Below are 55,577 nucleotides of genomic sequence, written 5' to 3'. Positions count from 1 at the left end.
GCGCCGCACCAGTAATGGCCGCCACCTTCCTTCCAGCCGTACAGGATCGGTTCATATTGGCGCTGATAATCCGAGCGCCCCAGGGTGAAGGTGTTCTTGGCCCAGATGATGAACGTCGACCAGTGTCCGCCAGCCTCCAGGAAGGCGCTTTGTAAGGTGTGCAACTCCGACGACGACATGCACATGTAGACCGCACCCTTGGTCACGGCCAGGATGTTAACGCAGACGTCGTACAGGAACTGCTTGAACCCGCCGCCCAGGGCATCGTTGAGGATGCGACGGCCTTTGCCTCCCTTGCCCGGTGCGCCGTAATCAACGTTGTACGGGCTGTCGGTGAAACACATGTTAGCGGGGGCGCCACCCAGCACCTTCTCCACATCGGCCAGGATGGTGCTGTCGCCGCAAAGCAGGCGATGTTGGCCCAAGATCCACAGATCACCCGGCCGCGTCACCGGATCGGCGGGCGGTTCCGGCACCTCGTCCTCGCCGGTTTCATCACCCTGGCCGTCGCCCTCGTCATCAAGGGGAGCCATCAGGGCGTCCAACTCCTCGTCGGAGAAGCCGATGACGCCGAGATCGTAGCCATCGCCGTTCAGCGCGTGCAGCTCCGCCGCCAGGGTTTCTTCATCCCATCCCGCATTGAGAGCAAGCTTGTTGTCAGCCAAAATATAGGCGCGGCGCTGGGCCTCGGTCAGATGGTCGAGGATCACCACCGGCACCGTATCCAGGCCGAGGGATTTGGCGGCGGCCAGTCGGCCATGCCCGGCGATGACATTGCCCTGGCTGTCGGCCAACACCGGGTTGGTCCAGCCGAACTCCACCATGCTGGCAGCGATCTGGGCGACCTGGCCGTCCGAATGGGTCCGCGCATTGCGGCCATAGGGGATCAGCCGGTCGATGCTCCAATGCTCGACGGTATCGGGAAACGGATGGGCCATTGTCATTTTCCTGCGGCCTGGATGCGGCTGCCGATCCAGGACATCACCGGAACAGCCATGGAATTCCCCAGCCCGCGATACCTCGGGCCGTCTGGGCAATCCTCCGGGGCCTTCCGCCGCCAGGGGATGCGGGTGTAATCGTCGGGAAAGCCTTGAAGCCGCTCGCATTCGCGGGGTGTCAATCGGCGCACCGCCATGCCGTGCTGGACCGCCAACTGGCCACCGGCATTGTCGCGGCCCAAGGCCGACATCGCCCGCAAGGTCGGGGTGACGCCACCCGCCACGCGACTGTGCGCGTGGGTCCAAACACAACACCAGCGTCCGTCCATTTGCCCCCTGGTGGGAGCAGCGGACCATCTTCGCCGGCCAATCCGCCCAGAAGGCATCCGAAGGCGTTATCGCGGGTGGACAAGGCACCCGGCACGTTTTCCCAAATGGTGTAGGCTGGGTCGATGGCATTGGCGAGGTCCACGAATTTGAGGGCAAGGTTGCCGCGCGCGTCGTCCAGAGACTTGCGCAGGCCCGCCACCGAGAAGGCCTGGCAGGGTGTTCCGCCCACCAGCACGTCGATCTTGCCCCGCCACGCCCAACCATCGATGGCGGTCATGTCGCCCAGGTTGGGAACATAGGGGTAATGGTGGGCCAGCACGGCGGACGGAAAGGGCTCGATCTCGGCGAAGAAAGCGGGCCGCCAGCCCAGCGGCTCCCACGCCACCGTCGCCGCCTCGATCCCACTGCACACGCTGCCATAGACCAGCCCTTCGGCGGCCAAGGCGCGCGATATCACGCCGATGGCCGGCGGGACCGGCTCGGGGAGAGCAAGCTGCATGGGGGTGGAAACCTGGGCTGGTGGAAACTGGAAACCGGCAGGTGGAAACCCGGTCAGGTTTCCAGGGGTGGTTTCCACCCTGGTTTCCAGGCCCCCGGATATGCGAAAGGCGCGCTGTCCTTGGACAATCGCGCCTTTGGGCTGGAAACTGGAAACCTAAGTGGAAACCCAGATTTTCGGGCTGTCGCTAGCGATATTCGGCGCTGATGCCCCCCGCATAGCGGAAGGTGCCGGGGAGGAACCAATTCTCCACGGTACGGTGTTCTATTCTTTCGCCCGCTTCGGGCGGCGGATCATTTAGTGATCGTTGCCGCCGCCCGTTCCGCGAGCCTGGAATTACATCTACCCCAAACTGGCCATCACTGTCGCGCCCTGCGATGTATCGATACACTTTTCGCTTTCCTCCGCCGCCTTGGTGCGGGCGATCAGATCTACCTTGGAGATGTGCCTGGGGATGCGCTTGCCGTTCAGCTTCCAGGCAATGACGCACAGCGCGAACAGCCAGTGCCGGTGAGCGGTCGCCCGCGTCATGCCGACCTGCCAGCAGATCACCTTCCATGGGGCGTTGGTGGCCCGCAGCCAGATGATCTTGGCGTCGGTGGGATCGAGATGGCGCAGCCAAGGCAAGGCTTCGTCCATGCGGGTGATGGCGGCGGCGGAGGGCGGCGGACGGCGTAGCTTCACCTCGGTGGGTTCCAAACATTCCTGCACATAGGGTGGCCAAATGCTGGCATGACCCTGACCTCTGGTTTCAGGTAGGCGGCGCAGGGTGTCAGCTGCCTCGGCGAGGCGATCCTCAATCAGGGAAGGCGTCCAATGGTTTTCAGTCATGGGACACCTCCGGGCGCGGACCATACAGCTTGGCGCCCAACTGGCGGATCAGTTCACGCTCGGGCCAAGTGAGGCGCTGATCGTCCTCGGCAATGACCAGGACGCCACGCTCTTGCCAGCCGTCCCGCTTGACCTGCTCAGGATCGCGGCGGGTGCCACCGTAACCGGGAGGGTGCCAGTTCATCGCACACCTCCTTCGGTGTCGATGGCCCAGGACAGGATGGCCAGGGCGTCGGCCTCGTTGTCGTCCTCGGGATTGAAGCCGCGCGCCTGCATGGCGGAGATCACCATGTCCTTGCTGGCATTGCCCTTGCCGGTGGCGTGGCGCTTGATGGTGCCGACCGGAACGCCCTGATAGGGGATGTGCTTGAGTTCACACCAAGCCGTCAGGTGGGCGAGAAAGCCGCCATAGATGTGGGCCGCGTCGGTGCCAATATGACGACGGCATTCTTCGAAATAGACCGTGCCGATGCCCTTGGCACCGGCTTCGAGGTGGTCCAGCCAGGATCGGAAGCGCAGGAAGCGTATTCCACCCCCCTCGAATCGGCCGGGGCGGAACTCCATGGTGCCGGAGACAATGACACCGTCGGCAAGGCGCATAGCCCAGCCGGCGGTCGTGCCCAGATCAAGGGCGAGGATGGTGGTCATGGTGAAGGCTCACAAGGTCAGTGGGCCTTCGGCTTCGGTCGAGGGAGAGTCTACGGGTCGCGGTGTCTCGGGGCAAACCGAATTACGGAGCGGCATGGGATGGCCGTGTGTTCCCATGTTCCCAACCAGAATCGGATTTCTAAAACATTTCCCTGCCAGAAAAATTTACGCAATGTAGCGTGTTACACCATCTTTATAGGACAACCATAAGCATTCTTTTTTCTCTGCCTCCAATAACTTTCAAAAAGGTTGGGAACAATGGAAAGGTTGGGAACAACAAGGATTTCCGGGGCCTCCAGCGTTCCCAACCCCTGCCTGTGGTTGGGAACGGTTGGGAACAAATCGGGCAAGACGACGCGCTCTCCAACGAGTGGGCGATCCGGATTTTGGGAGGAGGTTGGGAACAGAAAGGAGAGGTTGGGAACAGGCCGGGCATGAAAATGGCCGCGACGACCGATGTCATCGCGGCCCAAGACAGGACAGGTAAGAACCGGTCAGCCTTCCGATCGATACCGCCAATCCAGTGAGGCACCACTGCGGCTGCGGTACCGCTCCCACCCCCGAGCCTTCAAGTAGGCACTGATGCGCATTTGATCGCCACGCGTCCACCGACCCGGTTCGATGCCGATGGCGTTCTGGAGGATCTCCGCCACCGACACGTCGGTCAGAAGAGCAGCCCGCTCCACCTCTTCCTCCCGCCAGTCGTCGTAGGCAGCGTAGCCGCGATTGACGCGCTGCTTGTCGTAGACAAGCCAGCGGTCGATCAGGCCGTCCCAGGCGTCGGATTGGTAACGCTCCTCTTGCTCTGCGCGGGCCTGGGCAATCAAGTCGGGATCGTCCAGCCACCAGATGGCACCTTGGCTGTACATGGCCATGGCCTCGGCCCAGAGCTGGTCGCGGGCACGGCGGATAGCCTCGAGATCGATCTTACCGCAACGGATTGGCCAGAAGCGTCGGTTTCCGGTCTCATCGCGCAGGTAGGTGTCGGGATTGACGGTGCCAGCGAACACGCACTGGCGTGGCACGTCGGTGACGTAGCGTTCATAGGGCGGGCGGTAGCGGTCGACGGAGCGCGACAAGAAGGACTTGATGCGGGATACCTCGGCGCGGCCGATGGCGTCCAGTTCGGCGATCTCGATGATCCAGACGCCGCGCGTCTGCTGGGCGGCGTCCTTGCTGCCGATCTCAGCCAGTTCGTCGGTGAACCACTCTGCTCCGGCCAGGGTCTTGAGTGCCGTAGATTTCTTGGCGCCCTGTGGGCCTTCCAGTATCAGCATGTGATCGACCTTGGTGCCGGGGTCCATGATCCGGGCGACGGCGGAGATCATCCACAACGAACCGAAGGCGCGGTTAAGCCGGGTGTCGGCGGCGCCCAGATAGGTGATGGCCCAGGTCTCCATGCGGTGGATACCATCCCATGTCAGATTGCTCAGGTACTCGCGTACTGGATGAATGCGGACACCGTGGGCCACCGCACCGATGCTACGGGCCACCACCTTGGGGGAAACATTGATGTCGCGGCGCTGGAGCCATTCGGCGCAGCGGACGTCGTCGGCTTCCCCCCACGGGCGGGATGCCGATATCCGATCATCCCATGGCAGCGAGCGATTGACGACGATCTCCTGGCGGAACTCGTCGAAGATCAGCGCCCCGGCGAAGGCCTCGTCGTGGGACAGGGCGGTGATGACGTTGGCTTCGTTGCGCTCAGGGTTGCCGTCGGCGCCAGTGCGGATCTGAGCGAACCAGGCTGGGCGGACGGACGGCATGCCGTTGCCGTTTCGCAACTCACGGTGAAGCCGCGTGAGATGCTTCTCCATGGTCGCGACCGGAATGCGGGCCGCCGCCTTGATGGCGACCAGCACCTCGCGCTCATGGGCCGGTTCGAGCCGGGCGCGGGCGAGATCCCCCAACAACCGGCTGAACTCGTCCATGTCGGGCGGATAGGTCAGCTTGAGTGCGGCGGAGCGCAGATCGTCGAAGTTGGAGAGGGACGGCGGGTCCTCGGCGGATGGCAGGCTGTTATAATGTGCGGCGACCGCGCCTTTGCGCAGATCGTCGTTGAAGTCATCGCCGTGCAGGGGCACGACGATGGAGGACGGGATGCCCGCCGTATTTAGCCTGTCGGCCAAGGTGGCGGCCGCCTGCATGCCGACGTCACCAGCATCGGCGAAGATGGATACGCGGCGAGTGCCCTCGGGCCATTGCCACTGACGCATGCCGCCAGCCGACAGCGCCGCCCAGGTGGGGATGCCGAAGATGGCCCAGGCCGACAGGGCGGTCTCGATGCCCTCGGCGATGCCGAGATCGCCGTCGGCGGGCACGGGGGCGAGGCGCACGCTGCCGCTGTCGATTGCCCCCAGCATCTTCTTTCCGGGCGGTGCCTTGTCCGAGCCATCGTCGAGCAGGAAGGTGCGGTGGATGCCGCCGACCGGATTGCCGGCACCGTCACGGACAATGCCGACCAGCCCCGGCCAGCCGCGCCGTCCCTCGAAGTCGGGAAGGTCGTCGTGGTACAGTAGGTCGGGCGAGCGGGGATTGCCGATGCCACGCCCCTTCAGATAGGTCTCGCCGATGGTGCCGGCCAACGAAATGCTGCCATCGATAATGCGCTTGATCTCCAGATCATGGCTCGGCTTCGCCGCCACGGGGCGGGCCACTGCCGGCAGATCCAGCCGCGCCAGCCGGGCGGCTTCCTCGAACAGATCGCGGTCGGCGAGACCGGTCGCGTGGTGGATCAGATCGATCGGGCCGGCGCTCTCTCCGGTGGCATGGTCGAAGCCCCAACCGGCGTGGTGGCCAGCAAGGTGGATGATGCACGAGCCCTCCTTACGCGGCGACCGCCCCGCCAGATCGGCACAGCGCAGCGTCCGGCGATCCGGGGAGAGGAGACCGTGCGGAAACAGGCCGGGCAGCCAGTCCAGTGCCGTGGCGGCGAGGCGACCACGGATTTCGGGCAGGTCAAAACGGGCAGGCGGTTGCCAGACATCGTTGAGGTCGATCATGCGAGTATCACCAGCCCCCTTTCGGCACGAGTAATGGCGGTGTACAGCCAACGGCGGCGATCCTGCTCGCTTCGCCCCAGACCGTCGTCCCAGACAACGACGTTCTCCCATTGCGACCCTTGCGCCTTATGGCAGGTGATGGCCCAGCCGAAGGTGGCCTCGGTCAGCTTCTTCTTGTCGCGCCAGTCGCGGTCGTGGCGGTGCGGGTCGAGAGCGACATGGTCCTCGAAATGGCCCTTGTAGAGCAGCAACCGCCCCGGCTTGCCGCCCTTGGCCGGTGGGCCGACCGGGTTGCCGTCCTCGTCGGTGATGACCGCCGAGAAGTACAGGCTGCCTTCGTCGACGATGTCGGCCAGCGACAGGAACATGCCGTTGATCAGGCCGAGGTCGGACTGATTCTTGAGGCAGATGATCTTTTCGCTCGGGCCGGTGGGCAGGAACATTCCCCCGAACCCGGCGGCACGGCGAAGGGCATTGTTGAGCTGGAACCGGGTGGCGTTCTTGCCGCAGATGACCTGACCGCCGCGCAAGGCCTGATCGGGGGTGACGTCGGCCATGCGCATCTTCCAGGCATGATCGTCGTATTGGCCGAAGCCGATGGGCTGGCCTTCGCGGGCCATCGTTGCCAGCCGGATGATGGCGCTTTCGGCGGCCTGGCGGTGGATCTCGGTCAGTATGACGTCGGGGGCGTCCTTGGTGAAGGCGCCCTCGCCCTTGATCGGCGGCAACTGGCCGGGATCGCCCAGCACCAGAATGGGGCGGCCGAAGCTCATCAGGTCGCGCGCCATCTCCTCGCCGACCATGGACACCTCGTCCAGCACGATCAGCTTGGCCGATGCCGCCGGGCTGTCGGGATTGAGGGCGAAGCGCGGCTTCTTCATCTCCCGCATGGACTGGCGCATGGCCTCAATGGCGGCCTCGGCGGCGGTGCGGTCGAAGCCGGTGAGATGGCGGGCGTCGATTTCCGCCTGGGCGATGCGCTTGCCCGCTTCCTCGATCTCCTCGTCGGTGGCCTCGATGACGCTATAGATCAGGCTATGGATGGTCCTGGCCGGGGTACCCTTGCGCCGCAGCACCAGGGCGGCCTTGCCAGTGAAGGTGGCGGTGACCACGCCGGGCACGTCCTCGGTGTGGGGCGCTAGGCCCATATCCTCCAGGGCAAATTTCAGCACGGTTGATTTTCCCGTTCCGGCAAAGCCAAACAGTCGGAACACCTGCTGCTCGTCCGTGCGACTATGGAACCAGTCACGGATGGCGGCGATGGCCTGGGCCTGAATGTCGGAGGGGGTGATGTCGGTCATTGAGCAGGCCCCCTTGAAAGCTTGCGCACCCGTATCCACTTGGATACAGTTGAGTCATGAACACGCTGCTGCGCACCGCCAGCTTTGATGCATGGCTTTCGGCCTTGGCCGACATCAAGGGAAAGGCCCGCATCCTGGCCCGGCTGACCGCCGCGGAGTCCGGTAATTTCGGTGACTGTGATTCTGTTGGGGATGGCATCAGCGAGATGCGGGTCCATTTCGGGCCGGGATACCGGGTGTACTTCACCCGGCGGGGCAAGGTGATCTATCTGCTGCTGCTGGGCGGCGACAAATCGACCCAGACGCGAGACATCAAGCGGGCCAAGGAATTGGCCAAAATGATCGAGGAGGCTTAAGCCATGACGGAACAGGTCGGTGCTTTCGACATCGCCACCTATCTCGATAATGGCGAGGTGGTGGCCGAATATCTGACGGCGGCGCTGGAAGACTCCGATCCGGCGGTCTTTCTGGCCGCGCTCGGCCATGTCGCCAAGGCCCGCGGCATGAGTCAGGTGGCCGGGAAAGCCGGGCTGGGGCGCGAAAGCCTGTACAAGGCCGTCGCCCCTGGCGCCCATCCGCGTTACGAGACGGTTCGCTCGCTGATCGACGCGCTGGGGCTGAAGCTGACCATTTCCGCTTGAGGTGATATGGGTCATCGCGGGCAGGCTCCCGGTTATCTGGGCTGGAAACGCTTCTCGACCTCGGCCAACCGATTGGTCAGGGTGGAGGCCATGGCGACCAGATCGGCGATGTCAGTGCGCAACTGCTCGATCTCGGGATCGGTACGGATGGGACCGTAGGCGGCTTCGCGGATCTGCTCGATCATTTTGCGCGGCAGCTTCAGTTCCTCGGCCACGCGCTGGTCGCTGAAGCTATCCAGATACATGCCCTTGGCATCGTCAAACACCCCGTCCAGCTTGTGGCGAATGCGCATGCGCTCGTCGGGGGTGGCGGGACGGACGGCAGGGGTGATGGCGGTCATCGGGGGCTCCATATTGGCGGTTGAGATGGCGTGAGTGGAGGGTTTCGCAGCGGTGGCGGACCGGCAGGCTTTCGGTACGACGGGCATGGCCGGTTTGATTTTCGCGGGAGGAGCCGCCTTGCAGTCGGGGCAGATGGTGCGGCTGGCGCGGTTCTTGTCGCAGTCCCACCCCTTGGCCTTGGCCCGCCGCTCGACGTTGTCGGCGTGACGATTCGCAGTGAGGGTGAGATCGAGGGTGCCGCCGCATGCGGCGCACCAGATCCGGGCGATGGTGCGGGGGCCACCGGTTTCGCGAATTTGGAGGATCTCGTAGCTCAAAGGGCGATGTTTCGTCGTCATCGTGCATCTCCCCAGCAGCGATCCTGCCACGAGCAGGATGCATGCCAGCCGCCGCTGGTCTTGCCGCCGCGGCAGACCACCGAGCTGCGTTCGGCGGCGGCGCGGGGCAGCAACTCCTGGCCAGCGCTGGCCTGGACCACCTGGACGGCGCGGTCGCTCATGGACTGGGCCAATGCCGCATCGAACGGCACCAGCTCGCAGTGGATTCGCGACAAATTCGCCGCGTCGCGCCGCAAGGGCATGTGGATGGGCGGGGTGCCGCCGCTCGGCTACGACGTGGTCGCCCGCAAGCTGGTGGTCAACCAGCCCGAGGCCGATCTGGTCCGCCACATCTTCGACCGCTTCCTCAAGGTCGGCTCCGCCACCCTGCTGGTGAAGGAACTCAACGCCACCGGTCACCATACCAAGTCCTGGACCACCCAAGACGGCAAGCACCGCGACGGCGCGCCCATCACCAAGAACTTCCTCTACAAGCTGCTCGACAACCGGGTCTATCTCGGCGAGGCCGTCCACAAAGGCGAGGCCCATGCCGGTGAGCATCCCGCCATCATTGACCGCGCCACCTGGGACAAGGTGATGGCGGTAAAGACCGACAATGCGCCCAGGAAGCGGGCCAACGCTGTGCGGTCCTCGACCCCGGCGCCGTTGAAGGGGCTGATCCACTGTGCCCATTGTGGCCGGGCCATGACGCCGAGCCATACCCGCAAGAAGGGGCGGCTGTACCGGTACTATACCTGCATGAAGGCGATCCATTCCGGCCACGAGTCCTGCCCGGTGCGCAGCATCGCCGCCGGTGAGATCGAAGCGGCAGTTATCGGGCAGGTCCGGGCATTGCTGCGCGCCCCTGAGATCCGGGCGCGGGCCGAACGGATGGCCCCGTCCATGGCGCCCGCCGATCTGCGCGCTGCCCTGGATCGCTTCGAGGCACTCTGGGACGAGCTGTTCCCGGCCGAGCAGGCCCGTATCCTCCAGCTTCTGGTCGAGAGAGTGGCCATCGCCCCAGACGGCGCCGAGGTCCGGTTGCGCGCCGAGGGACTGGCCAGCGTCATCGCCGACATCACCGCCCAGACCGGCGACAGGAGCGCGGCATGACCGCCGACATCCGGATCGATACCCTGACCATCCGCGTGCCGCTGACTCTGCGGCGATATGGCGGCCGCAAGCTGGTGATCGTGCCCGAGGGTGGGGGCGTTCCGGTGCGCGCCAAACCAACCCCCGACGACACCCTGCTGAAGGCGCTGGCCCGCGCCCATCGCTGGAAGCGCATGCTGGAATCCGGGCAGGTGGCATCCCTGAACGAGTTGTCTGAAGCCGAGAAGATCAGCCCATCCTACATGACCCGAATCTACCGCCTGACCTTGCTGGCCCCCGACATCGTCGAAACCATCCTCGACGGCCGCCAGCCGCGCACGTTGCAGCTTGCTGACCTGATGGACGACATGCCGGTGGAATGGGACCGGCAGCGGGAAAGGTACGGGATCACGGCGCGGTGACCGGGGGCGCGAATCCCCGATGCGACCATGAATATTGACAAAAGAACAAAAAGAAAACACTCTGTGGCAATCGCCCTTGCCGCAGGAATACCGCCATGGCCCTGGAAACCTTGTTCATCTGCCAGCCATACATCCTCGGCAAAAGAGGCGGGCTGAAGCCTCAGCCGCCCATTTCCTACAAGACCGAGCAACAGGCCCTGCAACGTGCCAGCCGCATGATGGAGGGCGGCAGCGTAGCCGGCGTGGACGTTGTCCGTCAGACCGCCGACCCTGAAATGGGCGATTACGACGAGCCTGAATTTCTGCAGCGTCTGGGGTCCGTGCCGAAGGCCGAAAACTGAATTGTGATTGACCATTCTGCCTTCGGCGGCTGGGTAGTAATTGTGTGCAAATGTTCACGGACGAGCGGGCGGATGCGGTGTAGACATCAGCCGTCGTCGAGAATAGCAGACCTTGGGAGGGGCAAATGCGGGCGCAAGACTTCGGGCTTGATCGGTGGATATGGGAGCCGTCGCTGGACGATCTCCTCGACGATCCAACCATGCATACCTTTCTGCTGCGGGATCGCCTTTCCGTCGATCATGTGCGGACCCTCGTCAGGGAAGTCAGGCAGCGTCTCGCCCGCGCGGCGTGAAGGCGGCCGGGGTGTAAGCCATGCCTGGCGACCGGCGGATGCGGGCCGTGCAGCTGGCCGACCTGATGGACGACATGCCGGTGGAATGGAACCAGCAGCGGGAGATGTTCGGGGTGGCACGTTGAGCTTCTTCCTGGCGTCGGTCTCGAAGTGCCGGACATGATCCACAGTCGGCATGGCAGACGTTGCCGATGACTGGCGGCTGCCGGGGGCTCAGCGGCCATCCACCGCGCCCCAATCAACCGGCCCTTCGTGACCCGTTGCTGCCTATCAAGCCTTATCCCACTGCCTTTCAGAAGTTGGCTGCCATCGCCGATAGCCGCGTCATCACTGAACTGACCGCCTCTGTCTTGATCTGTCTTTGCCGCCGCTTTCGAGCCGCTCAAGAAGCAGGCTGAGGCGGTCCAGGCGATAGTGACGAAGGCCGCCTAATCTCTGATGAGAGCAGCCGTTGCAAAGGGCCGCGCCCCGAAAGGGATGGTAGCTTAATACTTTTTCCCGTTTTACGTGCTTGCTTTCTCTCCAGTGTACACATAAGTGCCGGGCACCAGATAAGTGGTCATAAGACTGAACGGGTTAGGGCATAAAAAATAGTTGTTCCAGCAAAACTTTTGGCAGCCCCCCCAAAAGTTCATCACCCGGCGTGACTTATAATCAGGATATGAAAAATGGTTACCCACTTATCCAGCATGTCTGCGGGTGCGTAATCCTGCTGGCCCTGCTAATGGCCGCTGGCCCAGTACGTGCGCTGGAGTCGGTCACCCTGCAACTGCGCTGGAAGCACCAGTTCCAGTTTGCCGGATACTACGCGGCACTGGCCAAGGGCTTCTATCGCGAAGAGGGATTGGAGGTAGCCTTAATTGAAGGCGGCCCCGGCGCGGACCCGGTCAGCAAGGTGCTCGATGAACAGGCCGACTTCGGCATTGGTGTCTCCAGCCTGGTAATCGACTACCTCAAGGGCAAGCCGGTTCTGATGCTCGGGCCGATCTTTCAGCATTCCCCTAATGTGCTGATCGTGCACGGTCGCGACAAGCGACCGGTCGACCTCGCCGGAAGCGGCAAGATTGCCATGATGGCGGGCGACCAGGATGTCGAACTGAAAGCAATGTTCATCGATGAAGGAGTCTCCCTCGATAAACTGCACATTGTACCAGATGACGGCCATATGGATGATTTCTTCGATCGAAATGTCGAGGCCCTCAATGCCTATAGTTCGAATGAACCATTCAGCCTGATTCAACTTGGTATCCCCCACACCATCATGAAGCCGATCAGCTATGGCATGGACTTTTACGGTGATGTGCTATTCACCCGGCGGCGGCTTGCCGAACAGAAGCCGACAGTGGTGGCGGCCTTTCGTCGTGCGGCTCTGCGCGGCTGGCAGTACGCCTTGGATCACCCAGCCGAAATTATCGATCTGATTGATGCGCACTACAATAGCCAGGGAAAATCTCGCGAGCACCTAGCCTATGAAGCGCGCGAACTGCACCGCCTTATCAATCCGGAAATCATCGACATCGGCCACAACAATCCGGGACGCTGGCGGCACATTGCCAACACCTATGCCCGCTTCGGCTTGGTTCCAGCCGGGCTGCCGCTCGAAGAGTTTTTCTATCAGCCGGACCCGAAAGTAGATTTCAGTTGGCTCTACCGAGCACTGGCCGTCAGCATCGGGTTTTTGTTGGTCGTAGTGGCGATTGCCCTCTACATCCACCGCATGAATCGTCGGCTGTCCATCGCCATCGCCGACAAAACCCGCAGCGAAGAACGTCATCGCGTGATCTTCCAGACCTCACCTTCGGCTGGCATGGTCTGGTGCGACGGCTACATCGTCACAGACTGGAACAGCGAGGCCGAGGCAGTGTTCGGCTGGAAGCGCGAAGAGGTGCTGGGCAAACCTTTCACCGAATTTCTCCTGCCGACCGTTGATCAAGCGCGCCTTGAGCCGGCACTGTCACAGATGGTCCACAAGAATGTGCTGCCCCACAGTATCAACAACAACCTGACCCGCGACGGCCGCCAGATCACCTGCGAGTGGTTCAATGCCTGGCTCCCCGAACGCCCCGGAGAAAACCGCGAGGTGGTTTCTCTTGCTCGTGACATAACCGAACGGCAACGGCTCGAAGAAGAAGTCCGGCAACTGGCCTTCTACGACCCCCTGACGCATCTACCCAACCGGCGCCTGCTGCAGGATCGTCTTGGCCGGGTCTTGGCGGCCACTCAGCGTGATCGAGGCTTCTGCGCGCTGATGTTCCTCGATCTGGACAACTTCAAGCCGCTCAATGATCGCCACGGCCATGACGTCGGTGACCGATTGCTGGTCGAAGTCGCCAGGCGCCTGTCCGACTGCGTGCGCACTACCGACACCGTGGCCCGTTTCGGGGGCGATGAATTTGTTGTCCTGCTAAGCGAACTAGATGAGACGAAACAGCAGGCCAGCGAGCAGGCGGCGCAGGTGGCATACAAAATTCTAGAGTGTTTGAGCGAGCCCTATCACCTGGCAGGATCGAATGGCTCACCCATTGTGGAACATCGCTGCTCGGCTAGCATCGGTGTTGCCATTTTTGCAGGTGATGCGGATTCTGAGGACGTCATGCGCCGGGCGGATACGGCAATGTTTTGTGCCAAGGAATCAGGCCGCAACCGTGTGACGGTGGATAGCGGCGATGGCAGCGCGATGATTCAACCTCTGGCAATCGAACCCTCACACAGACGCCTAGTTCCGCATGAGGAACTGCAATGATCGTGCCCTAGGCGATATGGATCATCGATCTCAAAGCTAAGCTCTAGACACGCGATCATTAAAGTTGACAGCTACCGCATAGGCATGCCTCAAAAATGGCATTCTAGATTTTAAGTTTTATGAAGCCCGGGATATACGGACATCCATCTTGGCCGGGTGAATGCTCCGAGGCTGGATACTTTGACGCAGACAGCTTTTGGCTGATCGAGAAAACTACTTGCGGACGGGGCCATACGTTCTGGAGAGAATTTTTTTGTATGGCGGCTGCGTTTTTTTGTGAGACCGTTTACCCTGTCGTCAGTCGCTATCAAGGACGTCTGTTTTGCCATGACGCCGCCGCCGGGGCACGCCGCCGCCCCCACAATCCTGATGATCGACGATTCAATCATGGACCTGCGCGTTCTGATCGACATGTTGGCCGCGCGCAAATGGCGCACCCTGGTGAGTTTCGACGGCATGGATGGCTACCGCAAGGCGCAGATCAAGTTGCCGGACTTGATCCTGCTGGACGTGCGGATGCCAGGTCTTGACGGCTTTGCCACGCTGCGACGCCTGAAAGGCGACACCCGCACGCAGGCGATTCCGGTCATATTCCTCACCGCAGCCGAAGACAAGGCCGACCGGCTGAACGGCCTCTCGCTTGGTGCGGTGGATTACATCATCAAGCCCTTCGTGAGCGAGGAAGAAGTGCTGTCCAGGATCGGCATCCATCTGGAACTTTCCCGCCGTCTCGGCTCGGCGCCAAGCATCACAGCCAGTAGCACGCCGGGCCAGTCGGCTCTGGTTACCGCAGCCGCGACCCTGCTGCTGGAGAACTTGAGCAACCCGCCATCGATGAACACGTTGGTTCGTCATTTGGGCACTAGCGAGAAGCGCCTGTACGACGCGTTTCACGAGGCATTCCAGCTAACGGTGTTCGGCTGGCTGCGTGAACAGCGCCTGAAGCTGGCGCGCCAGTTGCTGATTCAGACCGATGCGGCCGTCGCCGATATCGCTGCCCATTGCGGCTACGGGTCGTCGGCCAATTTCGCTACCGCGTTCAAAAACCGATTCGAATGCTCGCCACGCGATTTTCGCCGACGCGCGGGCGACGAGACGGCCGGGGATAGCGAATCTTGATAGTCAGACTGCGGCACTGGCTGATGTGGTTCCTGCCCCTGCTGTTGCTGCTGGCCGTCAGCGGGCCGGCTTGGGCGGACAAGGCTCCCCAGCCCCCCGCAGCATCCATCCCCGCCGACGCTGTGCTGATCGATCTGTCCGCGCACCTGAGCCTGTTGCCTGATCCCACGCAAAGCTTCATGCTTGACGATGCGCTAGCCCGGCTGGATGAGTTCCGGCCTGCAAGCCGGCGAGATCTGATCACCACTTTTAGTGCCGGCGTGTTCTGGCTGCATGTCAGGCTGCACTACGCTGGCTCGATGCCTGCGACGCGTTGGCTGGTCGCTGGCACGGCCAAGTCCTTGCGCGTCGATTATTATGAGCGTACGGGCAACGACTGGCTTGTGCTTCACTCTGGGCGAGGTATCGCCCGCGACGAAAAGCCGATCATCGCGGTCGATCCGGTGTTTCCACTGGCTCTCATGCCCGGTGCGGAGCACGAGGTGTTACTGCGCGTAGATGCACGCGGTGCCACCAACATGGAAACGTTCCTTTGGGAGCCGACGGCCTATCGATTCGCCGACAGCATCGACCTGATGAAGCTCTCTGCGCTCTTGTCCGGCTTCGTTGTGTGCAGTCTGCTTGCGCTGCTGGCCTTCCTACGACTGCGTGAGACCCAATACCTCTGGCTCGGGCTGATGCTGTTTGGCTTGGCCGGCCTGGAGGCCAGTCGGCAGAACTTCCTCAGTACCTATCTTTGGTTCGCTGACCGGCCGCTACCGCCCTTCACCCTAGCACCGTTGGCCTTGCTGGCGTTCTTCAGCCTGTCAAAAGTGGTAAGCCATGCACTGAATCTTCCGGGCAGCATGCCACGCGCCAACCGTCTGTTGACCGTTCTGCGCTGGGCTGCCGTCATTGGCGCACTGATCGCACCATTCCAGTACGGCGAGGGCGTGCGCATCATGTCTTTGGCCGTGGTAGCGCACAACCTTGCCACCATCGCGTTTACCATCGAGTGCTGGCGGTGCGGGTATGCCAACGCCCGGATTTTCCTGCTGGCTTTCTTTCTTGCCCTGGCGACTGAAACCGCCCGCCAGATGGCAAATCTCGGCTGGCTGCCCTTCGTGGGTGCAATGGCGTTCAGCACCCACTTTTTCCTATTGGCTGCCCCATTGATACTCGTCGGCCTAGTGGAGAGAACCCGGCAACTCCGCGAGCGGTTACTGGTTGCGGAACGGGTGCAGGCCGCAAAATCGGCCTTCTTCGCGCGCGTCAGCCACGAGTTGCGCTCGCCGCTAAACACGATTCTCGGGTACAGCCGAATGCTCGGCCGCAACTCGGCAAAGCTCAGCCTAGCAGAAGGCACACGGGGCATCGAAAGCAGTACCCTGCGGCTGCTGCGGCAAATCGACGAACTGCTCGATGAGGCGCGCGCCGAGGCCGGCCAGTTGCGTATATCCCCCGGCCAGCTGGCGCTGCGACCGTGGCTGGAGGAAATCGCGCAAAGCACACGCATCGTCGTCGAAGAGCGGAACAACCACTTGAATTGCCATTTCCAAGGCGACCTTGCCATCGACATCAAAGCCGACGGTGAACGCCTTCGCCAGGTACTGGACAACCTGCTTGCCAACGCCAACCGCCATACCCACAACGGCACGCTCAGCCTCACCTGCCAGGCCCTGGCAGACGCCGACGAGGCCGTGCTGAATTTCATGGTGGAAGACGATGGCGAGGGAATTCCAGTTGAAACGCTGCAAAGCATTTTTGAGCCGTTCATCCGCGGCCAGGAAGAGGGATGCGAAAGAGGATTCGGACTCGGACTGCCCATCTGCCGGGAACTCGTTCGTCAGATGGGCGGCGAAATCAGCGCCCAGAGCACGCCCGGCCAGGGTAGCCAGTTTGTCTTTTCCCTGCGCCTTCCCGTTATCGGACCGTCTCCACCTGTCGTACCAAGTCAGCTGCACGCCGGACCGCCCCCCTCCAATTCCCCGCATATCCTGCTGGTCGACGACGATGCAGGGTATCTCGACCAACTGCGCGAAATTTGCGAGGACGCCGGATTTTCCGTCGAAACGGCATCCGGTGGAAACGCTGCGCTCACACAGCTTCGGACAGGCGAGTGGCACCTCGTGGTGACCGACCAGATGATGCCAGAGACGGATGGCTGGTCGGTATTGCGCGAGGCGCGCGCCCTGCAGCCTGGGGTGCCGGTGGTCCTTCTGTCCTCTGCCGCGCCTCGTCCGCCCGAAAATCTTCCGACAGACATGCGCTTCGACGCTACACTGCTGAAGCCGGGATCTTCGGAAGCGATACTGGAAACACTGTGGCATCTGGTCATAAAAGTCGCTACCGGCGAGACGAAATTTGATTGGGGTGAACTCGCCCGCCTTACTCGAGAGGGGGACGTAAGCGCCATGGAAGAGTGGATCGCTGCCGGACGTGCGGATTTAACAGATTGCGATAATGCCCTGATCTGGGTGGAGAGCCTGGTCAACCGCCTGGAACTGCCCTTGCTGGCGCGGGTGACTACCAAGCTGGCATGCCTGCCCCTCGCCACTGGATAAATTGACGAGCCAGGGCCGGAAGTGGCTCCCCTGTTACGAACGCATCCGGGCTAACCGGCCGCTACCTGACCTGCATGCACCGTTCATTGTCCGGAGGGCGAGCAGTCTTGCTTGTCAAAAGGTGGCATAACGCATCCTTAATAGACCTTGGATATCATATCATCGGAGGGCAACCCTTGCTGGATGGGATGTGCCTATGGAGAAACGGCTTTCCCCGGAAGAAACAGACGCCGTCTTCCAGGAAATTATACGGAAGTTGCCGTCGGTAAACTCGCCCGTAAAATTAGAAGAACTTTCGCTTCTTGCCCTTGCGATGATGCTGCGAAGAACATCGTCAAAAGATCTGCGCAACGAACTTTCCCAGAAAGTTCGTGATATAGTTGCCTCAATACCCTCCCATCACTCGCCCGAAGCCATGCGCTCCGCAGTGAGAGGTTGCGTCAAGGTTCTTCAGGTTGCCAAAGAGCGGCGGCTACCACGCGATACCCATATGGATCCAGAAAAAAGGTCCGTTAATGTCGTAGTGGATCACGGCCACCGCGCTCAACCCAGACTGGCGGGCCAGGTCACTGGCAACCCGATCATCGTGGGAGCCGGCGTCACAGCCGTTCTGTTGGTTCTGCTAGGGATATACCTTGGATGGAGCAGCCGTAAAGCCGACGGCGACTATGACCCGAATGAGACTACGAAGTTTGTAGAGCAGATCATATTGGCTGCTCAGGGAGAAGTACCTGCTACCCATATGTTTGGTGGGCCATTGGAGGTATCGACCGTGAACGGCGTGCCGGTGGTGACCGCCAGAGGTGTTCCACGCCGGATATGTGCCGCGTCGGGTATGCGGCTGGTGAAGAAGGGACTTCTGAGCATCAATGGCGAGACTCCGCCCCGAATCTCATCGGCCATCATCACCGAGCTTTGCAACAAGGACGATGGCGACCCAGCAATAATGTGGGCGGCGACGAAATAGATGCAATCCTGGGATGACGATTCTCCCCGATTTCATCTCGCGCTGCACCCCCATGCGCGTGGCTTGACACCGGGTAGTTTTCTTGAGGTAGGCGGCTCATAAAAGGCAGGAGGGGGCAGAGGCCCCTCTCCGTGAATGACGGTCAGGGGGGCAGTCAGATGCAGCGCCGGGGTCTTTTGGCTGTCGCCAGAGTAACCCAGATTCACTCATCTTCCGCGCCGACAGCCTTTCTGAATGACGAAATAAGACGCTCAATCCGAGAGGTCATTGCCGATTGCGTTCCAAGTTGCGGTCCAGCATCAACGAGTGAGCGGAATAGATCTGCGTCATCTTGTGCAAAGGCGCTGATGTCCGTCACGGCCATTCCCCAATTGGAAAAATTTCTACGCTGTATCACCCCGTCATAGAGTGCAAACGCCCCATAATGCCGCCTATCTCTTTGAATTAAGTCATAAAGAGCAAGAACATTACTCTCTGGACCTTCCAAAATTTGGAAAAATGTTCGGTCATGATACAGCAATACACCACTAATATTTTTTGACTTATTATTGGCAGATGATCGACTTGCGAGCGCGCGGATGTCCTCTGCCTGCATATCGTTCCAGGCGCTGCTGGTATAAATAAGACAATACAGATCGCTATTCATGGTTGTTGCTCAGCCCACATCTTATGCCCCGAGGCTACCTCAGCTAAACATTATATTTAAGCGGCGAGAGTTGCGCGTTATCATCGGACAAATGGGTCACTGCTGTCGGCTGCCGTACTGGAGCCAATCGGCTGTAGCTGACCCATTCCTGTCGCTAACAGCCGTCGGGTGTTAATGTTGCGTCCAGTCAGGTGGAGCCGCCGGTTCAATCTCTGGCATTTCTTCGCCGATGGACTGCCCCTGTTTCCGGCGATCGGCGAGTAGCCGTCGGTCGGGAGTTACACGCCGATTGGCAAAGGCTGTGTGGCCGCAAGCCTTGCAAATCAGCAGGAACTCGCTCTCCGCCTCATGCCGCTCAACGTCAGACCCGCAAGCTTCGCACGTTATCATTGATGGCTGACTTTCTCCCATGGCTTGCTCCAGACTCTCTTCGACCTGGGCAAGTCCGGCCTCAACAGCCTTTTCAACCTTTTCCATGGCATGGATCTCAGCCACCATGTCGCGAATATCGAGCACCACGCCATGACTCTCCTCGCGAAGAGCGGCTACCTCTTTCCGCAATGCCTGAATTTCGTCTAGAATCAGGCGCGTCTCTTCCGAAATTATCAGGTGTTTAGATGGCGTTGACATTCAGGATTGGCCTTCGTAACGTTTCCGCCTAATCAGGTCCTCAAACAGCTCTATCGGAGCCGGTTTGTGGAATAAATACCCTTGGATGTAATCGACCCCCATGGCTTTGAGCAGGTCATTTTGGGCTTGGTCTTCAACCCCCTCGGCAGTAACAACGAGCCCCAAGTGATGGGCCAAAGCCACAGTTGCCGCGACAATATCGCGGTGGCGGGGGCGTTCAACCATATCAACTATAAAACTTCGATCGATCTTAAGCTTTGAGAAGGGAAAGTCCCGAAGATAGCTGAGTGATGAATATCCGGTGCCGAAATCGTCGATTGCCAGCGGGAAGCCCATTTCATCAATGGTCTTAAGATAGGCTCCAGCGGTCTTCATATCCCCGGCAAATACCCCCTCGGTGACCTCGATTTCAATGGCCGCCAGGGGATAGAGTTCCCGAATGCCTTCAAGACGCGATAGCAGGCCCGTGCTGCGGAATTCCACGGCACTGATGTTCACTGAGATGGGCACCGGAAAGCCGAGGTGATCCGACATTGCAGACGATGCTTTCGCAGCATTTTCGACGATCCACTCGCTGATCGGGACAATGGCTCCGTTGCGCTCGGCGAGAGGGATGAATTCTCCCGGCGAGACGAGTGCGCCATCTCGCTCCCAGCGCACCAAAGCTTCCGCTCCGCGCACAATCCCATCGGCCGGAGTGACATACGCCTGAGCGAACAGGCGCAGTTCATCACGTGCCACCGCTTGGCGCAGGTCGTTATCAAGTTCGAATTGGCGTTTGACCTGTTCGTCGAGAGTCCGATTAAACAGGCGATAGGTGCCGCCGCCGGTTTCACGCGCCCTAATTGCAGCAGAATAGGCGTCATCGATAAGACTTGCCGCATCGCTGCCATCGCGTGGGAACACCGCCACACCAGCCCGAAGGGTCAACGTAATCATTGACCCTGCCACGGAGTATAGTGCACTGCATTCGCGCAAAGCTCGGGCCGCTTGAATTTCTGCCTCACTAGCGATACCCAGGCCAGGAAGGACGAGGAGGAACTCGTCTCCAGCCTGGCGACAGACCATGGCGGGCGGAGGAAACAGTTCCTGAAGACGCTGTGCAACGGCTTTAATTACTTCGTTGCCACACTCGTAGCCAAATGTCTCGTTGACTCGTGTCAGCCCGTCGATGTCGAGATAGATAACTGCCGTCATGGTGCCGCCACCAAGGACCTGACGAAGTCGCTCGCGCCCGAAGTCACGGTTCGGGAGCCCCGTCAAATCGTCCACGGTCTCCTTTCGGAAGAGTGCTGCTTCATACCCTTTCTGGTCGGTAATGTCCTCGGTGATGATTAGGTTGTGAGTGATTTGCCCTGCGTCGTCCTCGATAGGGGAGACCACCGCTCTCAACCATCGACTCGCCTTCTCGTCAAAAAACTCCCCCGACCATGCCTCGGATCGGAGCCTTCCGTCTTGAAGCAATGCGGTTATGGCTGACTCATCCGGTCCGTGGATGCGCTGATGGGCCCTATTCCGAAACTGAACAATACCTTCAGCGTCAATGAGGACAATTGCCGCCGGACTTTGGCTAACGGCGGTTTCAAGAAGCTGGAGGTCCTGCTGTTGATCTGTAATGGTCTCAAAGGCCTTATCAATTGCCAACGAAATTCCTGCTAACTCATCAGAACCGGCTAAGGTGCAGCGTGCCGTCCGATCACCGCCACGGAAGCGTAAAATCGATTTAATAATCCTCTGGCTGGGCTTTGCCACGGCCTCATTGATGATCCACCAGCAGAGGAGAGAAAAGAGAACATTTATTCCGAGCACTGCCGCACTGCGTTTAAGTTCGGCAAACGTAGCGGCGGATAAGCGCCACGCAGTTCCATGTTCAACTAGCAGATACACACATTTACGCTCCGAGATGGTGCCCGGTACGACTTTACAAATTGGCGCCACGCCATAAACGTGATCATCTGTCCACGATTTAACCGTAACAGAATTAACTTCTGACAGGGTAAGGCGGCGGAACCAAGGCGTGTCGAGCAAATGTCGGGAAAGCTCAGCGTCAGAATTTTCCACTACGTGGCCTTCATCGTTTACCAGCAGCGCAACATCGTCATGGGCCAATATGGCCAGAGATTTGAGCAAGACAGCGAGCTCATCCCGGTGATTTTCATCCACGAGGTGGCCCGCCAGCCCTTGAGCAAGATGAAGTTGTCCTCGAAGATCGATAATTGCTTCGTGCTGTGCGCGTCGGAGAGCATCCCACACCGACATTCCAAACACCGCGGCGTGGCTGCCCAGCCCCAGTATGAACAGCGCAACAATTACCTGAGCGGCTACGGGGAGACGGGACAGAACCGCACGAACGTTCATCGGCGCACCTCCCCTGAAATCTTTGGGGTGGGCGCTCCAGAGGGGGCAATCCCATAGCTTTGCATGATTTGCCAGAGCTTTAGTGAAGTCTCGGCCAGCCGTTGATCGGCTCCCAGGATTAGCGCCTCAGACTCTTTGACATTGGGAAATGCAATATCTTTTAGGGCCGTTCTAAGCTCCGATTCCGAAAGGCCGGTACGCTTCGTAACGCCGACAGTCATAGCGGGATCTAGGGTGACCAGCTTTTTCCGACCAAACTCCCATGCATCACGTAGATGCTTGATGGCTGCCGGATCGGTTTGCAGGGCCTGATCCCTGACCACCACAACATCGAGGATTTCGTTGGGAATATCCCTTGAGGAAAAAATTTGCCGGGCGCCTAACGTGAGAAGCTTAGTGCGGATAGGGTCAAAGGTGATCACCCCGTCAACCTCGCCGCTGACATAGAGCCGTTCTTGTCGGTCAATCGGCGCTTCGATCAATTGCACGTCACTCGGGGCCAGGGACATCTTTTCCAGCATGCGTGCTGCCATGTAGGCGCCCAATGCCTTGCCCTCGAACGCTATCCTTGCACCTTTGATGCCTATTACATCTGTGGCCTTGGGATTGAAGACCACGGCATCAGCGCCGTTTGATATGTCCGCGACCAGCAGAATGCGGATGTTGGTTCCGGAATGCTGAAGCAGCAGTACCTCGTCAAGGGTAAGCGCGGCCGCATCGAGGATCCCATTTTGGAGCGCACGGATAGTTTCTGTGGTCGAAGACATATCCACGACCCGGACTATTTTGGGATCAAGCGCCAAGGTATCTCGGGCGATAAGAAGGGGTTCGTAGCCGAGCCATGGGTTTATGCCGACGCGAAACGGTGGCCCAGGAATCCTTAGTCCAAACGCAATGGCGAAGAAGGCTGCAGCAGCGCAGGCAGAGAAAACAACGAAGATTCTCTCCCACCGGTATACCAATATTCTTCGCAGCAGACCCACCTGTTCATTTCCCCCAATAGGTTATGTTCCGAAGGTCTGTTGGGTAACATCAGATATGCGATGATGCCTGCGACAGTAAATGGAGAATTGCACATTAAAACGATACACACGTTACTGAAAGGCATCTGCTGCCTTTCACAGAGACCCGTATCTCCTGACACAACAGTACCGTAGCGGTCATTCCGGTGGAATGGTGGCTATCGACCGGCTAAGCAGTCACACAAGGCGGTCCTGTCTCCTTCTGCTCACACCTGAATGCCGTGGATGACGAGGGGCTAGGCATCAATGACGGCCTCCACATCAGGGCACGACATAAATGACGGCTTCCACATCAGCCAGGACGAAAAGCTGTTGACCACCAAATCCGCCCCCAGACTCCAGCCCGCGCCAATAAAAACAGCGGAATGGTAAACAGTTTTCTGTCGTGCATCCAATTGAAATTTAGCCCTTTTCAAACCCCGTACCTTTCTGGCGCAGTCAACAGCCGCGGGAGAAAACGGGAGAAAGAGAAGATAAAATGTTGAAAATCGGGCCGAATTGAGGCGATCAAGGTCAACAGCTACATAATGAAAACGCCGCAGAGCCTTGGGCTTTCGCCCAAGGCTCTATGCGTCAGAGAATCTATTCTTTTAAAGTAATGGCGGAGGGGGCGAGGCTGAGGGCAAACCTTCTTTCCTACGTTTCCAACGGGTTGGACATGTCGGCCATTTGCCGGGCTGGCTTTGACCACTCTGGCTCCGCTTTCCATCTTCGAGCAAAGGCCGGCACATCCGGGTTCATGTATACAAATCAGACCGATAACAGGTCATACGGCACTGCCATCCGCAGGCAGAACAAAATGGATTGTAGTTCCCTTTCTCGCCCCCTCGGATGCGGCCCAGATTCGACCGCCGTGGTTCTCGACGATGCGGCGGCAGATGGCAAGGCCGAGGCCGGTACCGGGAATGTCGCTGGGGCGGTGCAGGCGCTTGAAGATCACGAACACCTGGTCGAGATAGGATGGTTCGATGCCGATGCCGTTGTCGATCACGGACACCTGGATGCCGCCCACCACCCGTTCGCCGTGGATGCGCACCCGCAGGGGCCGCAGGGGGTCGCGAAACTTGATGGCGTTGGAGATCAGGTTCTGGAATACCTGCATCATCGGCAGTTCCACGACCGACATTTCCACGTCGGCGTCGCACTCCACCTCCGCGCCCGATTCGGCGATGGCGCTCTGCAGGTTGGCCGTGGCCACGGCGACCAGGTCGGGCAGCTTGACCAACTCGCGTTCAGCCTCGAAGTGGCCGGCACAGGAATATTCCAGCAGGTCGTGGACCAGGTCGCGCATGCGCCGGGCGCCACCGACGATGATCTCCAGCGTTTCGCGTTCCTCGGCCTCGATGCGCCCTTGCATCTGGCGCTCGAGCAACTGGCAGAAGGCGACCACGTTGCGCAGCGGCTCCTGTAAATCGTGCGAGGCGACGTAGGCGAAGCGTTCCAGTTCGCTGTTGGAGCGGGTGAGTTCGTCGATGGTGCGCAGCAGCCGCGCTTCCGCCTCCTTGCGCTCGCTGATGTCGAGGATGGTGCCGACCAGGTAGTCGGGCTTGCTCTCGGTGGCGTTGGGGGCGCCCCGCAGTTCCACCCAACGATGTCGTCCGGTGCGGGAGAGTAGTTCCAGTTCCATCTGAAACGGCTCCCGCCTGTCGAACGCCCGTCGGAGGGTCTGGCGCAACGGCTCCCGGTATTGTGGCAGGTAGTAGTCGATGCCGGCGGCAAGTTCGGGCCTGGACGGCAGCGGCTCCTCGACCATGGCGTAGACCTCGTCGGTCCACATCAGCATGCCGGTCTCGGGATTGGCTTTCCAGCCGCCCAGCTTGCCCACCCGCTGGGTCTCGCGCAGGAAGAACTCGCTCTCCCTTAGGCGCCCCTCCGCCCGCACCCAGTTGACGACGTCCATGGCGATGCCGGCCAGCTCGGCGACGATGGCAAGGTCGTCGGCGTCATAGTCCGCCGACTTGTTGCCGACTCCGATGACGGCCTGAAAGCCCGTTTCGCCGGGCACCGGCACCGACAGCAGGCGGGTGACCGGTGCGTGACCGTCGGGCAGGCAGTGCTTGGTTGGCAGCGCGGCGTAGTCGTTGCAGATGATCGCTCGGCCCTGGCGCAGGCAGTCGGCCCAGATGCCGGCCTCGGTCACCGCGTAATGCTGGCCCTTGGCCTCGGCCCTGCATATGTTGGCCAGGGTGTTGGTGGACCACGCTTGCAGGGTCAGGCCGCTTTGGTCGTCATCGACGAAGTGGAAGAACCCGATGGCGCTGGCGGTCAGGCGCTCGGCGGTGTCCAGCACCTCGGTCATCAGTGCGTCGATGTTGCCGCCGCGTCCGATATCGGACAGGCGCAGCCGTGCCTTCAGCAGCGCCTCGGCGCGGCGGCGGATGGCCAGGTCGCGCAGGAAGGCGAAGCAGCGGCCGTCCTCGATGTCCGAAAACAGGGTGCACACTTCGACGTCCCACAACGAGCCGTCCTTGCGCCGGTGGCGGCGCTCGAAGACCGCACCGCCGCCGGCGATGATCGTCGCCAATTGGGTACGGACGTCGGATGCGGTCTCCTCGGCGTCCAGGTCGGCAATGCTCATCCGACACAGTTCATCGACCGTGTAGCCCGACATTTCGGCGTAGGCGGAATTGACCTCGAGGATGCGTCCGTCGAGGTCGCACAGCCAGAAGCCGTCGGCGGTGGTTTCGATGGCGGCGCGGTAGAACGCCTCGCGCTCGCGCATGCCGCGCTCCAGCACCTTGCGGGCAGTGATGTCGGTAACGGAACCGACCATGCGGGTCCCCCGGCCCGTCGCGTCGCGCTCCACGATCCGGCCGCGGACATGGACCCATTTGACCTCGCCGGCCTTGGTCACCATCCGGACTTCGTTGTCGTAACTGGACACACTGCCGTCGATGTTCGCAGCGAGAGTATCCAGGATTCCGGGAAGGTCATCGGGATGAAACAGGCGCGGCAGCGAAGCCCGGCCGGGTTCGAACTCGCCGCGAGCATATCCGAGCAACTCATAGTAGCGGTCATTCAACTCGGCCCGGTCGGCCACCAGGTCCCAGTCCCAGATGCCGTCGGCGGTGACTTCGAGGACCAGGCGTAGGCGCTCTTCGCTGGCGTGGCGCGCATCGAGGAGCAGCCGCTGGTCGGTGACGTCCTGGACGGTGCCGATGCCGCCCAGCAGGCGCCCATCCCCGTCGAATTCCAGGCTTGCCTGCTCGTGCACCCAGCGGACGTCGCCGCCGGTGACGATGCGGTGGACGATATCGTAGGGCGCACCGGCCTGCGCGTTGTTCCAGGCTTGATCGATCATGGCGCGGTCGTCGGGATGCACGGAAGCCAGAAACAGCTCGTAGGTCAGCGGCGTGCCCGGCGCGACACCGAACATCCGGTGGGTCTCATCGGACCAGGACAACTGCCCGGTCTCCGCATTCAGGCGCCAACTGCCGATCCTGGCCACCTGCTGCGCCAGGCGCAGATCGTCCACGCGGGCGCGCAACTCCTGTTCCAGAATCCTGCGGTCACGCAGGTCGCGGATGATGCCGACGTTGTATTCCTCGCCCTCAAAGACGATGTGGTTGGCGACCACCTCGCAGGGAATCGAGGCGCCATCCCTGTTTATCAGGACCGCCTCGAAGGCCAGCGTTCCCTGGCTGCGCAGGGCCTGCCAGTGGGCAAGCCAGTCCTCGCGCAGGAAGTTGGGGGTGAAATCCCAGACGAATTTCTTCCGTGTCTCCTCGGCGCTGAAGCCCGACAGCTCGCTCCAGGCCCGGTTGGAATAGAGATGGCGGCCATCGGGTGAAATCCAGACGGTGGCGTCGGCCATGCGCTCGGTGACGAGCATGGCGAAGCGAGCCTCGCGCGCCGAGGCATGCAGAGCGGCGTTGGCCTCGGCGAGGGCGGCCAGCGCGGCATTCCTCTCGGCGATGATGCGTTCCAGGTGGACGACGTACCCGCTTTCCAGCCCCTTGACGATCTCGTGTTCGCCGACCACGCCGATCGCTTGCCCGTCGTCATCAAGCACCACCAGATGGCGCAGCTTGGCCTGGCGCAGGGTCGCGGCCGCCTCCAGCAGGCTGGCCTCGGCCGGAATGCTGCGCAGCGGCGCGCTCATCACCTGGCTGGCCGTCGGGGCCGAGCCATCGCCCTGGGGCAGGCACAGCAGGCGGACGATGTCGCGTTCAGTGAGAATGCCGGCGGCCTTGCCGTCCTGGGTGACGATGACGCAGAAAGTGTCGCGCCGGGCCAGCCGGGCGATGGCGTCGGCCAGCGGGCAGTCGGAGTCCACCGTCACCGCCGGGGCCATGACCGACAACACGTCCTTCGGCCGCAGGTAGAAGTCCACTCCAAGATGGTGGACGAAATCGGTTTCGGTGACGATTCCCAGGAGGTCGCCGCCGTCATCGACCACCACCAGATGGCGGAACCGCCCCGTCTTCATCATCTTGAACGCGGCGAACTGGTCGATGTCGGGCGGCACCGTCACCGGCGAGGGCGTCATGATCGACCGCACCTCCTGTTCGCCGTCGGCCAGGGCGACGCCCCCATAGCGCCGCACCAAGTCGCGCTCGGTCAGGATGCCGATCGGCCTGCGGCCCTCGGCAACCACCAGGCAACTGATCCGCCGTTCGCCCATGATCGCCAGCGCGGCGGCGACCGGACTGTCCGGGACGATGGTGACCACAGCCCGGGTCATGATGTCGGAAAGAGGCACTGAGCGCATAAGCAGCCACCCTACACCGGCAATGGTAGGCATACTCCCGCGGCCCCATGCCCACGAGCCGAACTGGCCAAAAGTATAGTGTTATCTGGTGAGCCCGTCCAGCCGAGTTCCGTTGTCAGTGCATGCAACACAACACACTGGCAGCACCTCCCCTTCATCACGGCGTCGGCGCGCGCCAAATCCGTCAACCGCTTGTTCGGGCGCATGCAGAGATTGTTGTGACCAAGTCGGCGGGGGAGGCCAACGTCTTGCCCGCCCCTCTGGAGAAGGTTCGACCCAAGCATCCTTCGGGTGGGGTGGCGGAGGGGAAGAGGCCGTGGGCGAACCTTCTCTGCTGTAATATCAAGCACTTGCAGGTGAGGTTGGCGCCCGAAAAATGCTCGAAATATACGGTCAGGTTCGTGCCGCTGAACAACACCTCCACGAACGGCAGGTCGATGGACGTCCCCACGACCCTAAAGAACAGCCCCAGCAGCAGCTCCCGGAACAACTCTATACGGCCCTTTTTGATTTTGCTGCCGGGCATCCAGGATGACAACTGCGCAGTCAGGCCAACTACCTTCTCCGGACGAGAACGAATACCACCGCCACAGCCACCGATGCGGCCCCAAGAAGCGAAAGCGTGGGAGTCATGCGCCGCAGCCCAGTCGCGGACAGCAAAATTACGCGACCGCCGCGCTCCTGCCGAGGCCTGCCCCAGTGAGCCCCTGCCATGATCTCGCCATAATAAATCTTTTAGATAGGTGATATCGGAATTGGTGATGCATTGGGGGGTGGCATGTTCCTGGCGGCATTGGACGAAGCTCAGAAGGATGCCTTTCTCGCCTTGGCCGCCAACATCGCGCCACCTGAAGATACCGGATTGGTTCAATGGGCCCTTTGGCAGGAATGGCTGGCCGAGATGGGCCTGCCGCCGCGCACATGCATTGGCTGGGATGATGCTGAACTTGCCGTCGGGTCATTTCCGACGGCGCGTGATAAAATGATCGTCATGCTGGAACTGGCCCGCCTGAGTTGGGAGGTCGAGGACTCCCGACTTTGGCAAGGCATGGACCGCGTGGCGACGCTGCTGCAGTGCACGTCTGCAGAAATTGATGCCGTCCGCGGTTGGGCCGAGAGATTGGCTGCCTTGCGGGCAGAGGCGATCGCACTGATCGCGGCACGCGCTGTCGCATAACCGAAGGATACTCGCATGCGAATGGCGTTCCGGTTCATTTTGCCGCTGTTGCTGGTTCTGGGTGGCATTGCCTGGGCTGCGGCCCCGTTGGTCGGGACCTTGATTGAGCGGTGGTTCCGGGCCGACGTGGAAATGCGTTCCCAGTTGGTCTTCCATTCAATCGAGGACACCGTTACCAGCCTGGTAATGGCACAGACCGACCGCAAGGCCGGCCGCAGGGTCGATGAGTTGTTCAAGCGTATCGCCCAGGACGAACGCCTGCTGGCCCTTGGTCTGTGTACGCCGGACAACCGGTTGAACAATCGCTCTGCGGCTTGGCCCAAGGACCTTGGATGTCCGATGGCCCCGGTATCCGGAACGGCTTTCCTGGTCGAAAGATTGGCGGAAGGGGCGGTATTGGCTGCGTCTTTCGCGCTTTCCGTCGATGGCGTCAATTTGGGCCGGTTGGTCATCCTCCACGACCTCAGTTTCATTGAGCGGCGCAGTTCCAGCGCGGAGTATTATCTTGCCGGCTTCCTCGCGCTGCTGGGACTGGCGGCGGCGACCGTCACGGCGATTGTTGCCCGCCTCACCCTGCGGAGTTGGCTTCGGGCGGCGCGCAAGGGGCTCTCCGCCCAGGGCGGCGGCGAGGGCGAAGACTCGGGGATGGCCATTGAGGTTGCGCCGCTGGTTCGCGAGATGCGCAAGATGTTGCGCGATCTCGACGTTCCGCGCGCCCTCACCGAAGCGATCCGCGTTGACTGGGGCCCCGAATCCTTGCGCAACCTGCTGCGCAACGAGTTGCCCGACGCCGAGGTGCTGGTGGTCTCGAACCGCGAGCCCTACATCCACAATCTCGAAGACGGGCAGGTCGCCCTGCAGCGGCCGGCCAGCGGCCTCGTCACCGCATTGGAACCGATCATGCGGGCCTGCGGCGGCACCTGGATCGCTCATGGCAGCGGCTCGGCGGATCGCATGACGGTGGATGGCGACGACCGCCTGGCGGTGCCCCCCGAGGCGCCCGCCTACACCCTGCGCCGGCTCTGGCTGTCGGACGAGGAACAGGAAGGCTACTACTACGGCCTCGCCAACGAGGGGCTGTGGCCGCTGTGCCACATCGCCTTCGTGCGCCCGACCTTCCGCGCCTCGGACTGGGAGCAGTACGTGGCGGTCAACCAAAAATTCGCCAATGCCCTGGTGGCGGAGGCGAGGACGCGAAATCCGGTAGTCCTGGTGCAGGATTACCACTTCGCCCTGCTTCCCCGCATGGTCCGCGAGAAACTGCCCGAGGCCACCATCATCACCTTCTGGCACATTCCCTGGCCCAATGCCGAGGTGTTCAGCATCTGCCCGTGGAAGGAAGAGATCCTGTCCGGGTTGCTGGGAAGTTCCATCCTGGGTTTCCACACCCAGTTCCACTGCCTGAATTTCCTGGAGACGGTCGACCGCTTCCTCGAATGCCAGATCGACCGTGAACACAGCACCGTCCGGGCGGGCGACAACACCACCTTGGTGCGCCCCTATCCCATCTCCATCGAGTGGCCCCCGGCGGCCCTGGCCGCCCAGGCGCCAGTGGACGAATGCCGCAAGAGCGTGAGACTGAAATACGGCCTTGCCGCCGACGCCTTGCTTGCCGTGGGTGTCGAGCGCTTCGACTACACCAAGGGCATCGCCGACCGCTTCCGCGCGGTGGAGAGCTTGCTCGAGGTCCATCCGGAATGTATCGGCCGCCTCACCATGCTCCAGGTCGCCGCTCCCACCCGCAGCCAGCTCGCGGTCTACCGTGACACCCAGACCGAGGCGGAAGCTGTCGCCGAGGCTGTCAACGCCCGCTTCGGCACTGACGATTGGGCGCCCATCATCCTTGTGCCCAAGCATCATGAGCCGGAGGCGGTCTTCACCCTGTTCCGCGCCGCCGACCTCTGCCTGGTCTCCAGTCTTCACGACGGCATGAACCTAGTCGCCAAGGAATTCGTCGCCGCTCGTGACGACGAGGACGGGGTCCTGGTGCTGTCCACCTTCGCCGGCGCCTCGCGGGAATTGCTGGAAGCCCTGATCGTCAATCCCTACGACATCCGCGCCATGGGCGACGCTATCCACGCCGGACTGTCCATGCCGCTCGACCAGCGGCGCGAGCGGATGCGGCTGATGCGTGAGATGGTGGGGGAAAACAACATCTACTTTTGGGCCGGGCGAATGCTCCTCGACGCCGCCCGCATGCGCAAGCGGCAACACATCGAGCGGCAGATCGCGGTGGTTTCAGGCAAGTCGGCCACATCCATCGGCGCCAAACGACATGGATGACGTCGCACGGCAACTGAGCAATCCGGCCGACTGGGCGTTGTTCCTGGATATCGACGGTACCCTGCTCGATATCGCTCCGACGCCGGACGATGTCGTCGTTCCGCCGTCTCTGCCCGAGGTGCTGGATGCTCTGACCGCGCGAACCTCAGGTGCCCTCGCGCTGGTCAGCGGGCGCGACCTTGCCGGAATCGACCGGCTGTTCCCCGGGGATCGCGACGCCGCTGGGTGCCATGGCGCCGAATGGCGGCAGGGTGGCAACCTCTTCGCCATGGTTGAGGCCGTGCCCCAAGGGCTGGTAGCGGCCGTCTCGGCTGGCGCCGGGCAGCTTCCTGGGGTTCGGGTGGAGGCCAAGGCCCGTTCAGTGGCTCTGCATTTCCGCGATTGCCTGGAGCGGGAGGCGGAGGTCGTTGGATTGGCGAATGCGGTGATCCGCGAGGCCGGCCCGCAGTTCCAGTTGCTGGAGGGAAAGTCCGTAATCGAGATCATTCCCGTCGGCGCAACCAAGGGCGAGGCCATCGACCGCTTCATGTGCTGCCCCCCCTATGCCGGCCGGCGCCCGGTCTTCGTCGGCGACGACATAACGGATGAAAGCGGGTTCGACGCAGTCAATCGAGCCGGCGGACTATCCATCCATGTGGGCGAAGGCCCGGGAACCGCCGCACGGTTCCGCTTTCAATCCCCGGATTGGCTCCGGCACTGGCTCGCCAGCCTGGAACGATCAATGAGAGGCATATCCGGCAATGAACACGCTTGACCTCGGTGCCATCGGCAATTGCAACATCGCCGCCCTGATCGATCCCAAGGGAACCGTCGTCTGGGGGTGTTTCCCCAGACTTGACGGCGACGCCGCCTTCTCGGCGCTGTTGAACGGCGGCGCGGCCGGCGAGGCAGCGGGCGATGGGCAATTCTCGCTGGAACTGGTCGATCAGCTTCATTCCGACCAAGCCTACCTGGCCAATTCGGCGATTCTGCAGACGACCCTGTATGATCACCATGGCGGAGTGGTCGAAATCACCGACTTCGCACCGCGCTTCGCCCTTTACGAGCGGATCTATCGCCCGCCGATGATCGTTCGCCGGATCCGGCCGGTCAAGGGGCGCCCCCGCATCAGGGTGAGCGTGCGCCCCCGCTTCGACAATGGCCGTCTGAAGCCCGAGATTACCCGCGGCAGCAACCACGTTCGCTTCGTCTCGCCGGCGCAGACGTTGCGCCTGACCACCAACGCGCCCGTGTCCTATATCGTCGAGGAGCGTCCGTTCGTCCTCGACCGCCCTATCGACATGCTGCTGGGAAGCGACGAAAGCCTTCAGGCCGGCATTGAATCGACGGCCCGCGACCTGTTCGAGCGCACCCTGGACCACTGGCGCAGTTGGGTGCGGTCGCTGTCGATTCCGTTCGAGTGGCAGGAAGCGGTGATCCGGGCGGCGATCACCTTGAAGCTGTGCAACTTCGAGGAGACCGGCGCCATCGTCGCCGCTTTGACCACCTCGGTGCCCGAGGCACCGGAGACGGAGCGCAACTGGGATTACCGCTTCTGCTGGCTGCGCGATGCCTACTTCGTCATCCACGCCCTCAACCGCCTGGGCGTCACCCGGACCATGGAAGATTACCTGCGCTACATCAACGACATCGTCGAAGAGGCGACCGAGGGCGAATTGCGCCCCGTGTATGGCATCACCCGCGACACCTCGATCGACGAGAGCATCGTTCCCCACCTATCCGGCTATCGCGGCTTCGGCCCGGTCCGCATTGGCAACCAGGCCCACATCCAGGTCCAGAACGATGTCTACGGCAGTGTCGTCCTGGCCTCCACCCACGCCTTCTTCGACCAGCGCCTGACCCATCCCGGCAACGCCACCTTGTTCGAACAGTTGGAGCGCCTGGGCAATCGCGCGATTGCCGTGTTCGACAAGCCCGACGCAGGGCCGTGGGAACTGCGCACCATCGCCTCGGTCCACACCTTCTCGGCGGTGATGTGCTGGGCCGCCTGCGACCGCCTGGCCAAGATCGCCCGCCACATCGGTCAGGGTGATCGCGCCACCTTTTGGCGGCGCGAGGCCGACCGCCTGCATTCCATCATCTGCGAGCGTGCGTGGAATGCCGAGTTGGGCAGCTTCGTGTCCAGTTTCGGCGGCCGGGACATGGACGCGACGCTATTGCTGCTGCACGAGGTCGACTTCCTGGATGCGGGCGACCCGCGCTTTGCCGCCACCGTGGAGGCAGTGGCCCGAACGCTTCGGATTGGCGATTTCCTGCTGCGCTATGCCGGCGAGGACGATTTCGGCAAGCCCAAGACCGCCTTCATCATCTGCGTCTTCTGGTACATTGACGCCCTGGCGGCGCTGGAGCGCCGGCAGGAGGCACGGAACTTGTTCGAGACGGTGCTGCTGCGGCGCAACCCCCTTGGCCTGCTGTCCGAGGACATCGACCCGCGCAGCGGTGAATTGTGGGGCAACTTCCCCCAGACCTATTCGATGGTTGGCCTGATCAATTGTGCCATGCGACTATCGCGTCACTGGGAAGAGGCGTTTTGATTGGGGGCACAATGTCAGTGACCGAGTATTTGTACGGGATGCTGGCCGGTCTGACGGCATTGGCTGCCCTGGTAGTTGCCGTGCGATTGCTCGCTTTCACCATCCGCTGCCGCGCCAGGGAGGGCCGGTTGCTGGTCATGCTGGCCGGAGCGACGACTCTTTTCGCCCTCTGCGGCGCCAATCTGGTGAATGCTGCGGACAACGTTCTTTGGCACCCCAACGTTCCAATCGTTCCATCTGCCTGGTTGTCCAGCGTTTCCGGCCTCGTCATTTGCGTGTGGTTCGAGGTATTTGGCCGCTATGCGGTCGAACGGAGTGGCTTTGAACGGCAGCTGGAAGCGTTGGCGAACACCGATTCCCTGACCGGCATCCTAAACAGGCGCGCGTGTCTGGAGCGCGGTGCGGCGCTGGTGGAAGCCGCAAGAAGATTTGACCATCCCTTGACGGTCATGATGATCGACATCGATCACTTCAAGCGGGTCAACGACCGGCATGGTCATGAGGCTGGGGACGAGGTGCTGCGCATGTTTACCTCCGTCGTGCAGGGGTGTCTGCGCCAGGTTGATGTGTTTGGCCGTCTGGGTGGCGAGGAGTTCGCGGTTTTCATGCCGGAGACAAACCACGAGGGCGCCGCCATCGCCGCCGAACGCATACGAGCGAGCATCGAAAAGGCCGAGCTAAGTCGAAACGGGAAGGCCTTGTCCATTACCGTGAGCATCGGTGCCATCGCAGGAAGCGAGTCCCTGGACGAGGCGCTCCGCAAGGCCGATGAGGCACTTTACCGTGCCAAACAGACCGGGCGCAACCGCGCGGTCATGGTCTCCGAAACCTTGGGAGAACCGGCGTGACCGATTAACCGCCCGATCTCACCGGGCATTGGGGGGAAATACCGTACTGGCGATATTCGGCGCGACCTACGTGCTGATCATCGCCGAGGGAGCAACCCATCTGCGCGAGCCAAAGTAGGCGGCAGTCGCCGAAGCGTCCGACTGGAGTACGGCCTTGCCCCCGCCGCCTTGCTCGCCGTGGCTGTCGAGCGCTTCGATTGCACTATTCCAATATGACCGGTGATGACGATGGCAGAAGTTGGGCCTTGGTGGCATTCCCTGACGGCGGATGAGGCGCTCGCCGCCGTGGGCTCGTGCCGCGACGGCCTTTCACAGCAGGAAGCGGAACGACGGCTGCGTGCCCACGGCGCCAACCGTCTGCCCGCGCCACGACGGCGCGGCCCGGCGATGATGATGCTGGCACAGTTCCACAACGTCCTCATTTACGTACTGCTGGCCTCGGGGCTGGGAACCGCACTGCTCGGCCATGCGGTGGACGCGGTGGTGATCTTCGCGGTGGTTGCCCTCAACGCGGTGATCGGCTTTCTCCAGGAGGGCAAGGCCGAACGGGCGCTCGACGCCATCCGGCATATGCTGACACCGTCGGCGATGGTGATGCGGGACGGCCACCGACGCGAAATTCCGGCCGCGGATCTGGTGGTTGGCGACGTTGTACTGCTGCACTCCGGCGACAAGGTGTCGGCCGATTTGCGCCTCATTCACGCCAAGGGCCTGCGCGTCCAGGAAGCGGTGCTGACCGGTGAATCGCTGCCGTCCGAAAAGTCCAGCCACCCGGCAGCGGCAGACACTCCCCTGGCGGAGCGCGCGTGCATGGCCTATTCGGGCACCAATGTCGTCGCGGGTCTGGCTGCGGGGGTGGTGGTGGCAGCCGGCTCCGCCACGGAAATCGGTCGCATCAGCACATTGTTGGCCGAGGTGCCCAGACTGACGACGCCGCTGCTACGAAAGATGGCAGCGTTCGGCCGCCAGTTGACTGGCGCCATCCTGGTGCTGGCGGCTGGCACGTTCACCTTCGGCATTCTCGTTCATGGCTTCTCGGCCGACGAAATGTTCCTGGCCGCCGTCGGCCTTGCGGTCGCTGCGATCCCCGAGGGCCTGCCCGCCATCGTCACCATCACCCTGGCCATCGGCGTGCGACGGATGGCGGCGCGCAACGCCATCGTCCGCCGCCTGCCGGCGGTGGAGACGCTGGGAGCAGTGACGGTGATCTGCTCCGACAAGACGGGAACGCTGACGCGCAACGAAATGACGGTCCGCAGCGTGGCCACGACGGGCAGCCTGATGCATGTCGGGGGAGAGGGCTATGCCCCGGTCGGGGCATTTTGCCAAGATGGCGCCACAGTCGACCCGGCCGCACCGGATCTAGTCGAGATCGCCCGCGCGGTCGCCCTGTGCAACGAGTCCGAACTGACGGAGGCCGACGGCGAATGGCAGGTGGTTGGCGACCCCATGGAGGGCGCGCTGTTGGTCCTGGCCGGCAAGGCTGGCCTCGACGCCACCCTCGAGCGGGAGCGGTTTCCCCGCCACGACGCCATCCCCTTCGAGCCGGAACATCGCTTCATGGCCTCGCTGCACCATGACCACCGGGGCCACGCCTTCATCCTGGTCAAGGGCGCGCCCGAGGCCGTGCTCTCCATGTGCAACCGCCAGCGCCGGGCCGGCGAGGACGAGGTGCTGGACCTGCCCCATTGGCATGCGATCGCGGAGGCCAGGGTGGTGGCGGGCGAGCGGCTGCTCGCCGTCTGCTTGCGTGCCGTCGATCCGCAACAGCGCGAGCTGTCCTTCGGCGACGTCGAGGGCGGCTTCACGCTGCTCGGGCTTGTGGGCCTGATCGATCCGCCGCGCGACGAAGCGGTGATGGCCGTGCGGCACTGCCGGGCCGCCGGCATCGCGGTCAAGATGATCACCGGCGATCATCCCGGAACCGCCGCCGCGATCGGTCGGCAGATGGGGCTGGGCGAGGCGACGGTGACGGTGGGATCCGCGCTGGACGGGATGGATGACGAGACCCTGGGCGGTGTCGCCGCCAGCACCACCGTCTTCGCCCGCACCGCGCCGGAGCACAAGCTGCGCCTGGTGCAGGCGCTGCAGCGAGCGGGCAATGTCGTGGCGATGACCGGCGACGGCGTCAATGATGCTCCGGCGCTGAAGCAGGCCGACGTCGGGGTGGCCATGGGCCGAAAAGGCACCGAGGTGGCCAAGGAGGCGGCCGAGATCGTGCTGGCCGACGACAACTTCGCCTCCATCACCCGGGCGGTCGAAGAGGGCCGCACCGTCTACGACAACATCCGCAAGGCCATCATCTTCATTCTTCCCACCAATGGCGGTGAGGCGTTGGTCATGATCGCCGCCATCCTGGCCGGCATCGCCCTGCCCATCACCGCCAAGCAGATTCTGTGGGTGAACATGATCACCGCAGTCACCCTGGCGCTGGCGCTGGCCTTCGAGCCGGCCGAGGGCGACGTCATGCGCAGGCCTCCCCGTCCCCCGTCCGAGCCCTTGCTGTCCGGTTTCCTGATCTGGCGCGTCATTCTGGTCTCCGTGCTGCTCCTCGTAGCCGTCATGGGGCTGTACCTCTGGGAGCGTGCCGAGGGCGCCGACCTGGCGACGGCCCGCACCGTCGCGGTCAACATGCTGGTGGTGGGGGAAGTGTTCTATCTGCTGAATGTCCGGCGGCTGCGTGGCCCCGCCCTCTCGCGCCACGGCCTGTCTGTCAGCCGTCCCGCGCTGATCGCCATCGCGGTGGTGACGGCGTGGCAGATGCTTTACACCTATGCTCCACCGATGCAGGCCGTGTTCGAGTCCGCGGGCCTCGGTTGGGCCGCCTGGGGGCGCATTCTGGCAGCCGGCGCCCTGATCTTCGTCTTTGTCGAGGTGGAGAAGGTGCTGCTGACGCGGCGAGACGATCACGCCCGAGGCAGCCGGGACCATTCCTCGTCACCATCCTAGCGGGACCATCCGACATGAATGCACTTCTGACATTATCGGCCGCCGTCATGCTTTTCCCAAGCGCGGCCTTCGCCGCTTCGCCCGGCCTGCCCGATCTCACCAGCCATTGGGTGGGATACGCCGCCCTGGCGATATTCGGCGCGGCCTACATGCTGGTCATCGCCGAGGAAACCACCCATCTGCGCAAGTCGAAGCCGGTGGTGGTCGCCGCAGGCATCCTGTGGGTGCTGATCGCGCTGGTATACGGCGGTATGGGGCGGCCGGATGAGGTGGAGGGTCCGCTCCGCCACGTCTTTCTGGAATACGCCGAACTGCTCCTGTTCCTGCTAGTGGCGATGACCTACGTGAACGCCCTCGAGGAAAGGCGGGTGTTCGATACATTGCGGGCATGGCTGATCCGATCCGGCTTCAGCTATCGCAAGCTGTTCTGGCTGACGGGCGTTCTGGCCTTCTTCATCTCGCCGGTGGCCGACAACCTGACCACCGCCTTGGTGATGTGCGCGGTGGTGCTCGCGGTAGGCAAGGAATCCCCCCGCTTCGTCGCCATATCGTGCGTCAACATCGTCGTCGCCGCCAACGCCGGTGGTGCCTTCAGCCCGTTCGGCGACATCACCACCCTGATGGTGTGGCAGAAGGGAATGGTTCCATTCGGACAGTTCTTCGCCTTGTTCCTGCCCTCCGTCGTGAACTATGTAATTCCCGCCGGCCTGATGCACGCGGCCGTGCCGGCCGGGACGCCTGCGGCGGTTGACGAGTCGGTCGCCATGAAGACGGGGGCACGGCGGGTCATGGTGCTGTTCGCGCTGACCATCGCCACCGCCGTCGGCTTCCACAACTTTCTTCACCTGCCGCCGGTCATCGGCATGATGACCGGGCTGGGATATCTGCAACTCTTCGGGTTCTACCTGAAGAAGACGCACGCTCGTAATGGGGCGAACGGCGACTACCCCTACGACGTCTTCCGCAAGATCGTCCGCGTCGAGTGGGACACCTTGCTATTCTTCTATGGCGTGATGATGTGTGTCGGCGCGCTGGGGGTGCTCGGCTATCTGTCGCTGATGTCCAACGTCCTTTATGGCCAGTTGGGCGCCACCTATGCCAACGTCATCATCGGCGTGCTGTCAGCGATCCTCGATAACATTCCCTTGATGTTCGCAGTCTTGACTATGCAACCCGACATGTCGCTGGGCCAGTGGCTTATGATCACCCTGACCGCGGGTGTTGGCGGCAGCCTGCTGTCCATCGGCTCGGCGGCCGGGGTGGCGCTCATGGGGCAGGCCCGAGGCGTCTACACCTTCTCATCTCATCTGCGCTGGAGCTGGGCCGTGGCGATTGGATACGCCGCAAGCATCGCGACGCACAGGCTGCTCAATGCCGGCATGTTTTGAAAGGCGGCTCCTAAATATCGAAGGCGCTTTGGTGCTGCAGCTCTCATCGCCCTGAGGGGGGCCGATGGCGGATGATGCCAAGGCCGCCTAAATGGCGTTGGTCAAAGCGATACGGTCCGGCCGCAATCGGATTACCAGGACCGCCACCACGGCGACCTGGTGGGCGAACTGCGGCGCATGGTGGAGGAAACGTCCATCGATCCCACGGCTGCGGAGCAGACATAGGACGCAGGTCGTAACGCCGGGGCCAACGGCCCCAGAGTTCGGGGACCCGGACCCGAAAGCGCGGGGACCGCAGGAGACGCCGTCGCGTGGGACGGATCGAGCGCGGCGGTGGGAATGGCGGCGGACCCGCTCGGAGCCCACCCCTGGCCCGTCAAATACGGGCCACAAACACGAAATGCGGCCGACCAGGAGATGATCCCCCTGGTCGGCCGCATGCCGCAGAATGTGTCCATTATTTCCCGATGGGCGGAGCCTGTGCCAGCAGGGTGCGGGTCTGCTCGGAATCGGCCGATCCGCCGAACTCGAAGTCGAAGGCTGTGGCGAACTTGCCCGCGAGCAGGGTCACCACCGATATGATGCAGCCGCCGACGGCGGTGTTGCCGTCGACATGACCGAACACCATGAAGCCGATGCCGCCGACGATGCCGACCCCCGCCGTGACCAGCAGCGCGTTGGCGCGGGTGTTGCTGCGTCCAGCATTGATGAATTCACTGTCGCGGGCTCGGGCATTCTGGCGGTCGGCCAGGGTGGCGGTCAGCGTGGTGAGGGCACCGGCCATCTGCTGCATCCGCTCCTCGTGGGCGAAGGTCTGGGCCTGGGAGCGCAGTTGGAACACCAGGGTGGGATCGGCCAGCACTTCGCGGGCTTTGTCGGGATCATCGGTGCCGGTGATGGCCCGGACGGTGTCGGCCAACTTGCCCACCGCCTTCTCGGCATCGTCGCCGAACAGGCTGGCAATGTCGGGGGCAACGTCGAGGGCCACCTTGGCGAGACCGGCGATGGGGTTGGCGGCGATGGCGGCGGCATCGCCGAGGAGATCAAGCAGGTTCATGGGACACCTCCATGGCGGCACAGGCGCGGGCGTAACAGGCTTTGCGGTCGTCGAGACCGGTCAGGCCGCCGTTGATGCGCCGGGTGATGGTTTCGATGTCGCGGGCATCGGCTGGTCGGTTGAGGCCGTTTCTGTGCCAGAACCACCCCGCCGAGCGGGCGGCGGCGTCCGGCTGCTCCAGCAGCTCGGGCTGGACGATCAGGTCGAGGCCGAGGGCGGTGCCGCAGGCGGCATAGTTCGCCTTGCCGGTGACCTGGATCAGGCCGCGCCCGCGATAGCGCCAGCCGTCGCCGGAGGCCTCGTCGCCATTGCCCATGCGGTTGGCATAGACTTTGGAGCCGATGCGTTCCGGCTGGCGGGCATAGGCGGTGGCCTGGGTCGCATCGAAGTGGCGGGGAAAGACCCGCAGCAGCGCCTCGGCGGAGTAGTTCAGGTTCTCGACTAGGGCGCGCAACTGGCCGCTCTCATGGGCGATCTGGGCGAGGAACGCCGCCAATCGCAGTGGCGCGTCGATGCCCCATTCGGCGCAAGCTTCGGCCAGCGGGGTGACGAAGCGGGCAATATCGGTGGGCCGCGCCGCCGGCAGGGCGGCACGCAGGATGTCTGCGGTCAGCATGGGAACCTCAGTTAACGTGGACGCGGGAATCTTCGGCGACGGCGAGAATCTCGACCTGCTCGGCGCGGGGGCGGATGGCCAGGACGCGGGCGGATTGCGCCCAGGCCTGGCCCGGGCCGAAGCTGAAATACGTCCGCTCCTCCGAACCGCCGACATAGGGGGTGACGGTCAGCGGATCGAGGACACGGACCAGCGTGGGATCACCGGGCACCGCCTGGACCCGGAATGGCCCGGCCAATCCACCGTCGCGGCGGCGCAGCGCCAGATAGTGGGTGGCGCCGTCGGTCCAGGCCAAGGGTTCGGACAGGGCCAGCACATCGCCCTGGTGGCCGATCACCTCGCCGCCCTGGCCCCAGCGGGGCATGTCGTGGGTGATGGCGACCAGATCGCCGTAGGTGGGAATCATGCCCTCCATCTCGGTGCGGAAGGTGACCAGACGGCGGCGGTAACGGTTGTTGGCGGCGATGTAGAGACCCTCCCGCTGGGCATGATCCTTGGTGGTGCAGCCGAACAGATTGACCTTGGCCGGATTGTCGCCGCTGCTGTCGGGCAGCTTTGCCGTCGTCTCGTCAGGCTTCCAGGTGCGGGACGAGAAATACTCCACCGTCACCGCGTCGGCGGTGTCCTCGCCGGGCATGACGTATTTGATTTTGAACGAGCCCTTGACGATGTTGCGCGGCCCGAACATGGCCACCGGCATGGTCTGGGGCGCGTCGCGGATGATGCGGACGATGCCGCCCTGCTGGATGGGCACGGCGCGGCCGCAGCGGGCGATGCGGGTCAGGGCCTCCCACACCGTCATGCTGGTATCGAACACCGCGTCGAAGGAATCGCCACGGGCGGCCCACACGGCATCCAGGGTGGCCAGGGTTTTGAGGTCGATGCGGCTGTCGGCCAGCTTGGCGCCATACTCTGCCTTGCAGGCATCGGCGAAGGCCCAGGCGATGGAACGGGTCGGTTGCGGGGCCGACCAACCGCCCGCCGCCGACCACACCGGCAGCTTGCGGGTGGCGATGATATTGATCATGCGGCTGGAGCGCTGCGACAGGTTGTCGGTGGCCCGCATCTTGACCGCCAGCAAGGTGACGGCGCCGAAGTCGGGCTGGCCGGTCAAATAGGCGCGCAGCGCTCCCCAGCGGATTTCGTGGCCGGCACGCTCGGCGGTGTCCTTGGTGTCGAGGCGTTTGAGGCGGACCTCGTAGCGCCCGGGCGACACCGCATAGCGGAAGGACAGGCGGATGGCGGTATTGCTGGCGGCGGAGTGGGATTCGGTCGCCAGCACCGACCAGCCGGCAATGGCCTCGCCGTCGGCATCGATGGCCCGCGCCTCGACCAGCCACTGGACGGTGCGGCTATCGAGACTGCCGCCATCGTTGGCATAGTAGAGGCCACGGGGCATCACCACGTCGATGCCCAGCGCACCGGCCGAGGTGTCGACCGGGTTGGCGGTGAACGGGCCGATGAAGCCATCGTCGCCGGATTGCACCAGATTGGGAGCCACCAGTTCCTGGCCCGCCACCTCGGCGGCGGTGACGACGTCCGGCTCGAACAGGGTGACCCGGCTGCCGGGCGGAATGATCTCGGTCTGGACCTCCTCGAACGAGGAGATAGGGGTGTCCTCGACGCGGATCTGCTCGACCGCGTATTCCCCCTGGCCGATGACGTGAAGTTGATACAGATACTGCTCGCCGCCGACGTAATCCTGGTAGGGTTCGGAGGCGAGGTCGGGATAAATCAGGTGGCGGCCATAGATCACCGGGATCGGCTGCCCCAATCGGCCCTGGTTGCCCTGAGCCTGGATTGAATAGGTCGGGCTGGGGGCCGGGGCGCTGCCGCTACCGCCCCAGTTGAGCGACGGCATCGACGGCTTGGGGGCCGGAATCACGGTGTTGATCAGCACCGAACCGACCATGGCGATGCCGGCGGTGGCCATGGCTGCGGCGGTGCCGGTGGCGGTATAGCCCATGGCCACCGCCGCCATCGGACCCAGATAGATGGCGGCCACCATCACCGCGATGGTGAGCACGATCCGCATGGGATTCTTGCCGCCCCCGCCACCTCCGCCCCCGCCGCCCTGGGGCCAGCGAATGACGGTGACGACCTCGCCGTCGCCGATGGTCCGGACGGCATAGAGGCCGACCGGCACCGCCATGCCGCCGATCAGGATTTCCGGTCCATCGGGCCAGCAATCCTCGGCGATACCGCAACCCTGCAACAGGCCGCCCAGAGTGATCCCGGATTCCACCGCATGAACCGAGCGGCTGGCCACCGGCTCGAACGGATTGGTGACGATGACGCAGATGGCGGAGCCGTCTTCGACAGCGGAGGCGGTCATGGCGAAAACCGATAGAAGCCCTCGACGACCCAGCCGTTGAGGCGGAGCGCGTCAGGGCGCTGGAACACCACCCCGGCACCCTCGGCACAGTGCAGGACGCCGCCGCCATCCACTTCGAGCCAGATGCCCACATGGATGGGATGGCGGGATCGGCGCAGCAGCACGCAATCGCCTTCCGCAGGCGGATCAACCTTGGCCCAGCGCCGCCGCTCGGGGTGATCGCGGAAGGTCCGGCCCATGACCAGCATGTCTTCGGGATTGCCGATCTCGGGCAGGATGCGGCCGAAATGTTCGGCCTGCACCGTGCGGACGAATTCCCAGCAATTGAACGAGTTCGGCCCGCTGCCGTGGACGGACCACGGCAGGCCGATCAACGGCAAAGCCCAATGCATCGTGGAAGCTCCTACCGCGCCAGTCCGGGAAAGCGCTGGGCGGTATAGGTGATGGAGGGGAAGGACTTGTTGCCGGCATCCAGCATGCGGGCGCGCCCGGTGACCCTCATGGTGTCGGCTTCGACATCGGTCAGGGTCATGGTGATGGGCGGGTCCATATGGGGGCCGTCGAGGTCGTTGGAGAGATAGGGCCGCCAGGTGATCTCGATCACCTGCTGGCTGATGGCGGCACCCTCAAGGGCGTCGGTGATGTCGCTGCCGACATTGTCGAGGGTGACGGTGATTTCCGGTACCGGAGCGGTATCCACCGGCGGCGGCGAGAACTCGAAAGCCAGCGCGGCGAAGGTCACCTGCTTGCCGCCGTCGCGGGGCGCACCGGCCTCCAGCCGGGCGATGAGGTCGGCGTGATCGCGGACCACCCGGATCGGCTCGGCGAAGCTGGGGTGCCAGATTTCCAGCGTATCCAGGATCACCGTGCCGCTGGGGGCGGAGGCGAACGCCTCCTTCAGCGCCTGCGACAATGCCGGATCAGGCATCGCGCCGGTCCTCGCCATAGGGGCACAGGGTGCGGGCTTCCAGCAGCAGGCGGATCTGGTGGACGATCTCGGACAGGCCCTCGACCGCCGAGCGCAGCGCCTCGGTCTGGCGGGCCTGCTCCTCGACCACATGGGCGAAGGCTTCGACGGGCACGCCAGAGGGGTCCGGCGCGCCCTGCCTCCGCGACCATGCCCAGGCAATGATGGCGATGATGATCACCGTGGCGGCGATGGCGGCGACCTGGACCACGGGAGCCGCTTGCCCCCAGGCGCCGACATACTGGGTGGCAACGCCGGCCCAGATGTCCGGGGATTGTTCCTGTGCCATCAGCTATTCCTCCAAGACGATGCCGACCTTGGCCGCCTCGGCGGTCAGATCGGCGCTGCCCCGCCAGCGGAAGAAATAGGGCGCGGTCTCGACCACCTGACGAAGTTCGTCAAACTCGGTGACCGGGCCGAAGCCGATCTCCTCCGGCTGATCGGGGATTTCCGCGTCATCGGGGATGGCGAAGTAATGCTTGCCGCCGCACTGGCCGAGCGACTCGTACTGATCGGCCGGCGCCCAATGCAGGCCATTGGCGGGGGTGTAGGCGTAAACCTTCATGATCATCTCCTCCGATCAGAATTTCAGCGGCTGCGGGCAGGTGGTGCTGGTGTTCATCCAGTCGCCGAGCGCGTAGTTGCTGGACGGCCCCCAGGCGAAGACGGTGCCGTCCATGGCCAGGGCGTAAGCGTCCTGCTCGGCATTGCCGGTGCCGTCGTGGTAGCCCGAGCAGCCGATACGGCGGATGCGGCCATGGTATTTCGGCGGGAAGCCCACATAGCGGAACACCGTGGTGGGATTGGATGCGTTGGGCGCGCCGATGAACGAACCGCCCCATCCGGCGGCCATGGGATAGCCGTTGCGCCGCGCGATGCGGTCCGCGGCCGAGGCGTGCCGCAGCAGCAGAACGCTGTTGTAGTGGTACTGGGTGGCCTGACTGATGCCAGTGGTCGGCGACACCACCTGCGAGACATGTTCGACGCCCGGCACCAGGACGGGGGCCTGGCGGCTGTTGGTGTCGCCGAGGCCGAGTTGGCCATTGACGTTGCTGCCCCAGGCCCAGAACTGGCCGTTCTTGGTCAGCGCGAAGCCGCCCGCGCTGTAACGGGCGCCGTAGGCCCAGATGTCGATCACCTTGGTCGGGTCAGTCAGCCCGAGATTTCCCACCAGCACCGGGGTGCTGCGGTTGGTGGCGGAATTGTCGCCAAGCTGCCCACTCTCATTGAAGCCCATGGCGTACAGCTTGCCGTCGGCCTTGATGTAGAACGCGAAATTATGGGAGCCATAGCCGGTGTTGGCGCATTTCACCACCGGACCCGCATCGATCAGCACCGGCGCCGGCTTGTTGGCGGTGGTGCTGTCGCCGAGATTGCCGGTGCCGTTGTAGCCGCAGCCGAACAGCTTGTTGTCGGTGGTGACGAAGTGGGCGAAGCCGTAGGAACCGCCCGCCGCCACGATGCACTGAACATTGCGTTCGAAGGCGGCAATCTTGGTGGGGATCGTGCGGTTGCCGGTGTCGCCGTGCCCGAGCTGGCCATAGCCGTTATAGCCCCATGAATAGACGTCGCCGTCCTCCATCAGGGCGTAGAACGCGGCGCTGCTGTCCGGCCCGGTCATGCAGGTGGACACCACGTAGCGGACGGGGCCGGCATCGCCGGGAAAGACGATGCGCTGGAAGAACGATTTGCTCGACGTGGTGCCGTCGCCCTGCTGGCCATGCCCACCGTAGCCGGTGGCGTACAGCTCACCGTTCTCCAGCAGGATCATGGTGGTGCCGTAATTGCCGTAAACCTGCTTGACCCCGGCATCGGTCAGGTTCTCGGTGACCAGATGTCCTTCGTTGGTGGTGCGGTACAGCGCCGGCTGGAAATGCGGCCAGTGCGAGCCGTTGGGATCGCCGTTCCGGCCCGAGTTGGAATTGCCCCACACGGAGAGACCGCCGTCCTGGAACACCGCCGCCAGACCACGATAGATCGACGTCATGCACGACTGGCTGTCGGCGTCCCAGATGCCCAGGTTGGCATGATCGGGGAAGACCACCGCGTCCGAGATCAGGTTGGCCAGACGCGGCGTGGCGACCAACGACACCGCATTGCCCCCCGCGACAAGATTGTCGTCGGCGTCGCGGGCGATGAAATCGTTGGCGAGATACTTGGCCCGCGAGTTGGTACGCCCAGGCGGCAACAGCCATTGGGGATCGGTTCCATTGGACCCCAGGAACTTGGATGCGGCGCCCAGCGGCAGGCGGGTGTTGCCGGAACCGTCTCGGACATAGAGATCGCCGCGCACCGCCAGGGGCGATGCGGCGGCGGCAATCGCGGCGGTGACATCGAAGACGTGATCGACCATGCCGCCGTCGCAGAACAGCCAGCCCTTGTTGCCGGGCGCGACAGAAACCGCCGCCACCGTCTGGATCGCGGTCTTGATCCGAACCGGGACGGGCAGTTCATTGTCGATGATGACGGCCCAGCCACGCGACGGAGCGACCACCACGACCTCAGCCGCGGTGAAGTCCCCCTGGTCCGGGCGCAGCACGACGACATCGCGCGCCACCTGATCCTCGGTCAGCGTCAGGGTGGCGGTGCCGGGCGAGGCCACGGTGACGATCTCGGCGGGCTTGCCGGCTTCGTCAAGCAGGCCGAGCAAGGCATCGGCGCCGACCATGGATTCGACCGCCTTGGCCAGATAGACGAGGTCGCGGGCGGATGCCCCGTCCTCGCCTGCGGCGGCGGCCAGGGTTTGGCCTCGGCCCTTGATCGTCTCGATCAGGCCGCGAAGGGATGCGATGGACAAAGCGGTCTCCTTTCGTGCTTGTGGACGCGATTGATACGGGGGCTTCCGCCCCCGAACCCCTGACCGGGAAGCCCAGCTTCCCGGCCCTTCAGTTTTTTGATCAGGTTCGGAGGCAAGCCTCCGAGAAAGCGGGTGCGGGCAGCGGCCCGCTCGCGCAGCGAAACCGCCGCCTACAGCAGATCGATTCCCAACAGCGCCATGTCCTCCAGCAGCTCACCGGCATCGGCGGGCTTGCGCTTGGTCACGGGTGCGGGAAGCAGGGCGTCGAGCGGCGAGAACAGTTCCCAGGCGGCGCCGTCCCAGCGGAACAGCCCCTCGGGGCTTTCCACCTTGACCCACAGATTGATGGTGCGGGCGTCCAGGGGGATGGCATCGCGGCCGGCGACATCAGGCACGACAAGCATGGCGTCGAGCGCCTGGCGCTGGGCGTCGAGATCGGCCAGGGGATCGGCGAAGAAGGCGTCGATGCGGTCCTGCAATGTGGGCATGGGCGTCAGCCTTCGAGGATCGTGGTGAAACGGAGCAGGTCGTCGCGGGCGTCCAGCAGGCGGCGGCGCTCGGCATCGAGGGCGGCGCGGGCCACCTGCTCGATGGGGATTGCGAAGCGGGCGACATGGGCGGCGGCGGCATTGATCTGGCCGAAGGTGGTGGCGGCCAGCGCCTGGACCTCGGATTCGAAGCCGGCGGCGCTGGCGGCGATGTGATCCTCGGCCGATGAACCGGCGGCGGAGATCTCGGCCAACGCCTGGTCGATGCCGGTCTGGATCTCGTCCGCCAGGGTGCGGAGTGTGTCGTCGGCCTGGGCCACCACCGCCGCTGCCTCCGTCACGCTGGCGCTGGCGGCGTCGGCGGCCAGACTGGCTGCCGCCACCTGCTCCGCGGCAATGCCCGCCTGTCGGGCCGCCTCGTCGGCGCTGACCTTGGCGGCTTGTTCCGAGCGGCTCGCGTCATCGGCGAAGGCGGAGAACAGCATCAAGGTGTCGCGGGTGCCGGCCAGTTGACGGGCATCGGCGGCCAGGGCGCGGCGGGCGACCGCTTCGATGGGCAGGGCAAAGCGCGCCGCATGGGCGCGGGCTTCGGCGGCGGCATCTTCCGCCTCGGCTGCGGCACCGTCGGCAGCGGCAATACGGGTCTGCACCTGGGCATCGGCCTGGGCAACCAGATCGCCGATGCCGGCCTCGGCGGAGGTGGCCACCGAGCGGATGTCAGTGGCAGCCTGGTCGGCCGCCGCAATGGCCCGGCCGACAGCGGCATCGGCCTCACCCGCCTTCTCTTCGGCGACAGTGGCAAATCCCGCCGCCGCCTCCTTGGCCTCACGGGCGGCGGCGACAGCCCCCACCAGATCGCCAGCCTCCTGGTGCAGAATCTCCTCGGCATCGGCCACGGCGCGGGCCACGGTCTTGACGGGACCACCCTCGGTCGGGACCAGACTCGCGTCTCCGGTCGCCGGGCCGTGAACCACGCTGTGCAGCAGGGCGCTGTCCGCCGTGACTTTCTCGACGGCGGCGGCAAGGTCGGTTTGCAGGGTCATGGAGCGACTACCAGCGATTGGTGACCGGCAGGCCGGCATGCAGGGCGGAATGCAACATTTCGATGGTGGCGAACAGCGCCGGCACGTCCTCGGCCAGCAGGATCTCCAGCGCCCCCTCGTCGAGCATGGGGCGCTCGCGGATTTCCAACACCGAGGTGACGATCCAAATCCCGCCCCGACTGGGCACCGCCTTGTAGGGAGCGTTGCTCTGGCCGAGGAAACGGGCCTCGTGCCCGGTGACGCCGACACCGCCCAGCAGGTCGACCGCGAACCATTCGGCGCCGTCGGCCAGTTTCAGGCGGAACCATGCCTCGAAGGTGGCGAAGTCGGTTTGCGACAGCCGCCAGCGCACCGGGATGCGGGTGGGCGTGCCGGTGAAGCGCCGCCGCTGCCGCGCCGGTCCAGCCTCCATGTCGGTGCGGGAGGTGGCGTCCTGCGGCTCGATGGCATAGCCGTCGAAGGTCGGCAGGGGCAGCCGGGCGGGCCAGGAGAGGATGGTCATGACGGTCTCCGGGCACAGGCCCCTTGCATCCGGTGGACGGCAGCCTCATCTCTGGGCTACAATGTGGCTCAAGAGTAGGAGGTGCCCACCATGAACACTGTTGTCCGTGCCCGCATCGACGAGCACCTGAAGGACGAGGCAGCACTCGTGCTGTCGTCGATCGGCCTGACCGTGTCCGACGCCTTCCGCATGATGATGGTGCGGATCGCCACCGAGAAGCGGTTGCCGTTCGAGCCCCTGGTTCCCAATGCCGAAACCATCGCCGCGATGGAGGCCGCCCGGCGCGGCGACGTGGTCCGGGTCGGCAGCGTCAAGGATCTGATGGCGGATCTGAATGCGGACGATTAACCGCACCGGCCAGTTCAAGCGGGACTACAAGCGTGAAAAGAAGGGTCGGCATCGGGAAACCCTCGATGCCGACCTTGTCGATGTTGTCTCGAAGCTGGTGGCCGACGAGCCCCTGGAGGAGCGGCATCACGACCATGCCCTGACCGGGAACTGGAAGGATCATCGCGACTGCCATATCAAGCCCGATCTGGTCCTGATCTACCGACTCCCCGACGAAGAGACGCTCGATCTGGTGCGTCTCGGCTCGCACAGCGAACTCGGCCTGTAACCGTTACCGATACGCCCCAGCCGCCGGATTGAGCCCATAGCGATGCTCCAGCACCGGGGCCATGCCTTCGCCGCGACCGATGCGGCGGCTCATGCGGCCCTCGATCTCCTCGACGATGATGTCGAGATGGATGCGGCCATCGGCCCCCTGCGATTGCTCGGCGCGGGCCTGGGTGCCGGACGCGTTGTTGTTGACCGTGACCACCACGCCCACCGCCGGACGGGACAGCGCAGACCCCAGCAGGCGGTCGGCGTTATCCATCTGCCTGGGCGTGAAGACCCCCTCGCCCACCTTGGCGATGATGGGCCGCTCGCCCGCCACCAACCCACCGGCATGGTATTTTGGCGCACTGGCGAAGACCGAGGCGCTGTAGCGGCGGGTTTCCAGACGGTCGAGGCCGACCAGGCCGCCGGTATGGGCGATGGCGAAGTTGCCGGTGCTGGGAACCGGAACGGAGCCACCGCCGCCGCTGGCCCCAGCTGAACCGGTGCCGGAGAAGAAGCTGCCGATGCCGGCGATCAGGCCACCGAACAATCCACCGCTGGCTCCGCCGAACAAGGGCGCCACCACCGCCATCCGCCAGGCGGCGCGCAAGGCTTCCTCGGCCAGGGTGTTGAACAGGTCGCTCGCCGCCAGCTTGCCGGTGGTGGCCCATTTGACGAAGGCATCTTCGCTGGATTTCAGCATGCCGGTGACGACACGCTCGGCACCGCGGGCGGCATCGGACGAATCCTCGACATAGGCCGCCAGCGCCCGCTTGGCGCCGTCCGACCATTCCCTGGACGCCGCCAGCTTGCGCTTCTCGGCCGCCTCGACGGCGCGGGCATGGGTGTCGGCGTCGAGCGCGCCTTGGGCCAGCAGGTCGTTCAGTTCGCGCAGCGTGTCGGCGTATTCCTGCTCGGCGGTGCGGTGCTGGCGGACCAGTTCCTTGCCCCGCGTGCGGGCGTCTGCCTCCTCCTTCAGCGCCCGCTGCAATTCATCGAGCGCCTGTTTTTGGTCGAACAGGTCCCCGGCCAGGCGGGCCGCCTCTGCGCGGTCGCTGGCGGAGGCCTCCTTGGGCAGTCGCGACACCGACTGGTCGATGGCGGCCTGCCGGGGCTGCCAGGGGGCGGAAAGCTCGCGATGGAGATCGTCGAGCACCTTGCGGGTCTGCTCGGCGGCACGGAGGCGGGCCTCGGCCAGCGGCTTCTCGATAGCCTCGACCTTCCGTGCCGCTACCTGCCGCAGCAGGGCGATTTCGCGGTCGACATCGCCCGCATCGACGCCCGGCAGCGATGCCTTCTTGCGCGCACCTTCGATGTCGCGGGCCAGTTGGGTCTCGATGGCAGCGATCTTGCCGGCGGCATCGGCGGCCGCCTTGACCTTCTCCTCCTCCAGCGCCTTCAGCCGCACCGACATGGCCTCGGCATTTCGGTCGCGCTCGGCCGACAGGCGGCCGGATTCGGCGCCGGAACGCTCGGCTTCGAGCGCAGCCACCTCGGTGCGGCCCCTTTCGACCAGGGCGTCGATGTCGCGGCGGAGCAGGTCAGCCTGCCGGCGCAGCTCGGTCATGCGGCGGCCGGTGACGCCGATGCCCTGATATTCGGCGATCCGGCCTTCGACCTCGACCAGTTGCCGGCTCTTGGCCGCCACCTGGGCGGCAATGTCAGGGCCCTTCAGCAGGTCGCGGATGCCATCGACCATGCCGGTGAGGTCGTGCAGCACGCCCTGCGCGCCTCGTCCCACCGTGCTGGTGCGGGCGATTTCTTCGAGCAGGTTGCCCCAGGCGGCGGCGAGATGATGGGCGGCCCCGGTCAGACCCGCCGCTTCCGCCGCCCCCGCGCCGCCGACCTGTTGCTCAAGGGCGTCCAGGACCACCTTCTGGGCACCGGCGACATCGCCGGTTTCGACCAGCGAGCGGATCACCTCCTTCTGGGTGGCCGAGAACGACACGCCGACCCGCTTCAGCGCCGAGATGCCCTCGACCGGATCCTCCAGCGCCTTGCCCAGCTGGGTGGCCGAGGACGACAGATCCTGGCGGAACACCGCCGACAGGTCCTGGGCCAGGCGGATGGCGCGGGTGAAGGTGTCGCCCGAGACCGAGCGGAAGGTCGCCATGACGGCGGACGCATCCATCACCCCCTCGGCGGTGGCCAGAGTGCCGGTTTCCATTTCGTCGGCCAGTGCGGCCAATTGGCTGGCGGTCAGCCCCGAGGCGGCGCCGGTCGCCTTCAGCACCGCCTCCAGCCGGCGCAGCGACTGGTCGGCGGATTCCATTTCGCGCACGCCCTGCACCAGGGCGGCGCCGACGGCGCCCACCGCTCCGGCAGCGATCAGGCCGGTGCGCCCGGTGGCCGTCAGCGCATCGCCGAACAGGCCCATCCGCCCGGCCATACCCTCAACCATGCCGCGCACGCCCTGGCCGACCTCGTTGATCGCCAGCAGCGCCTTCGACGCCGGCTGAGCCGCGCGCTCGATCCGCTCCAACGCCCGGCGGCCATCCTCGCCCAATTGCATCAGGGCGCGGCGGAACACCTCGCCGTCTTCAAGGGCAAGGCGGATGGAGACGGTGCGGGCGGCAGTCATTCGTTGTCCCTCAATCGCCGGGCGCGCGCCTTTGCGCGCTTGGCTCCTCCGCTACGCTCCGGGGCGCTCAATGCGCCCGCGCTCGGACTTCGCCTCGCTCATTCACGATGTCTTTCGGCCAGGGCCTCGCGCATTCCCGCCTCCGCGAACGGCAGCAGCAGGGCCAGCGCCCGTTCGTCGAAGCCCAGTGCACGGCCGTGGGCGAGCAGGCCGGCGGTGTCGAAGCGGGCCGGGTCGGCGCGCATCAGCATCTCCCACGCCTGCCAGCCCTGTTCGGTCTGGGGCTCGTTCAGGTCGGTGGGACAGCTTCCGTCACCGGCGCAGGGGGCACCGTCGTCGCGGCACTGGCGGCAATATCCAGGCCCACCGCCGAAGTGCCATCGGCTGCGGGCCTGGAGGCGTTTCCCTCGGCGACCACCGCCTCGTGGGGCGCGGTGTAGAGGCCGACGAAGGCCTCGGCCACGCCCTGGATCAGCATCAGATCGGCGACATGGGTGTCGGACACCGCAGCCGGGTCGCCCTCGGCATCCAGCACGCCCTCCCAGTCCAGGATGGCGGCGCGGGCCAGACTTTGAGCGAACAGCAATTGCGAGAACCCCGCTACCGCGTCGTCGTCGCGAAGGTCGGGCAGGCCAGAGATGTCGCCGCCGACCGCCTTGAGGTCGGCGAACTCGCGGGCAACCGCGCGGGCCTTGCGCCAGCCCTTGATGCGGGCGGCCTCATAAATGGCGGTGGTCAGCGGGCGGACGTGAAGCCGCACGCCGAAGGGCAGATCGAGCCAATATGGCTCCTTCGGCAGGCACAGACGGATCATGGGGCGGGCCTTCAATACGAGGGGACGTCATTGATCAGGGTGACGCTGAGTAGGTAGCCGGCGACCGGGTCGCGGGCGGCGCGCCAGTCGTAGCTGGCCTGGATGCCGCCGGGGCCTTTGATCTCCTGCTTCTTCTTGGGGCAGAAGACGCGGGGCAGATGGAATCGCAGGGCATAATCAGTGCCGGGGATGGTGAAGCCGTAGAGCATCTCCACCGGGCTTTCCGCGGCGATGGCACTGGTGAGCGTGGCATCGGTGCCGAAGCGGACCTCGACCGAGCCCTCGGCGGTGGCCTCGGTCTCGTCGACGCCGTCGATCAGGCCATCGGAGCGGATGGTCTCGACCGGCTCGAGGTTGTTGGAAAAGCTGAGTCGCCCGCCGACCACATTGGCCAGCGGCGCCCCGCCGACCAGGATGCTGCCGCTGCCCTGGCTGAAGCGGCGCAGGGTGAGGCTGGCCAGCGTGCTGTCGATGGTGGTGGCGGTTTCCGTCTCGCCTTGGGCGATCACCGCGATGGTGGCGTTGGCGGGTCCCGAGCGGGCCATGTCGAAGGCGAGGCTGCCCAGCTTGGCGCCCGAGTGACGGAAGAATTTGGGTGTGGCCAGGGTCGGGTGGCCGATTTCGAGGGCCAGGCTCGGCAGCGCACCGCCCGAGGTGAAGGCATGGGTGAAGCCGGTGGCGGCATCGCCGCTGGTGGTGGGGGCGCCGAACAACCCCTTCAGCCAGAAGCCGAGGCCGCGCAGATCGAGCGGCACACCGAATTCGCCCTCGTCCTTGACCGCTTCGTAGAACGGGTCCTGGGCGTCACGTCCCTGACCCAGCAGCGGGTCGTAACCCAGCGGACGCTCGGCGCCCAGGCTGGTTTCCTTGAAGGACAGCCTGGTGTAGCCGTCGGCCGGCATGGTGCCATAGGCGGCCTCGAAGGCGGCCAGCAGGATGCAGTCGGCGCCGTAGGCGCGCGTCTTCGACATGGGACCGGTTCCTTTGTCTGAATCAGCCGAGCGGCGAGTCGGCGGTGTATTCGAGGACGACGATGACCTTGGCCCCCTTGAGGCCGGCGGCGCCGTCGATCGCCTCGGTGATGAATTCCGGCGATTCCGGCATCGCCAGATCCACCGTGCCCCCCAGCGTGGGATCGGCCGCCAGCCGGTCGCCGATGGCGGCGAGGATGCCATCCAGCATCCCGTCGCGCTCTTCCGGGGTGGCGCCCTGCACCACTACCTCGATCTCGGCCCTGCGGCTGTGGATGTAGGCGGGCGGCGACAGCAGCATGTCCGGCTCGGCGCCGCTGCCGTCGAACAAGGTGATCAGCCCGCCCGCCGGGATCTTGGCCGCCAGCGGCTCGTTGCGGCGAACGCTCGCGCCGGGGATCCCGGCAAGCAGGGTGGCCAGTGCCTTCAGGGCGGTCTCGCGGGGAGTATCAGCCATGTCCGTCCTTCCCCAGCGCCGAGACCAGTGTGGTGACCAGCCGCCGCTCGGCCGCTCCCTTGGCCCTGTTGATGTCGAGGCGTTTGCGCAAGGTCACCTGCGGATAGAGCAGGAACATGATGGCGGTGGCGGCATTGCGCCCGGTCCTGGACCTGGCGAAGCCGCCACGTTTGCCCTGCCGCGCCCGCATGTCGTCGGCCACCAGCAGCGACGGGCCGCCCCTGCGGTAAACGAAGCGGAGTGGAATGCCGAGCCGCTCCTCGACCAGCCGGGGCGTCGGGCGTTTCTTGCCGATGCGGGCCGGGCAGCCTGGTCCGGGCACCGCCAGCCAGAAGCCGTCGGCCGAGCGAATGGTGGCGCCCTCGTCGAAGGCGCGGATGATGTGCGGCGCCTTGCTCCACACCAGCCCGGCCGGGCGCAGCGAGTTCCCCGAGGACGGATAGGTCTGCGACCGCCAGGTGTTGGCCAGCCGCGAGCCAAGGCCGGCACCGGTAACCTGGGCGCGCAGGTCCAGCTTCAGCCCGTTGGTGGCTTCGCGCATGGCCGAACTGGCGGCCCGTTCGGTCGCCTTCACCTCGTCGGTTAGAACGCGGCCAAGATCGCCCCGGATGGCGGCCGAGAGTCTCATAAGCGCCTTGTCTCTTCATCCAAGATTGAATTGGGCACAGTCATTCCGCAAAATGCCTCCTTTACGGGCGGCATGTTCAGCTTATCGAGGTCTTTTGAGATGCAAGAGCGTTACCTTGGAGATTCACATGATTTTGTGAAGTACGCCTTGCTTCGATTTCTCCGGCGTACCCTCGACATGACGATTGGCGTCAACTGGTATCTGACCGAACCGGATAAAGTGGATAAGTCCGGAAACAATGATGGGGAAAAACGCCATCACATGAGCGGTGGTGAATGGAAGGCCTGGGTACCGGATCTCTTTGAACGCCTACGGCCATTCCAAGCTATTTCAAATCGCCGCATCAAAGGCATCGAAACGGTCGGCGTCTTGCCGGAGGACACTGCCTTCTACCGAGAGCACGTTGCGACCACCAACCGGCATATCTGGCATCACCACGCAAGAACTGCCCTCAAGGAGGCAGATGTGGTGTTTCTCGATCCGGACAACGGCTTCGAGGTGGATTCCATGAGCCCTCGAACCGCCCCCAAATATGCCCTGTACGACGAAGCGCTCGACTACTACAGGAACGGTCAAACTGTGGTTGGCATCCAGTTCGTTCGTCAGGCAAACATTGCCTTGAGGACACAACAAATTCGGAGGCGCCTTGAGGGAAAGGCCGACAGTGTTCCAATTCTTCGGTGCCGCATGGCGCCAACCATCCTGTTTTTCACGCTCGCTCAACCCTCGTTGACGACTCAATTGAACGGGGCGTTAACTACATTTGCTGCAAGCAGCCCGCCCATGGCGCGGCACCAGGCAGATCG

The 55,577-nt window shown here is 63.7% G+C and carries 53 protein-coding genes (2 of these 53 running past the window's edge); 21 read left to right on the top strand and 32 right to left on the bottom strand.

Going from position 1 to position 55,577, the window contains the following annotated elements; genetic code table 11:
- The 8 genes from MGMSRV2_RS12795 to MGMSRV2_RS12765 form a co-directional block, all read right to left on the bottom strand.
- On the bottom strand, positions 1-938 hold the 5' portion of the coding sequence (locus MGMSRV2_RS12795; protein WP_024080777.1) for a site-specific DNA-methyltransferase. The gene continues 328 nt to the left of window position 1, outside the view; the window shows 938 of its 1,266 coding nt (coding positions 1-938); its start codon is at positions 936-938; its stop codon lies beyond the left edge, outside the window.
- Positions 939-940: 2 nt separating this feature from the next.
- Positions 941-1,135 (bottom strand): DNA cytosine methyltransferase, encoded by a 195-nt coding sequence (locus MGMSRV2_RS21720; RefSeq protein WP_339325556.1) that lies wholly within the window; start codon positions 1,133-1,135, stop codon positions 941-943.
- Complete coding sequence (locus MGMSRV2_RS12790; protein WP_024080775.1) at positions 1,117-1,767, bottom strand: DNA cytosine methyltransferase; 651 nt, start codon at positions 1,765-1,767, stop codon at positions 1,117-1,119. Before MGMSRV2_RS12790 ends, MGMSRV2_RS21720 begins: the two co-directional genes overlap by 19 nt.
- A gap of 342 nt (positions 1,768-2,109) precedes the next feature.
- Entirely contained in the window at positions 2,110-2,598 is a 489-nt protein-coding gene (locus MGMSRV2_RS12785; RefSeq protein WP_024080774.1) for a DUF6362 family protein, read from the bottom strand.
- Complete coding sequence (locus MGMSRV2_RS12780; RefSeq protein ID WP_024080773.1) at positions 2,591-2,782, bottom strand: hypothetical protein; 192 nt, start codon at positions 2,780-2,782, stop codon at positions 2,591-2,593. The genes MGMSRV2_RS12785 and MGMSRV2_RS12780 overlap by 8 nt, the downstream gene beginning before the upstream one ends.
- Positions 2,779-3,246: a RuvC family protein gene (locus tag MGMSRV2_RS12775; protein ID WP_024080772.1), complete on the bottom strand. Its 468-nt coding sequence runs from the start codon at positions 3,244-3,246 to the stop codon at positions 2,779-2,781. The genes MGMSRV2_RS12780 and MGMSRV2_RS12775 overlap by 4 nt, the downstream gene beginning before the upstream one ends.
- A gap of 494 nt (positions 3,247-3,740) precedes the next feature.
- Positions 3,741-6,299, bottom strand: coding sequence for a VapE domain-containing protein (locus tag MGMSRV2_RS12770; RefSeq protein ID WP_242410681.1), 2,559 nt, complete (start codon positions 6,297-6,299; stop codon positions 3,741-3,743).
- Complete coding sequence (locus tag MGMSRV2_RS12765; RefSeq protein WP_024080768.1) at positions 6,245-7,549, bottom strand: ATP-dependent DNA helicase; 1,305 nt, start codon at positions 7,547-7,549, stop codon at positions 6,245-6,247. The genes MGMSRV2_RS12770 and MGMSRV2_RS12765 overlap by 55 nt, the downstream gene beginning before the upstream one ends.
- Positions 7,550-7,605: 56 nt before the next feature.
- On the opposite strand from MGMSRV2_RS12765, the gene MGMSRV2_RS12760 reads away from it, so the two are divergent.
- Both MGMSRV2_RS12760 and MGMSRV2_RS12755 read left to right on the top strand, forming a co-directional pair.
- The gene (locus MGMSRV2_RS12760) at positions 7,606-7,905 is read left to right on the top strand and encodes a type II toxin-antitoxin system RelE/ParE family toxin (protein ID WP_024080767.1); all 300 of its coding nucleotides are present in this window, start codon (positions 7,606-7,608) and stop codon (positions 7,903-7,905) included.
- Between the two features lie 3 nt (positions 7,906-7,908).
- Positions 7,909-8,190, top strand: a complete 282-nt coding sequence (locus MGMSRV2_RS12755; RefSeq protein ID WP_024080766.1) for an addiction module antidote protein — start codon at positions 7,909-7,911, stop codon at positions 8,188-8,190.
- A 32-nt stretch (positions 8,191-8,222) separates the two neighbouring features.
- On the opposite strand, the gene MGMSRV2_RS21145 is transcribed toward MGMSRV2_RS12755, so the two are convergent.
- On the bottom strand, positions 8,223-8,531 hold the full coding sequence (locus MGMSRV2_RS21145) for a hypothetical protein (RefSeq protein ID WP_144084306.1): 309 nt from the start codon (positions 8,529-8,531) through the stop codon (positions 8,223-8,225).
- A gap of 34 nt (positions 8,532-8,565) precedes the next feature.
- On the opposite strand from MGMSRV2_RS21145, the gene MGMSRV2_RS21470 reads away from it, so the two are divergent.
- Positions 8,566-8,739 carry a hypothetical protein gene (locus MGMSRV2_RS21470; protein WP_158497764.1) on the top strand — a complete coding sequence of 58 codons (174 nt, stop codon included), beginning with the start codon at positions 8,566-8,568 and terminating at the stop codon, positions 8,737-8,739.
- Positions 8,740-8,866: 127 nt separating this feature from the next.
- Here MGMSRV2_RS21470 and MGMSRV2_RS12745 read toward each other — a convergent pair whose 3' ends face one another.
- Positions 8,867-9,031: a hypothetical protein gene (locus MGMSRV2_RS12745; protein WP_242410680.1), complete on the bottom strand. Its 165-nt coding sequence runs from the start codon at positions 9,029-9,031 to the stop codon at positions 8,867-8,869.
- On the opposite strand from MGMSRV2_RS12745, the gene MGMSRV2_RS12740 reads away from it, so the two are divergent.
- The 8 genes from MGMSRV2_RS12740 (at position 9,030) to MGMSRV2_RS21140 (ending at position 18,369) form a co-directional block, all read left to right on the top strand.
- On the top strand, positions 9,030-9,962 hold the full coding sequence (locus MGMSRV2_RS12740; RefSeq protein WP_242410679.1) for a recombinase family protein: 933 nt from the start codon (positions 9,030-9,032) through the stop codon (positions 9,960-9,962). The genes MGMSRV2_RS12745 and MGMSRV2_RS12740 overlap by 2 nt on opposite strands.
- The gene (locus MGMSRV2_RS12735; RefSeq protein ID WP_024080762.1) at positions 9,959-10,363 is read left to right on the top strand and encodes a hypothetical protein; all 405 of its coding nucleotides are present in this window, start codon (positions 9,959-9,961) and stop codon (positions 10,361-10,363) included. The genes MGMSRV2_RS12740 and MGMSRV2_RS12735 overlap by 4 nt, the downstream gene beginning before the upstream one ends.
- Before the next feature lie 95 nt (positions 10,364-10,458).
- Positions 10,459-10,704 carry a hypothetical protein gene (locus tag MGMSRV2_RS12730; RefSeq protein ID WP_024080761.1) on the top strand — a complete coding sequence of 82 codons (246 nt, stop codon included), beginning with the start codon at positions 10,459-10,461 and terminating at the stop codon, positions 10,702-10,704.
- Positions 10,705-10,829: 125 nt separating this feature from the next.
- Positions 10,830-10,997, top strand: coding sequence for a hypothetical protein (locus tag MGMSRV2_RS21465; protein ID WP_024080760.1), 168 nt, complete (start codon positions 10,830-10,832; stop codon positions 10,995-10,997).
- 661 nt (positions 10,998-11,658) lie between these two features.
- Positions 11,659-13,740, top strand: coding sequence for a diguanylate cyclase domain-containing protein (locus MGMSRV2_RS12725; protein WP_052588971.1), 2,082 nt, complete (start codon positions 11,659-11,661; stop codon positions 13,738-13,740).
- A 327-nt stretch (positions 13,741-14,067) separates the two neighbouring features.
- The gene (locus MGMSRV2_RS12720; protein ID WP_024080756.1) at positions 14,068-14,859 is read left to right on the top strand and encodes a response regulator transcription factor; all 792 of its coding nucleotides are present in this window, start codon (positions 14,068-14,070) and stop codon (positions 14,857-14,859) included.
- A gap of 23 nt (positions 14,860-14,882) precedes the next feature.
- Positions 14,883-17,402 (top strand): hybrid sensor histidine kinase/response regulator, encoded by a 2,520-nt coding sequence (locus tag MGMSRV2_RS12715; RefSeq protein WP_024080755.1) that lies wholly within the window; start codon positions 14,883-14,885, stop codon positions 17,400-17,402.
- Between the two features lie 196 nt (positions 17,403-17,598).
- Positions 17,599-18,369, top strand: a complete 771-nt coding sequence (locus MGMSRV2_RS21140) for a hypothetical protein (protein WP_041633612.1) — start codon at positions 17,599-17,601, stop codon at positions 18,367-18,369.
- 202 nt (positions 18,370-18,571) lie between these two features.
- Here the strand turns inward: MGMSRV2_RS21140 and MGMSRV2_RS12705 are convergent, their stop codons facing one another.
- The 5 genes from MGMSRV2_RS12705 to MGMSRV2_RS12685 all read right to left on the bottom strand — a co-directional run bounded on the left by MGMSRV2_RS12705 (position 18,572) and on the right by MGMSRV2_RS12685 (position 27,709).
- Complete coding sequence (locus MGMSRV2_RS12705; RefSeq protein ID WP_024080753.1) at positions 18,572-19,015, bottom strand: BLUF domain-containing protein; 444 nt, start codon at positions 19,013-19,015, stop codon at positions 18,572-18,574.
- A 171-nt stretch (positions 19,016-19,186) separates the two neighbouring features.
- Positions 19,187-19,645 carry a hypothetical protein gene (locus tag MGMSRV2_RS12700; protein WP_024080752.1) on the bottom strand — a complete coding sequence of 153 codons (459 nt, stop codon included), beginning with the start codon at positions 19,643-19,645 and terminating at the stop codon, positions 19,187-19,189.
- Positions 19,646-22,003, bottom strand: coding sequence for a putative bifunctional diguanylate cyclase/phosphodiesterase (locus MGMSRV2_RS12695; RefSeq protein WP_024080750.1), 2,358 nt, complete (start codon positions 22,001-22,003; stop codon positions 19,646-19,648).
- Positions 22,000-22,986 (bottom strand): ABC transporter substrate-binding protein, encoded by a 987-nt coding sequence (locus MGMSRV2_RS12690; protein ID WP_158497762.1) that lies wholly within the window; start codon positions 22,984-22,986, stop codon positions 22,000-22,002. The genes MGMSRV2_RS12695 and MGMSRV2_RS12690 overlap by 4 nt, the downstream gene beginning before the upstream one ends.
- A gap of 805 nt (positions 22,987-23,791) precedes the next feature.
- On the bottom strand, positions 23,792-27,709 hold the full coding sequence (locus MGMSRV2_RS12685; RefSeq protein ID WP_277911431.1) for a PAS domain S-box protein: 3,918 nt from the start codon (positions 27,707-27,709) through the stop codon (positions 23,792-23,794).
- An 805-nt stretch (positions 27,710-28,514) separates the two neighbouring features.
- On the opposite strand from MGMSRV2_RS12685, the gene MGMSRV2_RS12675 reads away from it, so the two are divergent.
- The 7 genes from MGMSRV2_RS12675 (at position 28,515) to nhaD (ending at position 38,915) form a co-directional block, all read left to right on the top strand.
- The gene (locus tag MGMSRV2_RS12675; protein ID WP_024080745.1) at positions 28,515-28,913 is read left to right on the top strand and encodes a hypothetical protein; all 399 of its coding nucleotides are present in this window, start codon (positions 28,515-28,517) and stop codon (positions 28,911-28,913) included.
- Between the two features lie 15 nt (positions 28,914-28,928).
- A complete protein-coding gene (locus MGMSRV2_RS12670; RefSeq protein WP_024080744.1) occupies positions 28,929-31,196 on the top strand; it encodes an alpha,alpha-trehalose-phosphate synthase (UDP-forming) in 2,268 nt (755 codons plus the stop codon).
- Positions 31,189-31,950 carry a trehalose-phosphatase gene (otsB, locus tag MGMSRV2_RS12665; RefSeq protein ID WP_024080743.1) on the top strand — a complete coding sequence of 254 codons (762 nt, stop codon included), beginning with the start codon at positions 31,189-31,191 and terminating at the stop codon, positions 31,948-31,950. The genes MGMSRV2_RS12670 and otsB overlap by 8 nt, the downstream gene beginning before the upstream one ends.
- Positions 31,937-33,730, top strand: coding sequence for a glycoside hydrolase family 15 protein (locus tag MGMSRV2_RS12660; RefSeq protein WP_024080742.1), 1,794 nt, complete (start codon positions 31,937-31,939; stop codon positions 33,728-33,730). Before otsB ends, MGMSRV2_RS12660 begins: the two co-directional genes overlap by 14 nt.
- 11 nt (positions 33,731-33,741) lie before the next feature.
- Complete coding sequence (locus MGMSRV2_RS12655; protein ID WP_024080741.1) at positions 33,742-34,578, top strand: GGDEF domain-containing protein; 837 nt, start codon at positions 33,742-33,744, stop codon at positions 34,576-34,578.
- 222 nt (positions 34,579-34,800) lie between these two features.
- Positions 34,801-37,527 carry an HAD-IC family P-type ATPase gene (locus tag MGMSRV2_RS12650; RefSeq protein ID WP_041633609.1) on the top strand — a complete coding sequence of 909 codons (2,727 nt, stop codon included), beginning with the start codon at positions 34,801-34,803 and terminating at the stop codon, positions 37,525-37,527.
- Between the two features lie 14 nt (positions 37,528-37,541).
- Positions 37,542-38,915 carry a sodium:proton antiporter NhaD gene (gene nhaD / locus MGMSRV2_RS12645; protein ID WP_024080739.1) on the top strand — a complete coding sequence of 458 codons (1,374 nt, stop codon included), beginning with the start codon at positions 37,542-37,544 and terminating at the stop codon, positions 38,913-38,915.
- 457 nt (positions 38,916-39,372) lie between these two features.
- Here nhaD and MGMSRV2_RS12640 read toward each other — a convergent pair whose 3' ends face one another.
- The 11 genes from MGMSRV2_RS12640 to MGMSRV2_RS12590 form a co-directional block, all read right to left on the bottom strand.
- A complete protein-coding gene (locus MGMSRV2_RS12640) occupies positions 39,373-39,972 on the bottom strand; it encodes a hypothetical protein (RefSeq protein WP_024080738.1) in 600 nt (199 codons plus the stop codon).
- The gene (locus MGMSRV2_RS12635; RefSeq protein ID WP_024080737.1) at positions 39,959-40,588 is read right to left on the bottom strand and encodes a glycoside hydrolase family 19 protein; all 630 of its coding nucleotides are present in this window, start codon (positions 40,586-40,588) and stop codon (positions 39,959-39,961) included. Before MGMSRV2_RS12635 ends, MGMSRV2_RS12640 begins: the two co-directional genes overlap by 14 nt.
- Positions 40,589-40,595: 7 nt before the next feature.
- Positions 40,596-42,923, bottom strand: coding sequence for a host specificity factor TipJ family phage tail protein (locus MGMSRV2_RS12630; RefSeq protein ID WP_024080736.1), 2,328 nt, complete (start codon positions 42,921-42,923; stop codon positions 40,596-40,598).
- A complete protein-coding gene (locus MGMSRV2_RS12625; protein WP_024080735.1) occupies positions 42,920-43,315 on the bottom strand; it encodes an NlpC/P60 family protein in 396 nt (131 codons plus the stop codon). The genes MGMSRV2_RS12630 and MGMSRV2_RS12625 overlap by 4 nt, the downstream gene beginning before the upstream one ends.
- A gap of 11 nt (positions 43,316-43,326) precedes the next feature.
- Positions 43,327-43,851 carry a DUF1833 family protein gene (locus tag MGMSRV2_RS12620; RefSeq protein ID WP_024080734.1) on the bottom strand — a complete coding sequence of 175 codons (525 nt, stop codon included), beginning with the start codon at positions 43,849-43,851 and terminating at the stop codon, positions 43,327-43,329.
- Positions 43,844-44,179 (bottom strand): hypothetical protein, encoded by a 336-nt coding sequence (locus MGMSRV2_RS12615; protein ID WP_024080733.1) that lies wholly within the window; start codon positions 44,177-44,179, stop codon positions 43,844-43,846. Before MGMSRV2_RS12615 ends, MGMSRV2_RS12620 begins: the two co-directional genes overlap by 8 nt.
- Positions 44,180-44,182: 3 nt before the next feature.
- Entirely contained in the window at positions 44,183-44,455 is a 273-nt protein-coding gene (locus MGMSRV2_RS12610; protein ID WP_144084304.1) for a hypothetical protein, read from the bottom strand.
- A 15-nt stretch (positions 44,456-44,470) separates the two neighbouring features.
- Positions 44,471-46,687, bottom strand: a complete 2,217-nt coding sequence (locus tag MGMSRV2_RS12605) for an RCC1 domain-containing protein (protein ID WP_024080731.1) — start codon at positions 46,685-46,687, stop codon at positions 44,471-44,473.
- Between the two features lie 170 nt (positions 46,688-46,857).
- On the bottom strand, positions 46,858-47,175 hold the full coding sequence (locus tag MGMSRV2_RS12600) for a hypothetical protein (protein ID WP_024080730.1): 318 nt from the start codon (positions 47,173-47,175) through the stop codon (positions 46,858-46,860).
- A 5-nt stretch (positions 47,176-47,180) separates the two neighbouring features.
- Positions 47,181-48,218: a hypothetical protein gene (locus MGMSRV2_RS12595; RefSeq protein WP_024080729.1), complete on the bottom strand. Its 1,038-nt coding sequence runs from the start codon at positions 48,216-48,218 to the stop codon at positions 47,181-47,183.
- A 7-nt stretch (positions 48,219-48,225) separates the two neighbouring features.
- Positions 48,226-48,720: a hypothetical protein gene (locus tag MGMSRV2_RS12590; protein ID WP_024080728.1), complete on the bottom strand. Its 495-nt coding sequence runs from the start codon at positions 48,718-48,720 to the stop codon at positions 48,226-48,228.
- Positions 48,721-48,810: 90 nt separating this feature from the next.
- Between MGMSRV2_RS12590 and MGMSRV2_RS12585 the strand changes: the two genes are divergently transcribed.
- Together MGMSRV2_RS12585 and MGMSRV2_RS12580 are read left to right on the top strand one after the other, a co-directional pair.
- Complete coding sequence (locus MGMSRV2_RS12585; protein ID WP_024080727.1) at positions 48,811-49,068, top strand: type II toxin-antitoxin system RelB/DinJ family antitoxin; 258 nt, start codon at positions 48,811-48,813, stop codon at positions 49,066-49,068.
- Positions 49,055-49,336, top strand: a complete 282-nt coding sequence (locus tag MGMSRV2_RS12580; protein ID WP_024080726.1) for a type II toxin-antitoxin system YafQ family toxin — start codon at positions 49,055-49,057, stop codon at positions 49,334-49,336. Before MGMSRV2_RS12585 ends, MGMSRV2_RS12580 begins: the two co-directional genes overlap by 14 nt.
- Positions 49,337-49,339: 3 nt before the next feature.
- On the opposite strand, the gene MGMSRV2_RS12575 is transcribed toward MGMSRV2_RS12580, so the two are convergent.
- The 6 genes from MGMSRV2_RS12575 to MGMSRV2_RS12555 form a co-directional block, all read right to left on the bottom strand.
- Entirely contained in the window at positions 49,340-51,901 is a 2,562-nt protein-coding gene (locus MGMSRV2_RS12575; protein WP_024080725.1) for a phage tail tape measure C-terminal domain-containing protein, read from the bottom strand.
- 98 nt (positions 51,902-51,999) lie between these two features.
- Positions 52,000-52,152, bottom strand: a complete 153-nt coding sequence (locus MGMSRV2_RS21460) for a DUF7697 family protein (RefSeq protein ID WP_024080724.1) — start codon at positions 52,150-52,152, stop codon at positions 52,000-52,002.
- A gap of 38 nt (positions 52,153-52,190) precedes the next feature.
- Entirely contained in the window at positions 52,191-52,715 is a 525-nt protein-coding gene (locus MGMSRV2_RS12570; RefSeq protein WP_041633608.1) for a hypothetical protein, read from the bottom strand.
- Between the two features lie 11 nt (positions 52,716-52,726).
- Positions 52,727-53,686 carry a phage tail tube protein gene (locus tag MGMSRV2_RS12565; protein WP_024080722.1) on the bottom strand — a complete coding sequence of 320 codons (960 nt, stop codon included), beginning with the start codon at positions 53,684-53,686 and terminating at the stop codon, positions 52,727-52,729.
- A gap of 22 nt (positions 53,687-53,708) precedes the next feature.
- A complete protein-coding gene (locus MGMSRV2_RS12560) occupies positions 53,709-54,143 on the bottom strand; it encodes a hypothetical protein (protein ID WP_024080721.1) in 435 nt (144 codons plus the stop codon).
- Positions 54,136-54,771 (bottom strand): DUF6441 family protein, encoded by a 636-nt coding sequence (locus tag MGMSRV2_RS12555; protein ID WP_024080720.1) that lies wholly within the window; start codon positions 54,769-54,771, stop codon positions 54,136-54,138. Before MGMSRV2_RS12555 ends, MGMSRV2_RS12560 begins: the two co-directional genes overlap by 8 nt.
- Positions 54,772-54,870: 99 nt before the next feature.
- On the opposite strand from MGMSRV2_RS12555, the gene MGMSRV2_RS12550 reads away from it, so the two are divergent.
- On the top strand, positions 54,871-55,577 hold the 5' portion of the coding sequence (locus tag MGMSRV2_RS12550) for a hypothetical protein (protein ID WP_024080719.1). It continues 22 nt past the right edge of the window; 707 of the gene's 729 nt are visible here — the first part of the coding sequence; the start codon lies at positions 54,871-54,873; its stop codon lies off the right edge, out of view.

It is taken from the genome of Magnetospirillum gryphiswaldense MSR-1 v2 (assembly GCF_000513295.1).
GTDB classification, from domain to species: domain Bacteria; phylum Pseudomonadota; class Alphaproteobacteria; order Rhodospirillales; family Magnetospirillaceae; genus Magnetospirillum; species Magnetospirillum gryphiswaldense.
This window is presented reverse-complemented; position numbering and strand designations above follow the sequence as displayed.

Bases quoted from the DNA above. Each gene is read 5' to 3' on its own strand.
- MGMSRV2_RS12610 (WP_144084304.1), bottom strand. From the start codon at position 44,455: ATGAAGGTTTACGCCTACACCCCCGCCAATGGCCTGCATTGGGCGCCG.
- MGMSRV2_RS12720 (WP_024080756.1), top strand. From the start codon at position 14,068: ATGACGCCGCCGCCGGGGCACGCCGCCGCCCCCACAATCCTGATGATC.
- MGMSRV2_RS12760 (WP_024080767.1), top strand. From the start codon at position 7,606: ATGAACACGCTGCTGCGCACCGCCAGCTTTGATGCATGGCTTTCGGCC.
- MGMSRV2_RS12625 (WP_024080735.1), bottom strand. From the start codon at position 43,315: ATGCATTGGGCTTTGCCGTTGATCGGCCTGCCGTGGTCCGTCCACGGC.
- MGMSRV2_RS21460 (WP_024080724.1), bottom strand. From the start codon at position 52,152: ATGCTGATGCGCGCCGACCCGGCCCGCTTCGACACCGCCGGCCTGCTC.
- MGMSRV2_RS12780 (WP_024080773.1), bottom strand. From the start codon at position 2,782: ATGAACTGGCACCCTCCCGGTTACGGTGGCACCCGCCGCGATCCTGAG.
- MGMSRV2_RS12785 (WP_024080774.1), bottom strand. From the start codon at position 2,598: ATGACTGAAAACCATTGGACGCCTTCCCTGATTGAGGATCGCCTCGCC.
- MGMSRV2_RS12655 (WP_024080741.1), top strand. From the start codon at position 33,742: ATGTCAGTGACCGAGTATTTGTACGGGATGCTGGCCGGTCTGACGGCA.
- MGMSRV2_RS12660 (WP_024080742.1), top strand. From the start codon at position 31,937: ATGAACACGCTTGACCTCGGTGCCATCGGCAATTGCAACATCGCCGCC.
- MGMSRV2_RS21465 (WP_024080760.1), top strand. From the start codon at position 10,830: ATGCGGGCGCAAGACTTCGGGCTTGATCGGTGGATATGGGAGCCGTCG.
- MGMSRV2_RS12745 (WP_242410680.1), bottom strand. From the start codon at position 9,031: ATGAGCGACCGCGCCGTCCAGGTGGTCCAGGCCAGCGCTGGCCAGGAG.
- MGMSRV2_RS12620 (WP_024080734.1), bottom strand. From the start codon at position 43,851: ATGCCTGATCCGGCATTGTCGCAGGCGCTGAAGGAGGCGTTCGCCTCC.
- MGMSRV2_RS12775 (WP_024080772.1), bottom strand. From the start codon at position 3,246: ATGACCACCATCCTCGCCCTTGATCTGGGCACGACCGCCGGCTGGGCT.
- MGMSRV2_RS12695 (WP_024080750.1), bottom strand. From the start codon at position 22,003: ATGAACGTTCGTGCGGTTCTGTCCCGTCTCCCCGTAGCCGCTCAGGTA.
- MGMSRV2_RS12595 (WP_024080729.1), bottom strand. From the start codon at position 48,218: ATGACCCTGCAAACCGACCTTGCCGCCGCCGTCGAGAAAGTCACGGCG.
- MGMSRV2_RS21720 (WP_339325556.1), bottom strand. From the start codon at position 1,135: ATGGCGGTGCGCCGATTGACACCCCGCGAATGCGAGCGGCTTCAAGGC.
- MGMSRV2_RS12630 (WP_024080736.1), bottom strand. From the start codon at position 42,923: ATGACCGCCTCCGCTGTCGAAGACGGCTCCGCCATCTGCGTCATCGTC.
- MGMSRV2_RS12705 (WP_024080753.1), bottom strand. From the start codon at position 19,015: ATGAATAGCGATCTGTATTGTCTTATTTATACCAGCAGCGCCTGGAAC.
- MGMSRV2_RS12740 (WP_242410679.1), top strand. From the start codon at position 9,030: ATGGACTGGGCCAATGCCGCATCGAACGGCACCAGCTCGCAGTGGATT.
- MGMSRV2_RS12700 (WP_024080752.1), bottom strand. From the start codon at position 19,645: ATGTCAACGCCATCTAAACACCTGATAATTTCGGAAGAGACGCGCCTG.
- MGMSRV2_RS12590 (WP_024080728.1), bottom strand. From the start codon at position 48,720: ATGACCATCCTCTCCTGGCCCGCCCGGCTGCCCCTGCCGACCTTCGAC.
- MGMSRV2_RS12585 (WP_024080727.1), top strand. From the start codon at position 48,811: ATGAACACTGTTGTCCGTGCCCGCATCGACGAGCACCTGAAGGACGAG.
- MGMSRV2_RS12555 (WP_024080720.1), bottom strand. From the start codon at position 54,771: ATGAGACTCTCGGCCGCCATCCGGGGCGATCTTGGCCGCGTTCTAACC.
- nhaD (WP_024080739.1), top strand. From the start codon at position 37,542: ATGAATGCACTTCTGACATTATCGGCCGCCGTCATGCTTTTCCCAAGC.
- MGMSRV2_RS12615 (WP_024080733.1), bottom strand. From the start codon at position 44,179: ATGGCACAGGAACAATCCCCGGACATCTGGGCCGGCGTTGCCACCCAG.
- MGMSRV2_RS12675 (WP_024080745.1), top strand. From the start codon at position 28,515: ATGTTCCTGGCGGCATTGGACGAAGCTCAGAAGGATGCCTTTCTCGCC.
- otsB (WP_024080743.1), top strand. From the start codon at position 31,189: ATGGATGACGTCGCACGGCAACTGAGCAATCCGGCCGACTGGGCGTTG.
- MGMSRV2_RS12635 (WP_024080737.1), bottom strand. From the start codon at position 40,588: ATGCTGACCGCAGACATCCTGCGTGCCGCCCTGCCGGCGGCGCGGCCC.
- MGMSRV2_RS12580 (WP_024080726.1), top strand. From the start codon at position 49,055: ATGCGGACGATTAACCGCACCGGCCAGTTCAAGCGGGACTACAAGCGT.
- MGMSRV2_RS12685 (WP_277911431.1), bottom strand. From the start codon at position 27,709: ATGACCCGGGCTGTGGTCACCATCGTCCCGGACAGTCCGGTCGCCGCC.
- MGMSRV2_RS12715 (WP_024080755.1), top strand. From the start codon at position 14,883: ATGTGGTTCCTGCCCCTGCTGTTGCTGCTGGCCGTCAGCGGGCCGGCT.
- MGMSRV2_RS12730 (WP_024080761.1), top strand. From the start codon at position 10,459: ATGGCCCTGGAAACCTTGTTCATCTGCCAGCCATACATCCTCGGCAAA.
- MGMSRV2_RS12650 (WP_041633609.1), top strand. From the start codon at position 34,801: ATGACGATGGCAGAAGTTGGGCCTTGGTGGCATTCCCTGACGGCGGAT.
- MGMSRV2_RS12670 (WP_024080744.1), top strand. From the start codon at position 28,929: ATGCGAATGGCGTTCCGGTTCATTTTGCCGCTGTTGCTGGTTCTGGGT.
- MGMSRV2_RS12570 (WP_041633608.1), bottom strand. From the start codon at position 52,715: ATGATCCGTCTGTGCCTGCCGAAGGAGCCATATTGGCTCGATCTGCCC.
- MGMSRV2_RS12765 (WP_024080768.1), bottom strand. From the start codon at position 7,549: ATGACCGACATCACCCCCTCCGACATTCAGGCCCAGGCCATCGCCGCC.
- MGMSRV2_RS12575 (WP_024080725.1), bottom strand. From the start codon at position 51,901: ATGACTGCCGCCCGCACCGTCTCCATCCGCCTTGCCCTTGAAGACGGC.
- MGMSRV2_RS21145 (WP_144084306.1), bottom strand. From the start codon at position 8,531: ATGACCGCCATCACCCCTGCCGTCCGTCCCGCCACCCCCGACGAGCGC.
- MGMSRV2_RS12790 (WP_024080775.1), bottom strand. From the start codon at position 1,767: ATGCAGCTTGCTCTCCCCGAGCCGGTCCCGCCGGCCATCGGCGTGATA.
- MGMSRV2_RS12600 (WP_024080730.1), bottom strand. From the start codon at position 47,175: ATGCCCACATTGCAGGACCGCATCGACGCCTTCTTCGCCGATCCCCTG.
- MGMSRV2_RS12640 (WP_024080738.1), bottom strand. From the start codon at position 39,972: ATGAACCTGCTTGATCTCCTCGGCGATGCCGCCGCCATCGCCGCCAAC.
- MGMSRV2_RS12560 (WP_024080721.1), bottom strand. From the start codon at position 54,143: ATGGCTGATACTCCCCGCGAGACCGCCCTGAAGGCACTGGCCACCCTG.
- MGMSRV2_RS21140 (WP_041633612.1), top strand. From the start codon at position 17,599: ATGGAGAAACGGCTTTCCCCGGAAGAAACAGACGCCGTCTTCCAGGAA.
- MGMSRV2_RS12725 (WP_052588971.1), top strand. From the start codon at position 11,659: ATGAAAAATGGTTACCCACTTATCCAGCATGTCTGCGGGTGCGTAATC.
- MGMSRV2_RS12565 (WP_024080722.1), bottom strand. From the start codon at position 53,686: ATGTCGAAGACGCGCGCCTACGGCGCCGACTGCATCCTGCTGGCCGCC.
- MGMSRV2_RS12755 (WP_024080766.1), top strand. From the start codon at position 7,909: ATGACGGAACAGGTCGGTGCTTTCGACATCGCCACCTATCTCGATAAT.
- MGMSRV2_RS12735 (WP_024080762.1), top strand. From the start codon at position 9,959: ATGACCGCCGACATCCGGATCGATACCCTGACCATCCGCGTGCCGCTG.